This is a genomic window from Aquibacillus albus (assembly GCF_016908325.1).
GTDB lineage: Bacteria > Bacillota > Bacilli > Bacillales > Amphibacillaceae > Aquibacillus_A > Aquibacillus_A albus.
The window spans coordinates 1-57,671 of record NZ_JAFBDR010000014.1; the positions used below are offsets into that span (position 1 = coordinate 1).

At 36.2% G+C, this 57,671-nt stretch carries 54 protein-coding genes (1 of these 54 running past the window's edge); all 54 read left to right on the forward strand.

The window, feature by feature from the left end; translation table 11 throughout:
* Positions 1-293: 293 nt before the first annotated feature.
* The gene (locus JOC48_RS12460; protein ID WP_204500174.1) at positions 294-596 is read left to right on the forward strand and encodes a hypothetical protein; all 303 of its coding nucleotides are present in this window, start codon (positions 294-296) and stop codon (positions 594-596) included.
* A 75-nt stretch (positions 597-671) separates the two neighbouring features.
* Positions 672-1,109 carry a DUF6115 domain-containing protein gene (locus tag JOC48_RS12465; protein ID WP_204500175.1) on the forward strand — a complete coding sequence of 146 codons (438 nt, stop codon included), beginning with the start codon at positions 672-674 and terminating at the stop codon, positions 1,107-1,109.
* A gap of 157 nt (positions 1,110-1,266) precedes the next feature.
* Complete coding sequence (rpsB, locus tag JOC48_RS12470; protein ID WP_204500177.1) at positions 1,267-2,019, forward strand: 30S ribosomal protein S2; 753 nt, start codon at positions 1,267-1,269, stop codon at positions 2,017-2,019.
* A gap of 245 nt (positions 2,020-2,264) precedes the next feature.
* Entirely contained in the window at positions 2,265-3,149 is an 885-nt protein-coding gene (tsf, locus tag JOC48_RS12475) for a translation elongation factor Ts (RefSeq protein WP_204500178.1), read from the forward strand.
* Positions 3,150-3,369: 220 nt separating this feature from the next.
* Positions 3,370-4,092 carry a UMP kinase gene (pyrH, locus tag JOC48_RS12480; RefSeq protein ID WP_204500180.1) on the forward strand — a complete coding sequence of 241 codons (723 nt, stop codon included), beginning with the start codon at positions 3,370-3,372 and terminating at the stop codon, positions 4,090-4,092.
* Between the two features lie 2 nt (positions 4,093-4,094).
* Positions 4,095-4,652, forward strand: coding sequence for a ribosome recycling factor (frr, locus tag JOC48_RS12485; RefSeq protein ID WP_204500181.1), 558 nt, complete (start codon positions 4,095-4,097; stop codon positions 4,650-4,652).
* A gap of 125 nt (positions 4,653-4,777) precedes the next feature.
* Complete coding sequence (locus JOC48_RS12490) at positions 4,778-5,551, forward strand: isoprenyl transferase (RefSeq protein WP_204500182.1); 774 nt, start codon at positions 4,778-4,780, stop codon at positions 5,549-5,551.
* A 16-nt stretch (positions 5,552-5,567) separates the two neighbouring features.
* Complete coding sequence (locus tag JOC48_RS12495; RefSeq protein ID WP_204500183.1) at positions 5,568-6,359, forward strand: phosphatidate cytidylyltransferase; 792 nt, start codon at positions 5,568-5,570, stop codon at positions 6,357-6,359.
* 29 nt (positions 6,360-6,388) lie between these two features.
* Positions 6,389-7,534 (forward strand): 1-deoxy-D-xylulose-5-phosphate reductoisomerase, encoded by a 1,146-nt coding sequence (locus JOC48_RS12500; protein ID WP_204500185.1) that lies wholly within the window; start codon positions 6,389-6,391, stop codon positions 7,532-7,534.
* A 16-nt stretch (positions 7,535-7,550) separates the two neighbouring features.
* Positions 7,551-8,810: an RIP metalloprotease RseP gene (rseP, locus tag JOC48_RS12505; protein ID WP_204500186.1), complete on the forward strand. Its 1,260-nt coding sequence runs from the start codon at positions 7,551-7,553 to the stop codon at positions 8,808-8,810.
* A 51-nt stretch (positions 8,811-8,861) separates the two neighbouring features.
* Positions 8,862-10,562: a proline--tRNA ligase gene (locus tag JOC48_RS12510; RefSeq protein WP_204500187.1), complete on the forward strand. Its 1,701-nt coding sequence runs from the start codon at positions 8,862-8,864 to the stop codon at positions 10,560-10,562.
* A 162-nt stretch (positions 10,563-10,724) separates the two neighbouring features.
* Positions 10,725-15,017 carry a PolC-type DNA polymerase III gene (locus JOC48_RS12515; RefSeq protein WP_204500188.1) on the forward strand — a complete coding sequence of 1,431 codons (4,293 nt, stop codon included), beginning with the start codon at positions 10,725-10,727 and terminating at the stop codon, positions 15,015-15,017.
* 355 nt (positions 15,018-15,372) lie between these two features.
* Positions 15,373-15,846 carry a ribosome maturation factor RimP gene (rimP, locus tag JOC48_RS12520; RefSeq protein ID WP_204500190.1) on the forward strand — a complete coding sequence of 158 codons (474 nt, stop codon included), beginning with the start codon at positions 15,373-15,375 and terminating at the stop codon, positions 15,844-15,846.
* A 13-nt stretch (positions 15,847-15,859) separates the two neighbouring features.
* Complete coding sequence (gene nusA / locus JOC48_RS12525; protein WP_204500191.1) at positions 15,860-16,963, forward strand: transcription termination factor NusA; 1,104 nt, start codon at positions 15,860-15,862, stop codon at positions 16,961-16,963.
* A 14-nt stretch (positions 16,964-16,977) separates the two neighbouring features.
* Positions 16,978-17,259 carry an RNase P modulator RnpM gene (rnpM, locus tag JOC48_RS12530; RefSeq protein ID WP_204500192.1) on the forward strand — a complete coding sequence of 94 codons (282 nt, stop codon included), beginning with the start codon at positions 16,978-16,980 and terminating at the stop codon, positions 17,257-17,259.
* Positions 17,252-17,566: a YlxQ family RNA-binding protein gene (locus tag JOC48_RS12535; protein WP_204500193.1), complete on the forward strand. Its 315-nt coding sequence runs from the start codon at positions 17,252-17,254 to the stop codon at positions 17,564-17,566. Before rnpM ends, JOC48_RS12535 begins: the two co-directional genes overlap by 8 nt.
* Positions 17,567-17,570: 4 nt before the next feature.
* Positions 17,571-19,679 (forward strand): translation initiation factor IF-2, encoded by a 2,109-nt coding sequence (gene infB / locus JOC48_RS12540; RefSeq protein ID WP_204500195.1) that lies wholly within the window; start codon positions 17,571-17,573, stop codon positions 19,677-19,679.
* Entirely contained in the window at positions 19,676-19,954 is a 279-nt protein-coding gene (locus JOC48_RS12545; RefSeq protein WP_204500196.1) for a DUF503 domain-containing protein, read from the forward strand. Before infB ends, JOC48_RS12545 begins: the two co-directional genes overlap by 4 nt.
* 58 nt (positions 19,955-20,012) lie before the next feature.
* Positions 20,013-20,363: a 30S ribosome-binding factor RbfA gene (rbfA, locus tag JOC48_RS12550; protein WP_204500340.1), complete on the forward strand. Its 351-nt coding sequence runs from the start codon at positions 20,013-20,015 to the stop codon at positions 20,361-20,363.
* A gap of 122 nt (positions 20,364-20,485) precedes the next feature.
* Entirely contained in the window at positions 20,486-21,400 is a 915-nt protein-coding gene (gene truB, locus JOC48_RS12555) for a tRNA pseudouridine(55) synthase TruB (RefSeq protein WP_204500197.1), read from the forward strand.
* A 7-nt stretch (positions 21,401-21,407) separates the two neighbouring features.
* The gene (locus JOC48_RS12560) at positions 21,408-22,355 is read left to right on the forward strand and encodes a bifunctional riboflavin kinase/FAD synthetase (RefSeq protein ID WP_204500198.1); all 948 of its coding nucleotides are present in this window, start codon (positions 21,408-21,410) and stop codon (positions 22,353-22,355) included.
* Between the two features lie 40 nt (positions 22,356-22,395).
* Positions 22,396-22,647, forward strand: a complete 252-nt coding sequence (locus JOC48_RS12565; protein ID WP_204500199.1) for a hypothetical protein — start codon at positions 22,396-22,398, stop codon at positions 22,645-22,647.
* On the forward strand, positions 22,625-22,894 hold the full coding sequence (gene rpsO, locus JOC48_RS12570) for a 30S ribosomal protein S15 (RefSeq protein WP_204500200.1): 270 nt from the start codon (positions 22,625-22,627) through the stop codon (positions 22,892-22,894). Before JOC48_RS12565 ends, rpsO begins: the two co-directional genes overlap by 23 nt.
* A 245-nt stretch (positions 22,895-23,139) precedes the next feature.
* Positions 23,140-25,251, forward strand: a complete 2,112-nt coding sequence (pnp, locus tag JOC48_RS12575) for a polyribonucleotide nucleotidyltransferase (RefSeq protein WP_204500201.1) — start codon at positions 23,140-23,142, stop codon at positions 25,249-25,251.
* Between the two features lie 117 nt (positions 25,252-25,368).
* Positions 25,369-26,328 (forward strand): polysaccharide deacetylase family protein, encoded by a 960-nt coding sequence (locus JOC48_RS12580; RefSeq protein WP_239584353.1) that lies wholly within the window; start codon positions 25,369-25,371, stop codon positions 26,326-26,328.
* A 33-nt stretch (positions 26,329-26,361) separates the two neighbouring features.
* Positions 26,362-27,579, forward strand: coding sequence for a M16 family metallopeptidase (locus JOC48_RS12585; RefSeq protein WP_204500202.1), 1,218 nt, complete (start codon positions 26,362-26,364; stop codon positions 27,577-27,579).
* Positions 27,580-27,672: 93 nt separating this feature from the next.
* Positions 27,673-27,903, forward strand: a complete 231-nt coding sequence (locus JOC48_RS12590; RefSeq protein WP_204500203.1) for a YlmC/YmxH family sporulation protein — start codon at positions 27,673-27,675, stop codon at positions 27,901-27,903.
* Positions 27,904-28,118: 215 nt separating this feature from the next.
* The gene (dpaA, locus tag JOC48_RS12595) at positions 28,119-29,012 is read left to right on the forward strand and encodes a dipicolinic acid synthetase subunit A (protein WP_204500205.1); all 894 of its coding nucleotides are present in this window, start codon (positions 28,119-28,121) and stop codon (positions 29,010-29,012) included.
* A gap of 4 nt (positions 29,013-29,016) precedes the next feature.
* Entirely contained in the window at positions 29,017-29,604 is a 588-nt protein-coding gene (locus JOC48_RS12600; protein ID WP_204500207.1) for a dipicolinate synthase subunit B, read from the forward strand.
* A gap of 104 nt (positions 29,605-29,708) precedes the next feature.
* Positions 29,709-30,755 carry an aspartate-semialdehyde dehydrogenase gene (locus tag JOC48_RS12605; protein ID WP_204500210.1) on the forward strand — a complete coding sequence of 349 codons (1,047 nt, stop codon included), beginning with the start codon at positions 29,709-29,711 and terminating at the stop codon, positions 30,753-30,755.
* 15 nt (positions 30,756-30,770) lie between these two features.
* Complete coding sequence (gene dapG / locus JOC48_RS12610; protein ID WP_204500211.1) at positions 30,771-31,991, forward strand: aspartate kinase; 1,221 nt, start codon at positions 30,771-30,773, stop codon at positions 31,989-31,991.
* A 240-nt stretch (positions 31,992-32,231) separates the two neighbouring features.
* The gene (gene dapA, locus JOC48_RS12615) at positions 32,232-33,098 is read left to right on the forward strand and encodes a 4-hydroxy-tetrahydrodipicolinate synthase (protein WP_204500345.1); all 867 of its coding nucleotides are present in this window, start codon (positions 32,232-32,234) and stop codon (positions 33,096-33,098) included.
* Between the two features lie 144 nt (positions 33,099-33,242).
* Complete coding sequence (locus JOC48_RS12620) at positions 33,243-33,971, forward strand: ClpP family protease (RefSeq protein ID WP_204500212.1); 729 nt, start codon at positions 33,243-33,245, stop codon at positions 33,969-33,971.
* Positions 33,968-34,177: a YlzJ-like family protein gene (locus JOC48_RS12625; protein ID WP_204500215.1), complete on the forward strand. Its 210-nt coding sequence runs from the start codon at positions 33,968-33,970 to the stop codon at positions 34,175-34,177. Before JOC48_RS12620 ends, JOC48_RS12625 begins: the two co-directional genes overlap by 4 nt.
* 163 nt (positions 34,178-34,340) lie before the next feature.
* Positions 34,341-36,650 carry a DNA translocase FtsK gene (locus JOC48_RS12630; RefSeq protein WP_204500347.1) on the forward strand — a complete coding sequence of 770 codons (2,310 nt, stop codon included), beginning with the start codon at positions 34,341-34,343 and terminating at the stop codon, positions 36,648-36,650.
* Positions 36,651-37,097: 447 nt separating this feature from the next.
* Positions 37,098-37,823, forward strand: a complete 726-nt coding sequence (locus JOC48_RS12635; protein WP_204500217.1) for a GntR family transcriptional regulator — start codon at positions 37,098-37,100, stop codon at positions 37,821-37,823.
* Between the two features lie 109 nt (positions 37,824-37,932).
* Positions 37,933-39,075: a BMP family lipoprotein gene (locus tag JOC48_RS12640; protein WP_239584356.1), complete on the forward strand. Its 1,143-nt coding sequence runs from the start codon at positions 37,933-37,935 to the stop codon at positions 39,073-39,075.
* A gap of 231 nt (positions 39,076-39,306) precedes the next feature.
* The gene (locus tag JOC48_RS12645; protein ID WP_204500349.1) at positions 39,307-40,815 is read left to right on the forward strand and encodes an ABC transporter ATP-binding protein; all 1,509 of its coding nucleotides are present in this window, start codon (positions 39,307-39,309) and stop codon (positions 40,813-40,815) included.
* Positions 40,815-41,861 carry an ABC transporter permease gene (locus tag JOC48_RS12650; protein WP_204500219.1) on the forward strand — a complete coding sequence of 349 codons (1,047 nt, stop codon included), beginning with the start codon at positions 40,815-40,817 and terminating at the stop codon, positions 41,859-41,861. Before JOC48_RS12645 ends, JOC48_RS12650 begins: the two co-directional genes overlap by 1 nt.
* Position 41,862: 1 nt before the next feature.
* A complete protein-coding gene (locus tag JOC48_RS12655) occupies positions 41,863-42,822 on the forward strand; it encodes an ABC transporter permease (protein ID WP_204500220.1) in 960 nt (319 codons plus the stop codon).
* 181 nt (positions 42,823-43,003) lie between these two features.
* Positions 43,004-44,290 carry an EF-P 5-aminopentanol modification-associated protein YfmF gene (gene yfmF / locus JOC48_RS12660; RefSeq protein ID WP_204500221.1) on the forward strand — a complete coding sequence of 429 codons (1,287 nt, stop codon included), beginning with the start codon at positions 43,004-43,006 and terminating at the stop codon, positions 44,288-44,290.
* On the forward strand, positions 44,283-45,572 hold the full coding sequence (gene yfmH, locus JOC48_RS12665) for an EF-P 5-aminopentanol modification-associated protein YfmH (RefSeq protein WP_204500222.1): 1,290 nt from the start codon (positions 44,283-44,285) through the stop codon (positions 45,570-45,572). Before yfmF ends, yfmH begins: the two co-directional genes overlap by 8 nt.
* 5 nt (positions 45,573-45,577) lie before the next feature.
* Complete coding sequence (gene ymfI / locus JOC48_RS12670; protein ID WP_204500223.1) at positions 45,578-46,294, forward strand: elongation factor P 5-aminopentanone reductase; 717 nt, start codon at positions 45,578-45,580, stop codon at positions 46,292-46,294.
* A gap of 91 nt (positions 46,295-46,385) precedes the next feature.
* The gene (locus JOC48_RS12675) at positions 46,386-46,646 is read left to right on the forward strand and encodes a DUF3243 domain-containing protein (RefSeq protein ID WP_204500225.1); all 261 of its coding nucleotides are present in this window, start codon (positions 46,386-46,388) and stop codon (positions 46,644-46,646) included.
* A gap of 175 nt (positions 46,647-46,821) precedes the next feature.
* On the forward strand, positions 46,822-47,613 hold the full coding sequence (locus JOC48_RS12680; protein WP_204500227.1) for a DUF3388 domain-containing protein: 792 nt from the start codon (positions 46,822-46,824) through the stop codon (positions 47,611-47,613).
* Between the two features lie 18 nt (positions 47,614-47,631).
* The gene (locus tag JOC48_RS12685) at positions 47,632-48,525 is read left to right on the forward strand and encodes a helix-turn-helix domain-containing protein (RefSeq protein ID WP_204500229.1); all 894 of its coding nucleotides are present in this window, start codon (positions 47,632-47,634) and stop codon (positions 48,523-48,525) included.
* Between the two features lie 137 nt (positions 48,526-48,662).
* The gene (gene pgsA, locus JOC48_RS12690) at positions 48,663-49,241 is read left to right on the forward strand and encodes a CDP-diacylglycerol--glycerol-3-phosphate 3-phosphatidyltransferase (RefSeq protein WP_204500231.1); all 579 of its coding nucleotides are present in this window, start codon (positions 48,663-48,665) and stop codon (positions 49,239-49,241) included.
* Positions 49,241-50,494: a competence/damage-inducible protein A gene (locus tag JOC48_RS12695; protein ID WP_204500233.1), complete on the forward strand. Its 1,254-nt coding sequence runs from the start codon at positions 49,241-49,243 to the stop codon at positions 50,492-50,494. Before pgsA ends, JOC48_RS12695 begins: the two co-directional genes overlap by 1 nt.
* A 192-nt stretch (positions 50,495-50,686) precedes the next feature.
* A complete protein-coding gene (gene recA / locus JOC48_RS12700; RefSeq protein ID WP_204500235.1) occupies positions 50,687-51,724 on the forward strand; it encodes a recombinase RecA in 1,038 nt (345 codons plus the stop codon).
* Positions 51,725-52,026: 302 nt separating this feature from the next.
* Entirely contained in the window at positions 52,027-53,589 is a 1,563-nt protein-coding gene (gene rny, locus JOC48_RS12705) for a ribonuclease Y (protein ID WP_204500236.1), read from the forward strand.
* A 128-nt stretch (positions 53,590-53,717) separates the two neighbouring features.
* Positions 53,718-54,515, forward strand: coding sequence for a TIGR00282 family metallophosphoesterase (locus tag JOC48_RS12710; RefSeq protein WP_204500238.1), 798 nt, complete (start codon positions 53,718-53,720; stop codon positions 54,513-54,515).
* A gap of 105 nt (positions 54,516-54,620) precedes the next feature.
* A complete protein-coding gene (spoVS, locus tag JOC48_RS12715) occupies positions 54,621-54,881 on the forward strand; it encodes a stage V sporulation protein SpoVS (protein ID WP_044157499.1) in 261 nt (86 codons plus the stop codon).
* 217 nt (positions 54,882-55,098) lie between these two features.
* Positions 55,099-56,025, forward strand: coding sequence for a dipeptidase (locus JOC48_RS12720; RefSeq protein WP_204500240.1), 927 nt, complete (start codon positions 55,099-55,101; stop codon positions 56,023-56,025).
* A 144-nt stretch (positions 56,026-56,169) separates the two neighbouring features.
* Positions 56,170-57,671: the 5' portion of a tRNA (N6-isopentenyl adenosine(37)-C2)-methylthiotransferase MiaB gene (gene miaB / locus JOC48_RS12725; RefSeq protein ID WP_204500243.1), read on the forward strand. Its footprint extends 76 nt past the window's final position; only the first 1,502 of its 1,578 coding nucleotides appear in the window; the start codon lies at positions 56,170-56,172; its stop codon lies off the right edge, out of view.

Sequence of the window (57,671 nt, forward strand, 5' to 3'; positions counted from 1 at the left end):
GTAGACTCCTGCGGGAACAGCACGTGTCCGAAGACCCCGCAAGAAGCGTTCTTTGCTTCTGAGGAGGCTGAGGCCGTGCCCGCGGAAAGCGAAGTGTTCTGCCGAAGCGGTTATTGCACCCGATTCAAAAAAAGTGTATTAAAGCAATTCCATGCAAAGGTTATGTCGCATTATAGGTCAACTGAGTAATACGAAAAGTGCCTTACTTAGATACAACGAACAACCTTTTTCCATCCAGAGATTAACAATCAGAATCTCTATACCTTTTAAAACTATAAAAGGATGCGATTAGGATGAGTTGGAAATCGATCGAAATGCAAGTAGCAATACCACGTACTCAAGAAGCAGGAAAAATTCAAGATCAGCTTCAACAAAGAGGACAGCTTGTACAAGATGCGCTAACAAGTAGTCAACTAGCAACAGAAGAACAAAAAAGAAAGAAAGTAAATGAATATGATCAAAAAGATAATGTTCAAAACAAGCAAAAGCAAAAAGAAAAAGTCGATCCAAATACAATTCGGAAAAGTAACCAGGCACTAACACACCTGGACCCAAATCACCCATACCTTGGTAAGAAAATAGATTTAAATGGTTAGGGGGAAGTTATGATAATTTTCTTACTTTTTTTTAGTTTTTTGTTACACGTAATTACATTTATCATCCTTAAAACAATGAATGATAAACTCAAGCTATTAGGAGATATGGAAGAAAAGTACACGGAAAATAAAAAAGAGCTAGAGGATTTATTGGCTGTATACTTACTTGAAATAAAAGATGAAAATGATAGGTTAGTTTCATCTTTGCGTCATAATAAACCTTTAACAAATAGTCAATCAGAAAAGGTTGAAACAGAAGCAAGTACAAAATCAGAACGTTCTACCATTCCTATTGCATATAATAATAAATCAGTCCAGCCCAGTGCTGAAAACAGTACGACATACACGCCTCCTCTGTCAAATCAAGAACAAGACACTTTAGAGCAATCCATTTCTGCGAAAGTATATGCTTTATATGATCAAGGTGAAACGATAGAATCCATTGCTAGAAAACTTGATTGCGGTAAAACAGAAGTGGAGCTAATGTTAAAATTTAATCGTAAAAACTCATAATTTTGCTTGATTGCTCGAATCGCATATGGTATATTTACTTTTGGTGTTAATACACACGTTTGTGGATATTGTAAGTGGTGCTTACTTTTAAATGGTGAGTCCTTACAAGAAGATGAAACAAACGGAGGATAAAAAACCAATTAGGAGGAAACATATTATGGCAGTTATTTCAATGAAACAGCTACTTGAAGCTGGTGTTCATTTTGGACACCAAACACGCCGTTGGAACCCAAAGATGAAGAAATATATCTTTACTGAGCGTAACGGCATTTACATTATTGACCTTCAAAAAACAGTAAAGAAGGTTGATGAAGCATATAACTTCGTTAAGGATATTGCTGCAGACGGTGGTACTGTTCTTTTTGTTGGAACAAAGAAACAAGCACAGGATTCTGTGAAAGAAGAAGCAATTCGTTCAGGAATGTACTTTGTAAATCAACGTTGGTTAGGTGGTACACTTACTAACTTTGAAACGATTCGTAAACGTATTAATCGTTTGAAGGATATTGAGCGTATGGAAGAAGATGGTACTTTTGAAGTACTTCCGAAAAAGGAAGTAGTAGATCTTCTTAAAGAAAAAGAACGTTTGGTTAAATTCCTTGGTGGTATTAAAGAAATGGACAAATTACCAGATGCTTTGTTCATCATTGATCCACGTAAAGAACGTATTGCGGTAGCTGAAGCTCATAAGTTGAATATACCGATTGTTGGAATCGTTGATACAAACTGCGATCCAGACGAAATCGATTATGTTATTCCAGCGAATGATGATGCAATTCGTGCTGTGAAACTTCTTACTTCAAAAATGGCAGATGCTATTTTAGAAGTGAAACAAGGAGAAGTAACGGAAGAAGCTGCACCAGAAGCTACTGAAGAAGCAGTAGTTGAAGCAGAAACTACACAAGAGTAACAAAAAGGTTTGAAGGTGATAAGAGGGGAACCTTTTATCACCTTTTTTAACACGTAAGAAAAGTATAAAATAAATGATGGCTATGTCTGTTGATACTTGGCAATAGCTAAGCTATTTAAAGGGTAGCAAATAGGGCTAATACATTGGCAAATAATTACTTAATCGGCTTACACCTTCTTACTTAACTTGGCCCTTTTTGTCGAAAACCTAAAGAAAATAAAGATTTAACATAAGGAGGAAAAATAATGGCAATTACTGCACAATTAGTAAAAGAGCTTCGCGAAAAGACTGGAGCAGGAATGATGGATTGTAAAAAAGCACTTCAAGAGACTGATGGGGATATTGAAAAGGCGGTTGATTATCTTCGTGAAAAAGGTATCTCTAAAGCTGCCAAAAAAGCTGATCGTATTGCAGCAGAAGGTTCTACTCATATTGAAGTAGATGGTAATTCTGCAGTTCTACTTGAAGTCAACTGTGAAACTGACTTTGTAACAAAGAATGATCAGTTTAAAAACCTGCTTACAGAGCTAGGAAACCACCTAGTAAAACAAAAACCAGACTCTGTAGAAACTGCTCTAAAACAAAAGCTTCATGGAGAAGGTCAAGAAGTAGAAGAATATATCAATTCAAGTATTGCTAAAATTGGTGAGAAAATTTCACTTCGTCGTTTTACCATCTTTGAAAAAACAGATAATGATGCATTTGGCGCTTATATTCATATGGGTGGAAACATTGGTGTACTAACTCTGCTAGAAGGCTCTACAGATCAGGAAACTGCTAAAGATATTTCTATGCATATTGCTGCAGTAAATCCTAAATATGTGTCACGTGATCAAGTATCCGCAGAAGAAGTGGATAAAGAGCGTGAAGTGTTAAAAACACAAGCACTGAATGAAGGTAAACCAGAAAAAATCGTCGAAAAAATGGTTGAAGGACGACTAGGAAAATACTTTGAGGAAGTATGCTTACTTGAACAAAGTTTTGTAAAAGACCCAGATCAGAAAGTTAAAAAACTAGTTGAAAGTAAAGGTGCTTCAGTTAAAGGATTTGTACGTTATCAAGTTGGAGAAGGTATTGAAAAACGTGAAGACAACTTTGCTGAAGAGGTTATGAACCAAGTTAAAAAGTAAGGATAAAAAAACAGATGATTCAACATGAACATCACCGTAGTCAATGAAATAATCAGGTAATTCTTGCCTTCTATAAATCATTCACTTCTGGTTTTATGTTTTATGTTGACAGTGTTATATAAGGGGACACAAGGTGTTCCCTTTTGTATAACTTGGTAGCCAGGCTTTTTGGCGTCCAGTCAAGATTTTTAAAAAAGAATACATATAGATGGAGGTTATTATGACAACTGCTAGCTACCGTCGAATTGTGTTAAAATTAAGTGGTGAAGCGTTAAGCGGAGAACAAGGATTTGGTATTGAGCCAAATGTTATTCAATCTATTGCATCTCAAGTAAAAGAGATTGCGGAATTAGGTGTAGAGGTTGCTATTGTTGTTGGCGGTGGTAATATTTGGCGTGGTAAAGTAGGAAGTGAAATGGGGATGGATCGTGCTAATGCCGACTATATGGGAATGTTAGCAACGATTATGAATGCTTTAGCGTTTCAGGACAGCTTGGAGAATTTTGGAATTCCAACAAGAGTTCAAACTTCAATAGAAATGAGACAAGTAGCTGAGCCTTATATAAGAAGAAAGGCAATTCGTCATTTGGAGAAAAAACGCGTTGTCATTTTTGCTGCGGGTACAGGTAATCCTTATTTTTCTACTGACACAACAGCCGCTCTTAGGGCTGCTGAAATAGAAGCAGATGTTATTCTGATGGCGAAGAACAATGTTGATGGTGTCTACACCGCTGATCCTAAATTTAATAAAGATGCAAAAAAATATGATGAATTATCCTATATGGAAGTATTAAATGAAGGGTTAGGCGTTATGGATTCTACCGCATCTTCTTTATGCATGGATAATAATATACCATTACTAGTTTTCTCTGTGACGCAAGAGGGTAATATTAAACGAGCAGTACTTGGTGAAAAAATAGGAACAGTGATAAGGAGGAAATAATAATGTCACAAGAAGTGATTAAAGAAACAAAGTCTAAAATGTCTCAAGCCGTTCAAGCATTTTCAAAACAATTAGCAACAGTGAGAGCTGGTAGAGCAAATCCTTCCTTGTTAGACAGCGTACATGTAGATTATTACGGTGCTGCCACACCACTAAATCAATTGGCTACTATTTCTGTACCAGAAGCGCGCCTTTTAGTAATAACTCCTTTTGATAAATCATCGACTTCTGATATAGAAAAAGCTATTTTAAAAGCAGATTTAGGGTTATCACCGTCCAGCGATGGTAATGTTATTCGAATAAACATTCCACCTTTAACAGAAGACAGAAGAAAGGATTTAGTTAAAGTAGTTGGAAAATATTCGGAAGAAGCTAAAGTACAAATAAGAAACATTAGAAGAGACTCCAATGACAAACTGAAAAAAGCAGAAAAGAATGGAGATCTTACGGAAGATGAACTACGTGGTTTTCAAGATGATGTTCAACAAGAAACAGATACATTTATCGGAAAGATAGATGATTTAGCAAAAGAAAAAGAAAAAGAAATTATGGAAGTTTAAGTGATTAACATGTAAAATATGTATATAATCTAGACCCTCTTTACAAAGGGGGTTTTTGCACGTATAAGGACGTATTTAGTTGTCAAAGGTGTAAATATGCTAGGCCGTGATGGAGGATTGTTTTTATGTCAATGATTAAACTTCCCTTTTTCAAAAAAAAGTCAAGGAATCGTCAACAGAAACAAAATCAAGTAGATCAGGACAATTTACCTGAGCATATAGCGATCATTATGGATGGGAATGGACGTTGGGCAAAAAAAAGAGGATTGCCAAGAATAGCTGGACATAAGGAAGGTATGGATAATGTAAAAAATATTGTCAAAGCCGCGAATAAGTATAAAGTAAAAGTATTAACGCTTTACGCATTCTCTACTGAGAATTGGAAACGGCCGAAGAATGAAGTCGATTATTTGATGCGTTTACCAATGGAATTTCTAAATACATACTTACCGGACTTGATTAAAGAAAATGTGCAAATACAAACAATAGGTGATTTTGATGCACTACCCGGTCATACGAAAGCAGCAGTCCAAAATGCGAAGGATCGAACAAAGTCAAACGATGGCTTAATTTTAAATATTGCTTTAAACTATGGCAGTAGATATGAAATTATTGAAGCAATTAAGAAATTAGTTCGAAATGCAGAAGAAGATAATCTACATGTATCAGAAATTGATGAAAATTTATTTTCCAACTATTTATATACAAGTGATTTGACTGATCCGGATTTATTGATAAGAACGAGTGGAGAAATACGCCTGAGTAATTTCTTATTATGGCAGGCTGCTTATACCGAGTTTTGGTTTACAGAGGTACTATGGCCAGATTTTGATGAAAAATTATTTGAAAAAGCCCTAATCGATTATCAAAAAAGAAAGCGTCGATATGGTGGAATATAAGGGTGTTGATTAATTAATGAAAATAAGAATTATAACAGCTGTTATTGCAATACTAATGTTTTTCCCTTTTGTGTTTTATGGGAATTGGCCATTTCAATTAATCATGTATATCATTGCTTCTATCGGTGTGTTAGAGCTTTTGAAAATGAGGACAAAGACGATTTATCCCGTTCCAACTGCTTTTACACTTTTATTACTATGGACACTACTATTCCCAGGTCATGAAATTGTACTTGTTGAATATTTCTATTTTACGAAATCAGATATAACGTTATTTTTTGTATTATTGATGTTAGCTTATACGGTTCTCGTTAAAAATAAATTCACGTTTGATGATGCAGGATTTTTAATCCTTTCGGCCATTTACGTTGGATTAGGTTTTTATTATTTTGTAGAAACGCGAGAAGCTGGGTTAGAGTATATTTTTTATGTTATTTTAGTAATCCTTGCGACAGATACAGGTGCGTATTTTTTTGGACGAGCAATGGGGAAGCGTAAGCTATGGCCGGAAATAAGTCCAAATAAAACTATTGAAGGTGCTATTGGTGGTATCTTATTAGCTTGTATTGTTGCTGTCATTTTTCAAATAATATGGCCGGTTCACTCCTCAATCGTAATCGTTTTATTCGTAACGGTATTAGCCTCTGCTTTTGGTCAAATAGGGGATTTAGTAGAGTCCGCATTTAAAAGGCATTACAATGTGAAGGATTCTGGTCATATACTCCCAGGGCATGGTGGTATATTAGATCGTTTTGATAGTTGGCTTTTTGTTTTTCCATTATTGCATTTTATTCATTTTATTTCATAAGATGAGAATAGAATATAGGAGCGTGACGAATGAAGAAGATAACACTTCTAGGGGCGACTGGTTCTATTGGTATCCAAACGTTAGATGTAATTAGAAACCACCCAGATAAATTTAAACTATATGCGATTGCATTTGGACAAAACGTTGAACATGCATTATCTATCATAAATGAGTTCAACCCGAAAAGGATTGTTGTTAAAAATGCTGCAACAAAACAAAAGTTGGAAAGCCTTATTAATCAACATCATATATATATTGGCAATGAAGGTATGATAGATATTAGTGTTGATCCAGAAACTGATATATTAGTTAATGCTGTGATGGGAAGTGTTGGACTTGAAGCAACTCTTCAAGCCATCCGTGCAAAAAAGCAAATTGCTATTGCAAACAAAGAAACATTGGTGACTGCTGGACACTTGATTATGAGTGAAGCGAAAAAGCATAAAGTTGATTTATTACCAGTTGATAGTGAACATTCAGCTATTTTTCAGTGCTTAAATGGAGAAAGAAGAGCAGATGTTAGTCAAATTATTTTAACTGCATCTGGAGGAAGCTTTCGTGATAAGACTAGAGCTGAGTTAGCTGATGTAACAATTACTGATGCATTGAATCATCCTAATTGGAGTATGGGTGCGAAAATTACAGTTGATTCAGCAACAATGATGAATAAAGGATTAGAGGTTATTGAAGCACATTGGTTATTTGATGTCCCATATAACCAGATTGACGTTGTTCTACATAAAGAGAGTGTTATTCATTCCATGGTTGAATTTTCAGATCGAAGTGTGATGGCGCAACTCGGCACACCTGACATGAGAGTGCCAATCCAATATGCCTTAACCTATCCTATGAGACTTGATTTGCCACAAACAAAAAAGTTAAACTTAATAGAAATAGGAAAGTTACATTTTAGTAAAATGGACTTCGAACGGTTTCCATGTCTGCGTTTGGCATTTGAAGCCGGTAGAGTGGGGGGAACGATGACAACGGTACTAAATGCAGCGAATGAAATTGCCGTTGACTTATTTTTACAAGGGAAGATATCCTTTTTGGAAATTGAAACATTGATTGAACGGGCGTTAGATCAGCACAAGGTCTTGAACAATCCTGAATTGAAAACAATAATAGAGGTTGATAAACAAACTAGAAAGCTGGTCGAGTCTTATATAGACTAGAAGGAGAGTGCTATTTTTGAACACCATCATTGCATTTATTTTTATGTTTGGGCTTCTCGTATTTGTGCATGAGCTAGGTCATTTTATCTTTGCTAAGAGAGCTGGTATGCTCGTCCGTGAATTTGCTATTGGTTTTGGCCCAAAAGTGTTTTCATACAGGAAAAGTGAAACGTTATATACGATTCGGTTACTTCCACTTGGCGGTTATGTACGGGTAGCTGGTGAGGATCCAGAAATCATAGATCTGAAAGCTGGACAACATATCGGACTTGAATTTAATAACGAAGGAAAAGTAGCAAAAATAATTGTTAATAATAAATCAAAACATCCCAACGCACATGTTATTGAGGTTGAACGTGTTGATTTAGACCACCAATTATTAATAGAAGGTTATGAAATTGACGAGAGTGAAAAATTACAATTTCAAGTGGACCGTAAAGCAGCGTTTGTGATGGATGAAATGGAAACACAAATTGCTCCTTTTGATAGACAATTTTCATCTAAAACAATACCTCAGCGTGCAATGCAGTTATTTGCAGGTCCTATGATGAATTTTATCTTAACGATTATTATTTTTGCATTATTAGGCTTCATGCAAGGAGTACCGGCGGATAATGCCTTAATTGGTGATGTTCAAGAAAACAGTCCTGCTGAAGAAGCTGGTTTTGTAGCAGGCGATGAGATCGTACAAATCGAAGGAAATCCGATTTCCACCTGGGAAGAGTTCCAGCAAATTGTTCAAAGAAATCCCGAACAAGAATTGGAAATGACTGTACAACGAAATGATGAACAGGTACAAGTAAACGTTATTCCTAGAAGGATTGAAACTCAGGACATTGTAATCGGACAAATTGGTGTTCAAATTGCATTGGAACAGTCTGTTTGGAAGGCAATTCCTTATAGTATTGAAGAAACATATAATTGGGCGCAGTTGATCGTTGTCAACCTTGGTAAACTGGTAACAGGACAGTTTTCGATTGATATGCTGTCTGGTCCAGTTGGTATTTATGATGCTACTGATCGAGTTGTTCAAACTGGGTTTATGAATTTCTTATCTTGGACAGCTATATTAAGTGTAAATTTAGGTATTATTAACCTATTACCATTACCGGCCTTAGATGGGGGACGCCTGTTGTTTGTAGGACTTGAGGCTTTACGAGGAAAGCCAATTGATCCACAAAAGGAAGGTATTGTCCATTTTATCGGGTTTGCTTTGTTAATGTTATTAATGCTTGTTGTTACTTGGAATGACATTCAACGTTTATTGTTTCAATAGGGTTGATCATTTTATAAAAGAGAAGGAAAAACAATTAGAGGTGAATATAGGATGAAACAAAGTGAAACATTGATCCCAACGCTGAAAGAAATACCTGCTGATGCAGATATAAAAAGTCATCAACTACTATTGAGAGCAGGTTTCATCCGTCAGACGGCTTCTGGCATCTATAGTTTTCTACCATTAGGAAAAAGAGTATTAAGAAAAGTTGAAGAAATTGTTAGAGAAGAGATGGATGCAGCTGGAGCAAGTGAAATGTTTATGCCTGCTATGCAACCAGCTGAATTGTGGCATGAAACCGGAAGATGGAATACATTTGGTCCAGAGCTAATGCGACTAAATGATAGACATGACCGTGAGTTTGCACTTGGAGCCACGCATGAAGAAGTTATTACCAGTTTGATTAGGGATGAAGTAAAAAGCTATAAAAAGCTACCATTAATGTTGTATCAAATTCAAACAAAATTTAGAGATGAAAAACGCCCTCGTTTTGGTTTATTAAGAGGAAGAGAATTCGTGATGAAGGATGCTTATACTTTTCATGATTCTTATGAGAGTTTGGATGAGGCTTATCAGAAGATGTTTCAAGCCTATTCTAATATTTTTACTCGATGTGGCTTAAACTTTCGAGCAGTTATTGCTGATTCGGGAGCTATGGGTGGTAAGGATACGCATGAGTTTATGGTATTGTCTGAGGTTGGTGAAGATACGATTGCTTATTCAGATTCTTCTACTTATGCAGCCAATATTGAAATGGCTCCAGTTATCACTACTTATGAAAAAATGGACGAGCCTATAAAAGAACTGGAAAAGGTTGAAACTCCTAACAAGAAATCAATGCAGGAAGTAGCAGATTTTTTAAATCATCCTTTATCCAATGGGCTTAAATCACTCATGTTTAAGGTTGATGAAAAATTAGTTCTTGTTGTTACTCGTGGAGACCATGAAGTAAATGATATCAAATTGAAAAACCACTTCAATGCAACGAGTGTTGAATTGGCTACAGAGGAAGAAACAAGAAACGTATTAGGAGCAGGATTTGGTTCTTTAGGTCCAGTTGGAATAAATGGGAAAGTTGAAGTCGTTGCTGACAATGCTGTTAAGTATGTTATGAATGTTTCTTGTGGTGCTAATGAAGATGGCTACCATTACATCAATGCAAATCCAGAACGTGATTTTGATGTTGATACGTTTATAGACTTGCGTTTTATTTTAGAAGGAGATCCATCTCCAGATGGTAAAGGGAAAATCAAATTTGCTAAAGGAATAGAGGTTGGCCATGTATTTAAACTAGGTCAATTTTATGCAGAAAAGCTTGGGGCTACCTACTTAGATGATCACGGTAAATCGAAAACAATGATAATGGGCTGCTATGGTATTGGTGTGTCTAGAACTCTTGCCGCAATCGTAGAACAATTTCATGATGAAAAAGGCATGACTTGGCCTAATGAAGTTGCACCATTTCATGTTCATTTATTAACGATTAACGCTAAAAAGGAAGAGCAACAGGAACTGGCAGATCGTTTATATCAATTATTTAGAGAAGTTGGAATTGAAGTTCTATACGATGATAGAACAGAACGAGCTGGTGTTAAATTTGCGGATAGTGATTTGATTGGTATTCCATTTAGAGTAACTGTTGGCAAAAAAGCCAGCGAAGGCATTGTTGAATTTAAGACACGTAGTAACGGAGAGCAAATTGAAATACATGAATCTGATTTGGTTGATAAATTAAATCGTTTGATTAAGTGATAACCATACAAAAATAGAATATGTTTGATAAAACCCTTGTCGAATTGTTTAATGACAAGGGTTTTATTTAGTAGTAAAATAGTATGGAAAATGATTATCAGAGTAGGATTAACTCATTAAGTTTATACATAATGGGTTACTGGATAGGGGAGGAACATAAAGATGGACATATCCAGCAACGATAAAATATATCTATTATTACAACAAATGGAGATGCCACAAGAGATGATAGAAGAGCATTTTAAAGAAAGTTCGTTGGCAAAGCTTGAGGTTTCACCAAAGAGTAAAAAATGGCATTTTCATATTAACCTATCTACCATTTTACCACCTTCCGTTTATCAAATCTTCACCTTAAAATTGCAGGAAACTTTTTCTCATATAGCAACGATTGATTGGACTTTTTATACGACTAATAAGCAATTGTCTGAACAACAATTTGCCGATTATTGGCATCATTTTGTTCGTTCAATTGAGGATTTGTCTCCAGCATATAAAGATTTGGTCTATGAACAAAAGCCTAGGGTTAACGGTAATAAGGTTATGTTAACTGCACGGAATGAAGCAGAAGCAAATGCGTTACGGAAAAGACTAGAGCCAGCCTTTAAAGATCATTGTTATCGGATCGGTGCGGCTACCTATACATTGTATGTTGATGCCAAGACAGAGATGGAAGATATTGTTAAGTTTAGAGAACAAAAAGCAATGGAGGACCAGCAATTAGTCCAAAAAGCTGTAAAGGAAAAAGAAGAAAGGGCAAAGCAGAATGAGGAATCCGTTCCAGAAGGACCAGTATCTATTGGCTATTCGATTTCCGAAGATGCTGTGCCAATGAATACGATTCAGGAAGAGGAGCGCCGAATCATTCTGCAGGGTTACGTGTTTGATGTCGATGTACGTGAATTGCGTTCAGGTAGACATTTATTGATTATAAAAGTAACCGACTATACGGATTCGTTCCAGTTAAAGATGTTTTCTAAAGGCGACCAGGATGCAGAAAAATTTCAGCAACTTAAAAAAGGGATGTGGATAAAAGCACGGGGAAGCATCCAGACAGATAACTTTTCAAACGAACTAACAATGATGGTGAATGATATCAATGAAGTTAAACCGAATAATAGGAAAGATCATGCACCGGATAATCAAAAAAGAGTAGAACTTCATGCTCATACGACGATGAGTCAAATGGATGCAGTTGTTTCTGCTTCCAGGTTAGTAGAGCAAGCTGCAAAATGGGGCCACAACGCTATTGCAATCACTGATCATGCTGTGGCACAGTCTTATCCAGAAGCATATGCAGCTGGAAGTAAACATGGCATTAAAGTAATCTATGGTCTAGAAGCAAATATAGTTGATGATGGTGTTCCAATCGCTTATAACGAACAAGACTTGCTTTTACAAGACGCAACTTTTGTAGTTTTTGATGTGGAAACAACAGGTTTATCTGCTGTGTATGACACAATCATAGAGCTGGCAGCTTTCAAAGTGAAAAATGGTGAAATTATTGATCGGTTTGAATCATTTGCAAACCCACATCACCCTTTATCTCAAACAACGATTGATTTAACCGGAATTACGGATGATATGGTGGAAAATGCACCAGAAGTGAGCGAGGTACTGAAGGATTTTCATACATGGATGGGAGATGCAGTTTTAGTAGCTCATAATGCCAGCTTTGATATGGGTTTTTTAAATGAAGGATTAAAAAGAATAGATATGGATAAAGCTTCAAATCCAGTCATTGATACACTAGAATTGGCAAGGTATTTATTTCCTGATTTAAAAAATCATCGATTAAATACGTTGTGTAAAGCATTAGACATTGAGCTTACCCAACACCACCGAGCAATATATGACGCTGAAGCAACGGGATATTTGTTGTGGAAATTGGTGAAATTAGCAGTCGAAAAAGAAATTATCAATCATAAACAGCTAAACGAACATATGGGTGAAGGGAAGGCTTATCAACGGTCAAGGCCGTTTCATTGCACACTACTTGCTACCAATCCAGTTGGTTTGAAGAACATATATAAGCTTGTTTCGATGGCCCATGTTGACTATTTTTATCGAGTACCGAGGATTCCTAGATCAAAATTGCAGAAACATCGTGAAGGTCTACTTGTAGGATCAGGTTGCGATAAAGGTGAAGTGTTTGAAACAATGATGCAAAAATCAAAGGAAGAAGCAGAGAGTGCTGCTGCATTTTATGATTTTATTGAGATACAACCACCTTCCAATTATTATCACCTGATTGAAAAGGAGCTTGTTCAAAACGAAGCTCAAATATATGATATTTTGAAAAACCTTACGGAAATGGCAGATCGATTAGAAAAAAAATGTGTAGCAACAGGAAATACGCATTATCTTGAACCACATGAAAAGGTATACCGAAAAATTTTGATTGCTTCTCAAAATGGTAATCCATTAAGTCGACAAACGCTTCCTGATGTTTATTTTCGTACCACAGATGAAATGTTAGAATGCTTTCAATTTCTTGGTGAGGAAAAGGCAAAAGAAGTAGTCGTCACGAATTCGCAATTTATCGCTGAGCAAATTGAATCGGTCAAGCCAGTCAAAGAAGATCTCTATACACCAAATATTGATGGTGCTGAAGATGAAATTAGAGAGATGAGCTATAATCGGGCAAGGAGTATATACGGAGAAGATTTACCTAACTTAGTTGAGGACCGAATTGAAAAAGAACTAAAAAGTATCATTGGACATGGTTTTGCGGTTATTTATCTGATTTCTCACAAACTGGTGAAGAAGTCTTTAGACGACGGTTATTTAGTAGGTTCTCGTGGTTCTGTAGGCTCTTCATTAATTGCTACTCTGACGGAAATTACAGAAGTAAATCCGCTTCCGCCACACTATGTGTGTACATCTTGTAAGCAACACGAATTTTTTAATGATGGATCTGTTGGGAGTGGCTTTGATTTACCGGATAAAGATTGTCCAACTTGCGGAATTCCACTGAAAAAGGATGGACAAGACATCCCATTTGAAACTTTCCTAGGATTTAAAGGGGATAAGGTGCCTGATATTGACTTGAACTTCTCCGGAGAATATCAGCCGCGTGCGCACAATTATACGAAAGTTCTTTTTGGTGAAGATAACGTTTATCGAGCCGGAACTATTGGTACAGTTGCGGAAAAAACTGCTTATGGCTATGTGAAGGGTTATGCCTCTGATCATCAAATGCAATTAAAAAGTGCTGAAGTAGACCGTCTTGTCCAAGGCTGTACCGGAGTGAAAAGAACAACTGGACAACACCCCGGCGGGATAATCGTTGTTCCAGATGATAAAGAAATTTATGATTTTAGTCCAATTCAATTTCCAGCCGATGATCGAAATTCAGAGTGGAAAACAACCCATTTTGACTTCCATTCGATTCATGATAATTTGCTGAAATTGGATATTCTTGGTCACGATGATCCGACGATGATTAGGATGCTACAGGATTTAAGTGGAATCGATCCAATAACAATTCCGACAGATGATGAAGAAGTGATGAAAATATTTTCAGGGCCTGAAGTTTTAGGTGTCACTCCTGAGCAAATTATGTGTAAAACAGGTACGTTAGGAGTTCCTGAATTTGGAACAAGATTTGTTCGCCAAATGTTAGAGGATACAAAGCCGAAGACATTCGCTGAGCTTGTTATTATCTCTGGTTTATCTCACGGAACGGACGTTTGGTTGGGTAATGCACAAGAATTAATTAATAATGGAATTTGTGGATTACCAGATGTAATTGGGTGCCGTGACGATATCATGGTTTATTTAATGCACAAAGGACTAGATGCTTCTTTAGCCTTTAAAATCATGGAATTTGTCCGTAAAGGGAAAGGTCTACAAGATGATTGGATTGAAGAAATGAGAAAGCACGATGTACCGGATTGGTACATTGACTCTTGTAAGAAAATCAAGTACATGTTTCCAAAGGCTCATGCCGCGGCATATGTTTTAATGGCTATAAGGATTGCTTATTTTAAAGTACATCATCCAATATTTTTCTATACGGCTTATTTCTCGGTACGTGCAAGTGACTTTGAGCTTGATACAATGATAAAAGGATCTAACGCTATTAAAAATAGAGTTGAAGAGATATTAGCAAAAGGAAATGATGCTTCTCCAAAGGAAAAGAGCTTATTAACAGTATTGGAGTTAGCTTTAGAGATGAACGAAAGAGGATATACATTCCAAAAAGTTGATTTATACCGCTCAAGTGCTACTGACTTTATCGTTGATGGAAATTCACTCATTCCACCTTTTAATGCGGTTGATGGCTTAGGAACAAATGCAGCATTAAATATAGTCAATGCTCGTGAAGAAGGTGAATTCCTGTCGAAAGAAGATTTGAGGGAGCGTAGTCGTATTTCAAAAACCGTGTTGGAATATTTAGATAATCACGGTTGTCTAGAAGGAATGGCAGATGCAAATCAATTGTCATTATTCTAGCGTTTAGATTAATTAATTTCAGCAATAGGGGATATTGTTGCATAAATTTGAAACATGTGGTATATTTTTGGTGGTAAGCAATGATACGTGTTAAGAAAAGAGTGGGGAGCCCCCACTCTTTCTTAATTATCAAATTTTTGAATGTAGATTCACAGATCCGTTCCCTTGCCAAGTAACATGATGGCAAGGGTTTTATATTAATAAAGCTGTATATAAGGGTTATCGTTTACCTAGATCTTTAAAGACATCGAAATGAAACTTAAAAAATGGAGAATACTAATTACTATTAGAGGATGAACACGCACTATTATAAACAAATAGTGTCTTATGAGTTTTGGAAAAGGAGGGAATAATAGTGAGTAACAAAGTGACAGAAACGACTGAAGAATTAGTACAACCAATCTTAAGTGAGCTAAATCTTGAGCTTGTTGATATCGAATTCGCAAAAGAAGGTAAAAACTGGTTTTTGCGAGTGTATGTTGATAAACAAGGTGGAGTAGATATAGAGGAGTGCGGAAAAGTATCTGAAAAACTAAGTGAAAAGTTGGATGCTGCTGATCCTGTAACTTTTCCATATTTTTTAGAGGTTTCCTCTCCTGGGGCAGAACGTCCACTTAAAAAGCAATCTGATTTCTTAAACAATGTTGACAAGACAATTCATGTAAAGCTTTATGAGCCGATAGATGGATCCAAAGAATATGAAGGTTTATTGAAATCATTTGAGAATGATATAGTTACCTTGGAAATCAAGATTAAAAATCGGAAAAAGGAAATTGAAATCCCGTTTGACAAAATTGCAAAAGCTCGATTGGCGGTAACTTTTAATTAGAGGGGGAATAAACGTGAGCAGTGAGCTTTTTGATGCCATTCAGTATTTGGAAAAAGAAAAAGGAATAAATAAAGACGTTTTAATGGAAGCCTTGGAAGCTGCACTAATTTCTGCTTACAAAAAGAACTTTAAGTCTGCTACAAATGTAAGAGTTGATTTAAATGAAGAAACGGGTAGTATGCATGTATTTGCGAGAAAAGAAGTAGTAGAGGAAGTTGAAGATAAACAGCAGCAAATATCATTGGAAGAAGCTACTCAAGTTAGTCCTACCTATGAAATAGGGGATGTTATAGAAATTGAAGTCACACCAAAAGATTTTGGTAGAATAGCCGCACAGGCTGCGAAACAAGTCGTTACTCAACGTGTTCGTGAAGCAGAACGTGGAGTAATATTCAGTGAGTACATTGACAGAGAAGAAGATGTTATGACAGGTATTATTCAAAGAAAAGATCCACGTTTTATTTATGTTAATCTTGGAAAAGTTGAAGCTCGGTTACCAGAAAGCGAACAAATGCCAACCGATGAATATCATATTCATGATCGATTAAAGGTCTTTATTACAAAAGTTGAAAATACAAATAAAGGTCCACAAATTTTCATTTCTAGGTCGCATCCGGGGCTATTAAAACGATTGTTTGAAATGGAAGTACCAGAAATATATGATGGAACTGTAGAAATAAAGTCAGTTGCTAGAGAAGCAGGAGACCGCTCAAAGATATCGGTTTACGCAGATAATCCAGAGGTAGACCCTGTAGGTTCTTGTGTTGGCCAGCGAGGACAGCGTGTTCAGACAATTGTAAATGAATTAAAGGGCGAAAAAATTGACATTGTAGAGTGGTCTGAGGATCCTGTTGTTTATGTATCAAACGCTTTAAGTCCTTCAAAAGTACTTAGAGTAATTGTAGATGAAGAAGATAAAGCAACGACAGTCATTGTACCAGATTATCAATTATCTTTAGCAATTGGAAAAAGAGGACAAAATGCTCGATTGGCGGCTAAATTAACAGGATGGAAGATTGATATTAAAAGTGAATCAGAGGCAAGAGAAGAAGGGCTTCTGGATGATCTTGATGAGGAAGAATCCTATTCTGAGATCGATGTAGATCTATTTGAATAAGGAGGTAGGTTTGTATGGCAAAGACGAACAAAAAAATTCCTCTCAGAAAGTGCGTCATTACACAAGAGATGAAACCAAAAAAAGAATTAATTCGTGTTGTAAGAAATAAAGAAGGGGAAGTTTTTGTTGATATAACTGGGAAAAAAAATGGGCGAGGTGCTTATCTTTCGAAGAGCATGGATGTCGTTGAATCTGCTCAAAAGAGTAAAGCGCTAGAACGCCATTTGAATGCAACGATTGATGATTCGTTATATGAGCAATTAAAAAATGTAGTACAGGGTAAGAAAAGTGAGTAAGGATTATTTAAATTTACTAGGGCTTGCGATACGTGCTAGAAAATGTACGTTGGGAGAGGAATCCATTATTCGAGACATTCAAAAGAAAAATGCAAAATTAGTACTGATAGCAAGTGATACAGGTCCTCATACAAGGAAGAAACTAACGGATAAATGTAAATATTACAATATTCCATACCGGACTGTACATGACCGAGATACGCTTTCAAAAGCAATTGGAAAATCAGGAAGAGTTGCTATTGCTCTATTGGATCAAGGATTCGCCAGTAAAATTACATCGTTACTCGATGAATCTATTCGGGGGTGAACGTATGAGTAAAATGCGTGTATATGAATATGCAAAAGAGATGAATGTATCCAGTAAAGAAGTAATCGATAAGTTAATTCAATTAAACGTTGACGTTTCAAATCATATGTCAACAATTTCTGATGCGACGAGATCAAAGCTTAATCAAGCTTTTTCAAATAAAAATAACTCATCTCAAACTGAAGAAAAAAGAAAAGAAGCTAAAAAGGAAAAACCCAAAAATAATCAAAAGACATCTGGAAATAATAAAACAGCAAATCATTCGAATAAGCCAAAAGGAAAAGGTAACAAAAAGCCAAATAGCCATAAACAAGATAATCGCAACAGTAATCAATCGAAACAAACAAAGTCTGAGGAAGCAATAAACAAGATTACTTATTCAGGGACTCTTACAGTTGGTGAATTAGCCGAAAAGCTTAATAAAGATACAAGTGAGCTCATTAAAAAGCTAATGTTCTTAGGAGTTATGGCAACGAAAAACCAAGATTTAGATGAAGAATCTATTGAGCTAATTTGTGCTGACTACGGTATAGAAGTTGAGCAGGTCGTTGAACTAGATGATACAGACCTTGAAAATTATATTGCAGAAGATAAGGAAGAGGACCTTGTTGAAAGGCCTCCTGTTATAACGATTATGGGGCACGTTGACCATGGTAAAACAACACTGCTCGATTCCATCCGTGACACAAAAGTAACGGAGGGTGAGGCAGGTGGAATTACCCAGCATATCGGTGCCTATCAAATTGAAAATAATGGAAAGAAGCTTACTTTTTTAGATACACCAGGTCATGCTGCTTTCACTAGCATGAGATCTCGCGGGGCACAGGTAACGGATATTGCAGTACTTGTTGTTGCTGCGGATGATGGTGTGATGCCACAAACTGTAGAAGCGTTAAACCATGCAAAGGCTGCTGAGGTTCCGATTATTGTAGCTGTAAATAAAATGGATAAAGAAGGGGCAAATCCGGACCGTGTGATGCAGGAGTTAACGGAGCATGGAATAGTTGCTGAAGATTGGGGTGGAGATACGATATTTGTTCAATTGTCGGCAATTAAACGTGAAGGAATTGACGATTTAATTGAAATGATTCAGCTTGTATCAGAAGTGGAGGAGTTAAAGGCAAACCCAAATCGTAATGCTAGCGGAACAGTTATCGAAGCAGAGTTAGATAAAGGTCGCGGCTCTGTTGCAACATTATTGGTTCAGAATGGAACGCTAAATGTTGGGGATCCGATTGTCGTTGGGAATACGCATGGCCGTGTTCGTGCGATGGTTAATGATATAGGAAGGCGAGTTAAGACTGCAGGACCTTCTACTCCAGTTGAAATTACCGGTCTAAATGATGTTCCATCGGCCGGAGATCCATTTACTGTATTTGATGACGAGAAGAAGGCTCGACAAGTTGGTGCAGCACGTCAACAAAAGCAACTAGAGGAAAAACGAGGAGATAAGGCAAAAGTTAGCTTAGATGATTTGTTTGATCAGATTAAGCAAGGTGAAATTAAGGATATTAATATTATTATAAAGGCAGATGTCCAAGGGTCTGCTGAAGCCTTAGCATCTTCACTAGAGAAAATCGAAGTAGAAGGTGTTAAAGTCCGCATTATTCACACGGGTGTTGGAGCAATTACAGAGTCCGATATTATTTTAGCTTCAGCATCAAATGCGATTGTTATTGGGTTTAATGTTCGTCCAGATGCAAATGCTAAAAAGGCTGCTGAAACGGAGAATGTTGACATCCGATTACACCGAATCATATATAAAGTAATGGAAGAAATTGAGTCAGCAATGAAAGGAATGCTTGATCCTGAGTACGAAGAGAAAGTAATCGGTCAAGCAGAAGTACGTGAGATATTTAAAGTTTCAAGAATTGGTACAATTGCTGGTAGTTATGTGACGGAAGGCAAAATTACTCGTGATGCCGGTGTACGTGTTATTAGAGATGGTGTCGTTATTTACGAAGGAGAAATTGATACGTTGAAACGTTATAAAGATGATGTCAAAGAGGTTGCTCAGAACTATGAATGTGGGATTACCGTTCAAAACTTTAATGACATTAAAGAAGGCGACGTCTTTGAAGCGTATGTAATGGAAGAGATTAAGCGAGTATGATTTTTTATGCGGAAGTAGAATGTTTTATTTATGAATCACAATCTTTAAAGCAGAAACGTTCCGTTATAAAAAGAATAATAACTAGGATACAAAATGATTATAATATTTCTATAAGCGAAATGGGCTATCAGGATTTATGGCAACGTACATTGTTTGGGCTGGTAACTATTTCAAGTGATAAAGTTCAGTCGGAAAGGATTATACATCAAGCGTTAGGCTTGATTGACTCTTTTCCGGACATTGAACGAACAAAGACTACAGTTGAGTGGTTATAGTGATAGCTTATTACATGCTATTGCTTCCTTTCACTCAAGTCTAGAAGAGGTGGTCGTAATGAGTGATTTACGTGCAAATCGTGTTGGAGAACAAATGAAAAAAGAACTTGGTGATATTTTAGGCAGGAAAATAAAAGATCCTCGTGTTGGGTTTGTTACAGTTACTGATGTTGATGTGACAGGTGATCTCCAACAAGCAAAGGTATTTATCTCTGTATTGGGAGATGATAAGCAAAAGCAAGACACACTTGTAGGGCTTGCAAAAGCTAAAGGATTTATCCGCTCAGAAATTGGCAAAAGAATTCGACTTAGAAAAACACCAGAGCTATTTTTTGAATTTGATGAGGCAATAGAAAAAGGAAATAGAATTGAGCATATTCTTCGTGAATTAAATAATTCGAATGATTAACCCACTTGTTAACATATGCGTATCTTTATTTTTCTGAGATAAAACCCTTGTCCGATATCACAAAAACAAGGGTTTTATCTATGTTCATACATAAATTTTTGAATTTTATGGAGGTATGATCAATGGAAGGAATTGTTCCTCTATGGAAGCCCAAAGGAATGACATCTCATGACTGTGTAGTAAAAATAAGAAAATTATTTCAAACAAAAAAAGTAGGTCATACAGGTACACTTGATCCGGAAGTAGAAGGTGTTCTTCCTATTTGTGTAGGACAAGCAACTAAAATTGTACCGTTTCTTACTGATACAAAAAAAACGTATGTAGCAGAGATGACACTTGGGTATTCAACCGAAACGGAAGATAGCCACGGACAAATTGTTGAAAAAAAAGAAGTTTCGCAACCGCTTGAGGAAATGGAGATAATATCGGTTTTACAACAGTTTCAAGGGAAAATCACCCAAGTTCCTCCAATGTATTCAGCAGTAAAAGTAAATGGTAAAAAACTATATGAATATGCTCGGGAAGGGAAAATAATCGACCGACCAGAACGAATGGTATATATTGATAATATTACACTCCTGTCAATTAATTCGGATCAAACAGAAGCACCACGTATATCCTTTAAAGTAACTTGTTCAAAAGGGACATATATACGGACATTATGCGTGGACATCGGTAGAGCTTTAGGATTCCCAGCACATATGTCACAGTTAATCAGGACAAAGACAGGTAGTTTTGAGCAAAAGGATTGTTTTACCTTTGAACAGATTGACAATGCAATAAATAATGGATTAGCCGATCGTGTTTTGGCTCCTCTTAAAAAAGGAGTCGCACATCTGGATACGTATTATATAGATACTTTGGATAAATATAAAGTATCCAATGGTCAAAAACTGCCTCTCCCTGATAATTTACCTAAGACAAATCCATTTCTGGTTCAATATAAAGAGGAGCTAATGGCCATTTATCAAATCCATCCTGCAAATAAAAATGAAATAAAACCTGTTCGGGTATTTGCTAGAAATGAAGGTAGGTGAGAAAGGTATGGAAACGATCAATTTAGCTTATCCACATCAATTTGAAAAGAATTCCCTCCCAGAGACAGTAGCTGCAATTGGTGTCTTTGATGGAATTCATAGAGGGCATCAACAGGTGATTCAAACAGCAATTGATAAAGCAAAACGTCAAGATAGACAAAGTGCGGTTATCACCTTTTATCCACATCCTTCTGTTGTGTTAAAGCAAGAAAAAGAAAAGGTTAGTTATTTAACACCACTAAGAGAGAAAACGGAGATACTAAAATCAATGGGGGTTGACAAGCTTTATATCATTACTTTTAACAAAGAGTTATCAAAGCTCCAACCACAAATGTTTATTGATCATTTTCTTATTGGATTAAATATAAAACACCTTGTAGCCGGATTTGATTTTACCTATGGACATATGGGGAAAGGTACCATGGAAACAATCAATCAATATACAAGGGGAGAATTCAATCATACTACAGTAAACAAGTTAGAAGAAAACGACCAAAAGATTAGCTCTACGCTAATACGTGAAAAATTGGTAGACGGTGAAGTAGAAGTAGCTAATCATTTGTTAGGTAGACCACACACTATTCGTGGGATTGTAATAGAAGGAGACAAAAGGGGAAGGACAATTGGCTTTCCTACTGCAAATATTAAGCTTTCAGATGATTTTTTTCTTCCAAGAACTGGAGTATATGCAGTAACGATTAAGCATAATCGTCAATTGTTTAAAGGTATGGCAAATGTCGGATACAAACCAACCTTTGAAAGTAAATCTGATAGACCTTCTATTGAAGTGAATATTTTTGATTATAATCAAGACATTTATGGGGAAGAATTGGTAATAGAATGGCGAAGTTATATTCGTGAGGAAAAAAAGTTTAATGGAATTGAGCAGCTAGTTGCTCAAATAAAACAAGATGAAAAAACAATTCGTACTTTTTTCCACGTTAACAGAGTATAAAAATTTTAGCAGAAAAGAAATTATACATTTTTAGGAATGAATGATAAGAAAAAATTCGACACTCGTTATAGGACGAGAAGAATGTCGAGTTTTTCTAAAGTCAATCATCGTTGAAGTAATCATAGAAGTAATTCATTTTATTCTTGATTTACACTTGCAATTTTCGATAAAAAGATGTACTCTAAAATACGGAAACCATCCACTTGGCAATGCGAATCTCCGCCGATTGCTAGGGGAATGGGGATTAATATTTTTAGGAGGTGAAAAGGATGGCAATTACACAAGAGCGTAAAAATGAAATCATCAATGATTTCAAGACACATGATAACGATACAGGATCTCCAGAGGTTCAAATCGCTGTCCTAACAGAAGAAATTACAAACTTGAATGAGCATTTGCGTGTTCATAAAAAGGATCACCACTCACGTCGTGGTCTATTAAAAATGGTAGGTAAACGTCGTAATCTATTAAATTACCTACGTAACAAAGACGTAACGCGTTATCGCGAGTTAATCCAAAAGCTTGGTTTACGTCGATAAGCCATTTAAAAGCGGGAGTATTCCCGCTTTTTCTGTATGTAAAAATTATGTTTACATAATTGAGAGTCAGAAACAAATAATTTGGTCGTTTTAAAGATATTTAGCATAATGAATTTTATTTTTGAACAACCTCTACTACAAAGGCACTTTTTTTACACTTATTCGTGTTTTCGTCATACATTTGACGTCTGCACCTTGAATAAACTTATTTTTATTTATGTTCGAAGAGAGGAGTACTAACAAATATGGCAGATCAAAAGAAAATATTCTCCACAGAAATATCTGGACAACCATTTTCAGTTGAAATTGGAGAATTGGCAAAACAGGCAAATGGCGCTTGTATGATTCAATACGGCGATACCTCTGTTTTGGCAACAGCAACTGCATCGAGAGAACCAAAGGATCTTCCTTTTTTCCCTTTAACAGTTAATTATGAAGAGCGACTTTATGCAGTTGGTAAAATTCCTGGAGGTTTTATTAAGCGAGAAGGCCGTCCAAGTGAAAAAGCTGTACTTACTTCTCGTTTAATTGATCGTCCGATTCGTCCGATGTTTCCAGATGGATTTCGTAATGAAGTACAAGCAATTAGTACTGTCATGAGTGTAGATCAAAATAATCCATCTGAAATTGCAGCTATGATTGGATCTTCAATTGCACTTGGTGTATCGGACATACCATTTGGAGGACCAATTGCTGGTGTTATTGTAGGTAGAGTAGATGGCGAGTTCATAATTAACCCTACTGTAGAGCAAGAGGAAAAAAGTGATATCCACTTAACCGTGGCAGGAACAAAAGATGCTATTAATATGGTTGAAGCTGGTGCCTATGAAGTGCCGGAAGATATTATGTTAGAAGCAATTATGTTCGGTCACCAAGAAATTGTCCGATTAGTCGAGTTTCAAGAAGAAATTATCGCAGAAGTCGGTAAAGAAAAAATGGAAGTAACTTTGTTTGAATTGGATGCTGATTTAACTGCAGAGGTTGAGTCTAAAGCAAAGTCAAGTTTAGTTGAAGCAATACAGGTACAAGAAAAACATGCTAGAGAAGAAGCAATTGAAGCAGTTAAACAGAATACTGTTCAAGCATATGAAGAACAAGAGGTAGGCGAAGAAACTATCGGACAAGTAAAAGGAATTCTAGACAAGCTTGTTAAGGAGGAAGTTCGTCGTCTCATTACACAAGAAAAAATCCGACCAGATGGACGGAGACCAGACGAAATTCGTCCGTTATCATCAAGGATTGGTGTTTTGCCACGAACGCATGGGTCAGGATTATTTACACGTGGACAAACGCAGGCATTAAGTATTTGTACATTAGGGGCTTTAGGTGACGTTCAAATATTAGATGGTCTCGATTTAGAGGAATCAAAACGGTTCATGCATCATTATAATTTCCCATCCTTTAGTGTTGGTGAGACAGGGCCTATCAGAGGACCGGGTCGACGTGAAATTGGACACGGTGCATTGGGTGAACGTGCACTAGAGGTTGTTGTTCCTTCTGAAAAAGAATTTCCATATACCATTCGACTTGTATCAGAAGTATTAGAATCAAATGGTTCTACTTCGCAAGCTAGTATCTGTGCTAGTACCCTTGCAATGATGGATGCGGGTGTTCCAATTAAAGCACCAGTTGCGGGTATTGCAATGGGGCTGGTGAAGTCTGGCGATTATTATACTATTTTAAGCGATATTCAAGGCATGGAGGATTTCCTTGGTGATATGGACTTTAAGGTTGCTGGAACTGAAAAGGGAGTAACTGCCTTACAAATGGATATCAAAATTGAAGGACTTTCTAAAGAAATACTAGAAGAAGCATTAACACAAGCGAAAAAAGGTCGCATGTTTATTTTGGAGCACATGCTTCAAACAATTGGGCAGCCAAAGGGCGAACTGTCTCAATATGCTCCTAAGATTTTAACGATGAAAATAAATCCAGATAAAATACGTGATGTTATTGGTCCAAGCGGCAAACAGATCAATAAAATCATTGAAGAAACAGGAGTCAAAATTGACATTGAACAGGATGGTAACGTCTTTATCTCTTCCACAGATGCTGAAATGAACAAAAAGGCTAAAAGTATTATCGAAGACATTGTTCGTGAAGTACAAGTTGGAGAAATGTACTTGGGAACTGTCAAGCGGATTGAAAAATTCGGGGCCTTTGTAGAAATCTATAAAGGAAAAGAGGGACTGGTCCATATTTCTGAATTAGCTGAGGGACGGGTCGGAAAAGTAGAAGATGTCGTTTCCGTTGGTGAACAAATTATGGTCAAAGTGAAAGAAATTGATAATCAGGGTAGAGTTAACTTATCTAGAAAAGCAGTTCTTCTTGAAGAAAAGGAAAAATCAAATAAATAATTTATAAGTAAGAAGCTGGCATGCCAGTTTCTTTTGTTTTTTATGGAATTAATTATTATTGTGAAAAGGTTCTACCTTGTCCACTCCTTTCATACTTTATGAAGAGGGGGGATTGCATTGAACCGCTACGTTCTACAAATCACTATCTTTATTATTTTAATCGGTATTTCTTATCAGCACTATTTACCAGCAGATCTAATGAATCCGAATGCTTTGACCCAACAAGCGCCAATTGATATACAACCTGTTCAGACCAAAAGATCTGAGCTTATTCAAGAAATCAAAGAAAAAGGTAAGGCATTAGAAGAATCTCCGCAAAATGCAAAGATTGACAAAGTGTGGAAAAAAATGCCGGGACGTAATGGACTAAAGCTAAATGTGGATCAATCGTATGAAAACATGAAGGAACAAGGTACGTATGATGAATCCTTACTCGTGTTTGATCAAGTAGAACCAGATGTGAAACTAAAAGACTTACCACCTTCTCCAATCTATCGAGGTCATCCGGAAAAGGATATGGTTTCTTTTCTAATTAATGTGGCTTGGGGGGAGGATAACATTCCAAGCATACTTAATACGCTTAAAAAACATAATGTAAGAGCAACTTTTTTCATAGAAGGCAAATGGGCTAGTAATAATATGGATCTGGTTAAAATGATTAAAGAAGAAGGACACCTCATCGGAAATCACGCTTATAATCATCCTGATATGAACCGTTTATCTGATGAAGAGAACAGACTACAGATTAAAAAAACAAATGACATCATAAGAGCGATTACTAGTGAAACCCCTAAATGGTTTGCGCCACCTAGTGGAAGCTTCAATGAAAGAGTAGTATCGATAGCATCTGAATTAGAAATGCAGACTATTTTGTGGTCAGTTGATACGATTGACTGGAAAAAGCCAACAACTTCTGTTATGGTAAATCGTGTTATGTCCAATATTCATTCAGGGGCAATGATATTGATGCATCCAACCGATGTCATAAAAAATGGTTTAGAGGAATTAATTTTGAATATTAAACAAAAAGAGTATAAAATCGGTGCGATAGATCGATTACTAAGTGAGAAAAGATAATGATAATATGTGAACGGATTAGGAGGGCTGGATTTGTTACATAGACACGTATGTCCAAATGGTCTTCGTATTGTTTTAGAAGACATGCCAGCAGTTAGGTCTGTTACGATTGGTATATGGATACGAACAGGATCTAGAAATGAACAGAAAGAAATAAACGGCATTTCACATTTTTTAGAACATATGTTTTTTAAAGGTACTAACAAACGTTCTGCAAGAGATATTGCTGAAGATTTTGATGCAATCGGTGGACAAGTGAATGCATTTACGTCAAAAGAATACACTTGTATCTATGCAAAAATACTGGATACCCATAAAGAATATGCTTTAGAAGTGTTAGCAGATATGTTTTTTCATTCAACTTTTGATGAAGAGGAAATGGCAAAAGAGAAAAAGGTAGTTTATGAAGAAATCAAAATGTCTGAAGACACTCCGGACGATATTGTCCATGATTTGTTATCTCAGGCTTCTTATGGACATCATCCGCTTGGATTGCCAATATTAGGCACTGAGAACACACTTGCATCATTTAAGTCTGAAGATTTAAGAGAGTATATGGCAAAAACGTATACACCAGACAATATTGTCATATCAGTCGCCGGAAATGTGGACGATTCGTTTATGAAAACAATTGAGTCCCATTTTGGTGACTTTAAGGAAGGTCATCAATCTCGGGAATATGTGAAACCTGATTTCAAAGCAGAGCATGTAGAACGAAAAAAAGATACAGAACAAGCCCATCTTTGTATTGGTTATGATGGATTTTCTCTTGAAGATAAAAATATATATAGCTTAATCGTTATGAATAATGTATTTGGTGGCAGTATGAGCTCCCGCCTTTTTCAAGAAGTTCGTGAAGAGAGAGGATTAGCTTATTCTGTGTTTTCTTATCACAGTTCTTTTTTAGATAATGGTTTACTGACTATTTATGCTGGGACTGGTCGTCAACATCTTTCAGAACTTCGAGAAACGATCGCAGAAACTGTGGAAGATTTATTGCGTAATGGGTTAACTACAAAAGAGTTGCACAATAGTAAGGAGCAGCTAAAAGGTAGTTTAATGTTAAGCCTTGAAAGTACGAATAGTCGTATGAGTAGAAATGGTCGTAATGAATTATTGTTAAATAAACATCGTTCCTTGGATGAATTGGTTGAAGAAATTGACGCTGTTTCACTTGAATCAACAAGTCAAGTAATAAAAAGGATCTTTGACAATTCGTATTCAAGTGCATTAGTTTGTCCCAACGTATAATGGAAGCCTATGAGATATACTCATAGGCTTTTTCCCTTTTGCATAGCATGATAGTAGGTATTATGTTTATTCAAGCTGGAGGTGGAAACGTCATTGAGATACAGAGATTTAAGCAGTAAAGAGATAGTAGATGTAAGAAGTGGTTCTCGTCTCGGAGTTTTAGGGCAGACTGATTTAGAAATTAATGAAAAAACTGGTCAAATTGAATCCTTTATTGTACCAAATTATAGCTGGTTTGGAATGAAAAAAGAAGGGACCAGTATTCGTATTGATTGGAAACAGATTAAAAAAATTGGAGATGATATGATTATTATCGACTCCTGATTGTTTAAAAGCTATATGATTATAAAGTATGTCCTGTTAGTGTTACTATCACTTTATCAGTTAGCATAACAGCTAATCTTGATTGAAGGTAATGCTTCGGGCATACTTTTTTTTTGCATTTTCTTTTATACATTTTTTTAGGCGATTCAATCACTAACATCAGAAAATTTCATATGATAACAAGGAATAGTTATTACGCCAGGGTAGGTGAAACTATGGATACAACAAAAAATATCGCTGTAATTGGTGGCGATGCCAGGTATCTAGAAATGATTAAACGTCTTTCAACAAATGAAAACTTAAATATCACTCTAGTCGGATTTGACCAATTAAAAGAAGGATTTACTGGAGCAAAGCAAGTGGAATTGGAAGATCTTGATCCAGCTAATTTACATGCAGTTATACTTCCGATCCCAGGAACAGATAATCAAGGGTATATTGAAACTGTCTTTTCTGATAAAAAAATTCAAATAACAGTAGATTGGCTAAAGAAATTGCCTAATCATTGCTTGGTATTTAGTGGAATTGCAACAGATTATTTAAAAAATAGTGTAAAAGATGCCGGTTTGAAATTGATACCACTGATGAATCGGAATGATGTAGCCATTTATAATTCCATTCCGACAGTAGAAGGAACAATCATGATAGCCATTCAAAATACTGATTTTACCATCCATTCATCGAATGTTATTGTTCTTGGCCTCGGGCGTGTTGGTATGAGTGTTGCTAGTAAATTTTCCGCATTAGGTGCAAAGGTTTTTGTTGGTTCAAGAAGTAATGAAGATTTAGCTAGAGCAACAGAAATGGGGCTTACCCCAATTCACATCGATGAGCTCGATGCATACACTTCGAATTGTGACATGTTAATTAATACAGTTCCAGCGCTAGTAGTGACAGATAAAGAAATACAACCAATGAAATCTCATGCTTTGATCATTGATTTAGCCTCGAAGCCTGGTGGAACAGATTTTGATTATGCAAAGAAGAGAGGAATAAAAGCACTTCATTCACTAGGCCTACCGGGAATTGTTGCTCCTAAAACCGCCGGGGAAATTCTCGGAACTGTAATTTTGCAAATTTTAGCTGAAGAGAATTCAGGGGAGGAGTAATTGTATGTCTTTAAAAGGTAAAAAGATAGGTTTTGGAATAACAGGTTCTCATTGTACGTATGAGGAAGTATTTCCACAAATAGAAAAACTAGTAGAATTGGGAGCGGAAGTTGTTCCTGTTGCTTCTTATACGGTGCAGACTACTGATACAAAGTTTGGTAAAGCAAAAGACCATATGGAAAAAATAAAGAAATTAACAGGTAGAGACCCTATTACGACAATTGTTGATGCAGAACCACTTGGTCCACAGGAACCATTAGATTGTATGGTTTTAGCCCCTTTAACTGGTAACTCTATGAGTAGATTGGCTAACGCAATTTCGGATTCGCCGGTTTTAATGGCAACGAAAGCGACGATGAGAAATGGAAATCCTATCGTCTTAGCTATTTCTACAAATGATGCTTTGGGATTAAACGGTGTAAACTTAATGCGGTTAATGTCTACAAAGCTAATGTATTTCGTTCCTTACGGGCAAGACGATCCAATTAAAAAACCAAATTCATTAGTAGCAGATATGACACTAATCCCTAAAACAATAGAGCATGCGTTAGAGTTTAAACAGCTACAGCCAGTTATAATTGAAAGAAAATAACTGGATTATTTTCCTATTGGTACCTTACTAGTATGAGATATGTTAGAATATATAATATTAAAAAAGTATTAGAACAGTAAAAGAAATAGGAAGGGGTAAAATTAATGTTAAATGAACAAGGATATCACATTGCAGTAGTAGGTGCTACAGGTGCTGTAGGAAAGAAGATGCTAGAAACTTTAGAAAAAAAGAATTTTCCAATTAAAAGTTTAAAATTATTATCCTCCAGCCGTTCTGCTGGAAATAAAATAGAATTTAAAGGCGAGTCTTTTATTGTAGAAGAGGCTAAACCAGAGAGCTTTGAAGGAGTACAAATTGCTTTGTTCTCCGCTGGAGGGTCTGTATCCAAAAAATTAGCACATGAGGCTGTGGCTCGTGGTGCTGTTGTAGTTGATAATACTAGTGCTTTTCGTATGGATAAAGATGTTCCGTTAGTTGTTCCGGAGGTAAATGAAGCGGATATTGCAAATCATAACGGAATTATTGCTAATCCGAATTGCTCTACGATTCAAATGGTTGCTGCATTAAAACCGATTCAAGATAAATACGGAATTTCGCGAGTGATCGTATCAACGTATCAGTCAGTTTCTGGTGCTGGTGATGCAGCAACCGATGAATTGAAACAACAAACACAAGCGTTTTTAAATGGAGATGAGTTAAAACCTGAGCTTCTACCTGTTGCAGGAGAAGAAAAGCATTACCCAATTGCATTTAACGCATTGCCTCAAATTGATGTATTTCAAGAGAATGGCTTTACGTTTGAAGAAATGAAAATGATCAATGAAACAAAAAAAATTATGCACGCTCCTGAGCTTTCTGTTGCGGCAACTTGTGTTCGTTTACCTTTCTTTAATGCGCATGCAGAAAGTGTCTATGTAGAAATTGATGACGAAAATGTGCAGGTTTCCGATTTACAGAATGCGATAGCAAATGCTCAAGGTGTTATTTTAGAAGATGACCCAACAAATCAAGTTTATCCAACTCCATTAAGTGCTACAGATAAAAGCGAAGTATTTGTTGGAAGAGTAAGAAGAGATTTAGATAATTCTAAAGGATTCCATTTGTGGGTCGTTTCCGACAACTTGTTAAAAGGAGCGGCGTGGAATTCTGTTCAAATTGCAGAATCTCTTGTTAAAAATAATTGGCTCTAATTTCGAGGTGTCTATATGAAGGTTTTGGTTCAAAAATTTGGCGGGACCTCTGTAAGGGATAAAGAATCTAGACAAAGTGCAATTCGGCATATAAGGGAGGCGATTAATGAAGGGTATAAAGTCGCAGTAGTTGTTTCAGCAATGGGAAGACATCCTGACCCATACGCTACTGATTCTTTACTTTCATTAGTCGATTTTCCAAACGCAAGTATAAGTAAAAGGGAACAGGATTTGCTCCTTTCTTGTGGAGAAACGATTTCTTCCGTTGTATTTTCTAATGAACTAAAGAAAAATCAAATTTCTTCTATTGCATTAACAGGAGCACAAGCGGGATTTTTGACTAATAGTGAGTTCACGGAAGCCAAAATAAAAGCAATGAATGTAGGTCGAGTGCTTGAAGAATTTAAAGAACATGATGTGGTAGTTGTTGCCGGTTTTCAGGGTAAGACGGAGGATGAAGAAATAACTACTATTGGTAGGGGTGGCAGTGACACATCTGCTGCTGCTTTAGGTGCTGCTTTGGACGCATCATATATTGATATATTTACGGATGTAGAAGGTATTATGACGGCTGATCCAAGAGTTGTCCATTCAGCACGCACATTGGAAATAGTTACGTACTCGGAAATATGTAATCTTGCGTACCAGGGTGCAAAGGTTATACACCCAAGAGCAGTTGAAATTGCTATGCAAGCAAAAGTACCGATGCGAGTTAGATCGACAAAATCAAATGATAAAGGAACCTTAGTGACATCCTCAAGGGAACAAACAAAGGGTAAGGATATTCCTGACCGCCTAGTTACTGGTATCGCGCACATGTCAGGTATTTCACAAATCAGAGTAACTACCAGTCATGAGCCATATCAGTTACATTCAAAAGTGTTTAAAGCAATGGCTGAAGCCGGTATTTCGGTAGATTTTATTAATATTTCACCTACAGGAGTAGTATATACCATACCAGAAACTTATACAGAGAAGGCAACCACTTTACTCCAAAAACTCGGTTACCAACCTGAAATCACAAAGAAATGTGCCAAGGTCTCTTTAGTAGGTGCAGGTATGACAGGTGTTCCCGGTGTGACGGCCAAGATTGTACAGACATTAATCGATGCAGGGATTCAAATATTACAGTCTGCTGACAGTCACACAACCATTTGGGTGCTTATCCATGACAAAGATCTTGATATAGCTGTAAATGAGCTTCACAATACTTTCGGTTTAAATCGTATTGATTAGTTAAGAGGTGTGTAAAGATAGTTTCTCTTCTCTTACACACCTTTTATTGTACTTTCATAATCTAAGTTGTAGAAAGTATAAGTAAATGATTACGTTACATGGCAGGCTAGGTTTCACCACGCCGTATTTGGCACGGCCTGCATGACCCACATCTTTGTGGGCCTCCATTAGGACTTGGCGGCAAGTCAAGTTTTCTAACGCTTGTGCTTGTTCACAAGTGGATGAAAGGAGAATGGATGCATCATGAATTTCGGGAAAATTCTTACCGCGATGGTAACTCCATTTGATGAACATGGAAATATTGATTTTGATAAGACAACGGAATTAATTGAATATTTATTAAATAATGGTACAGATGGGTTAGTTGTTGCAGGTACTACAGGGGAATCTCCAACATTAACTGTCCAAGAAAAGATAAAACTGTTTAAACACGTAGTAAAAGTTGTCAATAAACGAGTTCCAGTAATCGCTGGTACGGGCAACAATAACACACAAGCCTCGATTGATTTAACGAAAAAAGCAGAAGGTATAGGAGTAGATGCCGTGTTGTTAGTTACTCCTTATTACAATAAACCTAATCAAGCAGGGCTATATGAGCATTTTTCGAAAATTGCCGAACAAACAAACCTTCCCATTATGCTTTACAATATTCCTGGTCGGACAGTTGTTTCACTTTCTGCAGATACTGTAATAAAGCTTGCTTCTATTCCAAACATTGTTTCGATAAAAGAGTCAAGTGGAGATCTTGATGCTGTTTCACAAATAATTGAAAAAACAGAGGACAATTTTTCCGTATATAGTGGAGATGATAGCTTAACTTTGCCAATTATGGCGATTGGTGGTCATGGTATTGTTTCAGTGTCATCTCATGTTATTGGAAACGAAATGCAAGACATGTTGGATAGTTTTCAAAAGGGTGATGTTATAAAGGCTGCAACCATTCATCGGCAGTTAGTACCAAAGATGAAGGGATTATTTATTGCGCCATCTCCAACACCTGTTAAAGCAGCATTACGTCTAAAAGGTTTAGATGTAGGTAATGTAAGATTGCCACTTGTTGCTCTGTCTTCATCAGAAGAACAACAGATAAAATTTTTATTTGGTTAAGCAAATAAGGTATAAGGGATGTTCCAACAAATAGTCTTTGTTGGAACATCCCTTTTTACGGTAAAACGTACACTTTTCATTTTCACTGTATGTATAAGATTTTGAATGCTCATACTAGTAGTAGTGAAGAAAGGAGTGTATAGAATGACAGACAAAGATAAGCAAAATCCAGACCAACAAAATCCAGACCAACAGAACCAGTCTTCTCTTGTTCAAAAAATTCAGCAACTTGGACAATCGTCTGTTCCAACCGCACCTGATTCTAATATTCATATTTTGTCTATTATTGGACAAGTGGAGGGGCATGTTCAATTACCACCACAAAATAAAACAACGAAATATGAACATTTAATCCCACAAATAGTAGCTGTGGAGCAAAATCCTAAAATAGAAGGTTTGATCGTCTTACTAAATACAGTGGGAGGCGATGTGGAAGCAGGGTTGGCTCTATCGGAAATGATTGCGTCGATTTCTAAACCTACTGTTTCTATCGTTCTTGGCGGAGGCCATTCTATTGGTGTGCCGATTGCTGTTTCTACAAACCATTCATTTATAGCGCCAACTGCAACGATGACAATCCATCCAATTCGATTGACAGGACTAGTCATCGGTGTTCCACAGACTTTTGAATATCTAGACAAAATGCAAGAAAGAGTGATTCAGTTTGTTACAAAGCACTCGAATATAAAGGAAGAAAAATTTAAAGAGTTAATGTTCGAAAAAGGTAATTTAACAAGGGACATTGGAACAAATGTAGTGGGAACAGACGCAGTTAAGTATGGCCTAATAGATGCAATAGGTGGAGTGAAAGAAGCGATGGAAAAGCTAAACGAGTTAATTGGTCAAAATCAAGATGGGAAGATGATCCAATGATTCTTTACACCCCACTTAGTGAAACGGATATCTTTCCAACAGAACTTAAAGATTATCAAAAACGTCAGACGGTTCAAGTCGACGGCCGTATTGTTGAATTAGAACAAATCGAAGAGGGATCTTATCGAGTTGTTCAATTACTTTCAACGAACCCTCAAGATTACTTGAATCAATCATTACATCCAGGAGAGATAATCTCTATTTAATATCGTAAAAGGTATTATCCAAATAGATGTACTCTATGCTATAATAGAATAAGCGTAGTGGTTATGTTTTCCACTTAATCCAAGAGATAAACCCTTGTCATCATTTGACAAGGGTTTATCTAATCGAAGTAGCAGCATTGGATTATTCACAGAGGTGATAAGTGTGGCAAAAAGAAGAAAAAGTAAAAAGAAGCAAAATACGTTAAAAACCCAGGTGAAATACGAATTAATTGGAATATTATTTATCTTTCTTGCTATTTTCGGAAGTGGAGCAAGTGCAATTAGTGAGGGAGCCATTCCAGCTGGATTGGAAAACGCTTTTCGGTTTCTTTTTGGTATCTGGTATTTCATCGCGTCAGTATTTCTGTTAGGAATTGGCTTATTTCTAATGATAAAACGGCAAATTCCATTTCTGTTTAATAAACGCTTAATAGGGATTTATATCATTTTTTTAGGTGTTTTACTGTTAACTCACATTCAAACATTTGAAAATATATTACTTCATTCCATACAACCTTCGATAATTAAGACAACATGGAATCATTTTTTTGCATTTTTAAATGGTGACTTACCTCCTACTAATCTTGGGGGTGGAACAGTTGGTGCGCTTCTATTTGCTTTCTGTTATTATTTATTTTCTTCTGTTGGAGCAAAAATAGTTTCTGTTTTTTCTATCATTATTGGAATACTTTTTATCACCGAATTTTCCATTGGTGATTTCATAGAAAAAACTAGTGCTACATTGAAAGCTTCTATGAAGAATCAAGCTGATTTATGGAAACAGAAGAAGGAAGAACGGAAGCAAAGAAAACAGGAATTAGCTCCAGAACCTGAATTGAGTACATCCGAATGGGAACCAACGACACACGAAGTAAATATGGAAGAACCTGTGATCCAAGAGTTTACAGATATCGCATACTCTAGTGAGAACACGGAGGAAATAACAGAAAAAAGCGATGCAGTGCCGAAGAAAAAGGAAAAGAAGGAATCAAATGAAATAGAGGAAGAAGATATTACTGAAACCTTACCGATGGTAGAACTAGAGAATGAAGATTATAACCTACCACCGTTAAGCTTACTAATAGAGCCTACCCATAATGCACAACATCAGGAGCGTGGACAAATCCAAGCAACAGTTCGAAAGTTAGAGCGAACGTTTCATAGCTTTGGAGTAAAAGCAAAAGTAACAAAAGTTCATGTTGGACCAGCTGTTACGAAGTATGAGGTTTATCCAGATGTAGGTGTGAAAGTTAGTAAAATAGTAAATCTTCATGACGACCTAGCTTTAGCTTTGGCAGCTAAGGATATAAGAATAGAAGCACCAATTCCAGGGAAGTCTGCTGTGGGAATAGAGGTACCGAACCAAGAAATCGCAACAGTGTCGTTAAGAGAGGTACTCGAGACTAAACAGGGGCAACAAGGGTCTAAGTTAGGCTTTGTTTTAGGAAGGGATATTTCTGGCGATGCGGTGATGGCAGAGCTAAATAGAATGCCGCATTTATTGGTAGCTGGAGCGACAGGCAGCGGAAAAAGTGTATGTATCAATGGGATAATCACAAGTATACTTATGCGTGCAAAACCACATGAAGTAAAAATGATGATGATTGATCCGAAAAAAGTAGAGTTAAATGTGTATAATGGGATACCTCACTTATTAGCACCTGTAGTGACTGATCCGAAAAAAGCATCAAGAGCTTTGAAAAAAGTAGTTTCTGAGATGGAACGAAGATATGATTTGTTTTCTGATACTGGAACTAGAAACATAGAAGGATACAACGAATATATAAAAAAATACAATGCTGCTGAGGGAGATAACCAGCCACTTCTTCCATACATTGTCGTATTAGTTGATGAATTAGCTGACTTAATGATGGTCGCCTCAAATGACGTTGAGGACGCCATTACACGTTTAGCTCAAATGGCTAGAGCTGCTGGGATTCACCTTATCATTGCTACTCAAAGGCCATCAGTTGATGTTATCACAGGTGTTATCAAAGCTAATATTCCTTCTCGGATTGCATTTAGTGTTTCATCTGCTACGGATTCACGTACTATTTTAGATACTGGTGGGGCAGAAAAACTATTAGGACGAGGAGATATGCTATTTATTCCAGTAGGAGCGTCGAAACCAACAAGGATACAAGGAGCATTTCTATCAGATGAAGAAGTTGAGCGTATTGTTGATTTTTGTATTGAACAACAAAAAGCGCAGTATCAAGATGAAATGATTCCAGATGAAGAAACCGACACGCCTAATGATGTGGATGACGATTTGTTTGATGATGCAGTGCAATTAATTGTAGAAATGCAAAGTGCGAGTGTATCAATGTTACAAAGAAGATTTAGAATTGGTTATACAAGAGCAGCTAGACTGATTGATGCAATGGAAGCAAGAGGGATTGTTGGTCCATATGAAGGTTCTAAGCCCCGCACGGTATTGGTTTCCGACTACACAGAGGAAAAATCATCTTGATTATAAAAGCTCTTTTCGTATTATTTATTGATTTTTTATTACACAGTTTACACATAAGACCTATAATGCAACATAACTGCTATGTTGATTTCCGCTACGGGCAGTGTATTTCCGTAGCGATAATCGAAGCTCTCACTCTGTCGCATTTATCTTATTTTGCGTATTAAGCTTTTGGCAATTAGGATTAATGTAAAAAGCTATAATCATTTAGAAAATAGCCATTATAAAAAGAAGCAACCCTTGTCTTAAGAAAATAGAAGATGAGGGTATCTTTTTGTTGTGTATGGGAGATAATCTTACAAAAACCGACATTTTCTGAGTTATTCTATTAAAAATGTCCTTTTTTCTATTTATTTCTAGAAATAAAAGTGTTATATTTATTCCTGACATTCTTGCCAATTTAAGTTAAATAAATCTATCATGTTGCATATTTTCTGGGGGTTTAACATGACAATACAGTCAGATAACAATCAGTTATTAGTACAAGCTATAGAGCAAATGAAAGCTAGTATCGACAACGGTATTTTTAAAGAAAAAGAGTTATTACCTTCTGAGTTTGAGTTGGCAAAAAAACTTGGAATTTCACGAACAGTCTTAAAAGAAGTGTTACATATATTGGAAGAAGAAAATATCATTTCTATCAAACATGGTTTTGGAACAATCGTAAATGCCAAACCATTATTTTCTACGGGGATTGAACAGCTAGGTAGTGTCACAGACATGATTCGACAATCAGGAAAAATTCCTGGCACCCAATACATTTCAACAGAGTTAATTCAACCAACAGAAAACGATATAAAGCGATTTAAACCAAAGACTATGGACATCATTGCTCAGATAAAAAGAGTAAGAACTGCGGATGGGCAACCAGTTGTGTACTGCATTGATAAGGTAGACAAACAGTTGCTTCCTTTGGAACAAGTTCATACACAAGATTCTTTATTCAGTTTGCTCGAATCCTATAGTAATAAATATATATCCTACGCAATAGCTAATATAGAGCCGATTGGCTATCATGATCAAATATCAGCTACTTTAAACTGTGATCCTGACCAGGCTTTATTATTATTAAAGCAAATGCATTATACACAGGATGATGAGCCTGTCCTATATTCAGCAAATTATTTTCGAGCAGATATGTTTAGTTTTTCAGTCTTGCGAAAACGAGTCTAAAGAACATAAAGTATGATTGATTTTCAAATTTAGGAGGTGATTACTACATCATTTTAATAGAGATTGGGAAAGTATAAACTAATAAAGAATTTATATGGGGGTAATTATTTTGAAGAAAAATCATTTTTTACTTTTGATTGGATTGTTGTTTTCCATTGCGTTTGTATTGGGAGCATGTGGCGCTGCTGAGGAAGAGGATAATGCTAACAATGTAGATGAAACAGAAAATGGCAATGCTGAAGAAGGTGCAGATGAAGGAACTGATGAAGCAACGGAGACGGCTGACTTTAGTGTAGCAATGGTTACAGATGTTGGTGGTGTAGACGATAAGTCATTTAACCAATCTGCTTGGGAAGGAATACAGGCATTTGGGGAAGAAAATGGTCTCTCTAAGGGCGAAGGTTTTGATTATGCACAATCTGATGCTGATGCAGATTATATGCCAAATTTAAATCGTTTAATACAGCAAGATTACAACCTTATTTTTGGTATTGGTTATAAATTGGCCGATGCGTTAGGTCAAGTCGCTGGACAAAATCCAGACACGAATTTTGCTATTATTGACTCCGTAGTCGAAGGAGATAATGTTGCAAGTGTTACGTTTAAAGAACAACAAGGATCTTTCTTAGTTGGTGTGGCAGCAGCACTAAAAAGCGAGTCTGGACAAGTTGGTTTTGTAGGTGGAGAAGAAAGTGAATTAATTAAACGCTTTGAAATAGGATATCGTGCTGGGGTTGCAGCTGTAGATCCAGATATCGAAGTAGATGTTCAGTATGCAGATTCATTTGCTGCAATTGATAAAGGGAAAGCAATCGCTTCTGACATGTATAATGGTGGAATTGATGTTATTTACCATGCGTCTGGTGCAACAGGAAACGGTGTTTTTGCTCAAGCTAAAGATATTAAAAACAGTGATCCAGATGCAAATGTTTGGGTGATTGGTGTTGACCGTGACCAATATGAGGAAGGACAAATTGGTGATACAAATGTAACGTTAACTTCTATGCTTAAGCGTGTCGATGTTGCTGTTCAAACAGTATCTCAACAAGCACTTGAAGGTGAATTTCCTGGCGGTGAATTATTAGCACTAGGTATTGAGGACGATGCTGTTGGTGTCGCGAAGACAAACGAAGAGGCATATACAGATGAAATTGATTCAACTGTAGAGGAATGGAAGCAAAAAATTCTAGATGGAGAAGTTGAGGTTCCATCGACTGAAGAAGATCTAGCTTCTTATCTTGATTCTCTTTAATTAAAATGAAAAGGCTAGATAAGCTCTAGCCTTTTTCTTCCATACATAATAGAGGATTGTCAAATGAAGAGTCTGTTCCGCCCTTTTCATTTGGCGATTTTCTTGTCAATACATTTTACAAATAATACTAGGGATTCTTCTAAGCTTTTGGAGGAATACCTTTATCTTTCTAATCGAAATACTCAGTTTTCCGATTAAGGAGTGTAGACTTTGGATAATTATGTAATAGAAATGCTAGGAATTCGAAAAGAATTTCCAGGAATAGTGGCAAATGACAATATAACCTTACAAGTAAAACAAGGTGAAATACATGCTTTGCTCGGTGAGAATGGTGCAGGTAAATCAACATTAATGAATGTTCTATTTGGATTATATCAGCCGGAAAAAGGAGAGATTCGTGTAAAGGGTGAAAAAGTTAATATAACTGACCCTAATAAAGCTAATGATTTAGGAATTGGTATGGTTCACCAACACTTTATGTTAGTTGATACATTCACTGTCACTCAAAATATAATATTAGGAAGTGAACCAAAACAACTAGGGATTGTTGATCTTAAGAAAGCTGAAAAAGAAGTGGTCGACCTATCCGAACGTTATGGTTTAAAAGTTGATCCACAAGCGAAAATTAAAGATATATCTGTTGGAATGCAGCAAAGAGTTGAGATTTTAAAAACATTATACCGTGGAGCAGAAGTGCTAATTCTTGATGAACCTACTGCCGTATTAACACCACAAGAGATAAAAGAATTAATTGGAATAATGAAGACCCTAATAAAAGAAGGAATCTCTATTATTCTTATTACCCATAAGCTAAAAGAGATTATGGAGGTTTGTGACCGTTGTACAGTTATTCGCAAAGGTGTTGGTATTGGTACGGTAAATGTTGAAGAAACAAATACGAATGAATTAGCTTCATTAATGGTAGGTAGAGAAATAAGCTTTAAAACGGAAAAGTCAGCCTCAAATCCTAAACAGACAGTATTAAGAGTAGATAATTTACGCGTAAAAGACTCTCGGAATGTTGAAATGGTAAAAGGATTAGATTTAGAAGTGAAAGCCGGAGAAATAATAGGAATTGCAGGTGTTGATGGTAATGGACAATCTGAATTAATTGAGGCAATCACTGGTTTAAGGAAAGCTGATGCTGGTTCGGTGTTTTTAAATGAAAAGAATATTACTAATTTACCACCTCGAAAAGTAACGGAATCTGGTGTCTCTCATATTCCACAGGATCGACATAAGTTTGGTCTTGTATTGGATTTTCCAATTGGTGAAAATATGGTGCTCCAAACCTATTACCAAAAACCATATGCAAATAGTGGGGTTTTATCCTATTCAAAAATATATCGTTATGCAAAATCGTTAATTGAACAATATGATGTTCGGACTCCGAGTGCCTATACAAAAGCACGGGCTCTTTCAGGAGGAAACCAACAAAAAGCAATTATTGCAAGAGAGGTAGATCGCTCACCCGATTTATTAATTGCAGCTCAGCCAACTAGAGGCTTAGATGTAGGAGCAATAGAGTTTATTCACAAAAAATTAATTGAAGAACGAGATAGTGGTAAAGCAATCTTACTTGTATCTTTTGAACTAGATGAAATATTAAATGTCAGTGATAAAATTGCAGTTATGTTTGATGGAAAGATTGTGGCTATTGTTCGACCGCAAGAAACTAATGAACAAGAATTAGGATTGTTAATGGCAGGTAGCAGGAAAGAGAAAGTTGGTGAGTCCTGATGTTTTCAAGTCGTATGTTTAATATTTTAGTTCCGGTTATTTCCGTCATATTAGGATTAATTGCTGGTGCGTTGATTATGCTTATATTTGGATATAACCCAATCTTAGGTTATCAAGCACTTTGGGATGGTGCATTTGGAAATGTATACTTTTTTGGTGAAACAGTTCGTCAAGTAACACCATACATCTTTACAGGTCTTGCTGTTGCTTTTGCTTTTCGAAGCGGGTTGTTTAATATTGGTGCTGAGGGTCAAGTTATTATTGGGTGGTTAGCGTCTGTTTGGATAGGTACTTCACTCCATGCTCCGATGATTATTCATCTACCAATAACCATTATTGGAGCTGCCTTGGCTGGCGCTTTATGGGGATTTCTTCCAGGTTTATTAAAAGCAAGGTTAGGAGTTCATGAAGTTATTGTTACGATTATGATGAATTATATTGCTTTACATGTTTCAAATGCAATGATAAGGAATGTGTTGACTGATGGTAGCGATTCTACAGAAAAAGTGGCGGAATCAGCTTTACTTTCTTCAGACTGGTTAATGGAAATAACGGGATATTCTAGATTGCACTATGGTATTTTAATTGCATTTCTTGCAGCATTCATCATGTGGTTTTTGTTAGAAAAAACAACAATTGGATATGAGCTTAGATCCGTTGGGTTTAATCGACACGCATCAGAATATGCTGGAATGAGTGTAGGAAAAAATATTATTTTAGCAATGGTTATATCTGGAGCATTTGCAGGTCTTGCAGGTGCAATGGAAGGCTTAGGTACATTTGGATATATGCCAACTAACTCATCCTTCACGAATTTGGGTTTTGACGGAATCGCAGTCGCATTACTTGGAGGTAATACCGCAATAGGGTCTGTGATTGCTGCCTTCTTATTTGGTGTATTAAAAATAGGATCCTTAAATATGCCGACAACTGCTGGAGTACCTGGGGAGCTAGTTGAAATTGTTATTGCTCTAATTATCTTTTTTGTGGCATCAAGCTATATTATTAGATGGGTAATTTTACGATTCAAGAAGGAGGGAAAATAAAATGGCATTTATTGAAGCTTTACAATCAATTATTCCAATTGCATTGTTTTTTTCCGCTCCTTTAATTTTTACTGCTCTTGGCGGTGTTTTTAGTGAACGTTCAGGAGTAGTAAATATAGGGTTAGAAGGTTTAATGGTAATGGGAGCATTTGTTGGAGTTGTCTTCAACCTCACATTTGCTAATGTTTTTGGGACTTTTACACCTTGGCTATCTATGATTGTTGCTTGTATTGTATCCGCATTGTTTTCGTTAGTACATGCTGTTGCATCAGTAACCTTTCGTGCCGACCAAGTCGTAAGTGGAGTAGCCATAAACTTTTTAGCGCTTGGTTTAGGTGTATTTTTAACAAAACAGTGGTATGGCAAAGGACAAACAGATATGGTTAGCCAACCATTTTATTCAAAATCGATCCCTTTTCTTTCGGACATCCCTTTTTTGGGGCCAATATTTTTTAAAGGAATATACTATACTTCCTATTTGGCAATTGTATTAGCATTTGTTGCATGGTTTATCTTATATCATACGTCTTTTGGATTAAGGCTACGATCTGTAGGTGAACATCCAATGGCTGCTGATACGAATGGAATAAACGTGTATCTAATGCGTTATGTTGCGGTCATGATCTCCGGAGCTTTGGGTGGATTGGGCGGTTCTGTATTTGCATTAACGATTTCCTTTAATTTCTCTCAATCAACCATTGTAGGTCAAGGGTTTATGTCATTAGCTGCAGTAATTTTTGGAAAATGGCATCCATTAGGGGCAATGGGGGCAGCATTATTCTTTGGATTTGCACAAAGTCTTAGTGTAATAAGCTCTGGCATTCCATTGTTAGCTGACGTACCGAAAGTGTATTTGACAATTGCTCCCTATGTACTAACAATTCTTGCCTTAGCAGGCTTTATTGGTAGAGCAGAAGCACCAAAATCAATTGGGAAACCATATATCAAGGGTACACGTTAATTGTTATTAAAATATTTGGATAAATTCGACAAAACCTGGTAATTGTTACCGGGTTTTTTTTTCGGTATACTGTCATAAGGAGAAAGTAATCTAAATAGGGATGTAATCATATCTTCTTTAGGGATAGAGATACTTATTTATTGAAAAGCTATACATAATATGAAGTAGGGAGGCTTATGTAATGAACTCAATTCGTGAAAGAAAAATCACCGATAATGGATATAACTTGCACGTTATTCAAAGTAAGAAGTATAAAACAATCAATATAGTACTAAAGTTTAAGGCGCCTTTAGAAAGGGAGTCTATAACGCAAAGAGCATTACTACCATATATATTACAGCAAGGAACGAATCAACATCCTACTGCTCGAGCACTTCGAACTGCACTTGATGACTTGTATGGTGCAGTATTGAGTATTGATAGCTCGAAAAAGGGTGAAAATCATGTTTTAACTGTTCGGATGGAAGTTGCAAATCAGTCTTACTTAAGTTCTAGCCAAAACATTTTTAACGAAGCGCTACAATTACTTAATCAAATCATTTTTCATCCCAAAACAAATGGGGAACAGTTTGATCAGAAAATAGTTGCCCGTGAAAAACAAACGTTGAAGCAAAAGATCAACTCTATTATTGATGATAAAATGAGTTATGCGAACATGAGGTTAATTGATGAAATGTGTAAAGATGAACCGTATCGCCTTCATGTTCATGGTTACTTAGAAGATCTTGACCCAATAAATGAAAGAAGTTTGTACGAGTATTACCAAGACATGCTGGTACATGATCAACTAGATATTTATGTTTTAGGTGACCTAGAAGAACAAAGTATTGAAAAGGAAATAGCGAATTATTTTGCAAGAGAGTACAAATCAAATAATAGGGAACAGGCAGTTCAAAAAAAACAAATAAAAAAATTAAACGAAGTAACAGAAGAGCAGAACATCCAACAAGGAAAACTGCATTTAGGATTTCGAACGAATATAAATTTTAATGATCCAGATTATTTTGCTCTTCAAGTATTCAATGGTATCTTTGGTGGTTTTCCAAGCTCTAAGCTGTTTATGAATGTACGAGAAAAGCATAGTTTGGCTTATTATGCTGCATCCAGATATGAGAGTCATAAAGGGTTATTGTTTGTATTTAGTGGGATAGATCCAAATAACTTCTCAAAGGCAAAAGATATTATTCTAGAACAAATGGATGAAATGAAAAAAGGTGAATTTACAGATGACCAAGTAGAAGAAACAAAGAATATGGTTATTAACCAATTGCTAGAAACGATGGATAATTCCCAAGGATTAATTGAAGTACTATATCACCAAGTATTAGCCGAAAACAATATAACACCGGATGAAGTAATCGATGGAATCAAACGTGTACAAAAAGATGATCTTCTTAGGGTAGGAAATAAGCTGGAGTTAGATACCATTTATTTCCTTACGAGTAAGGGAGGTAGTAACAATGAATAAAAAGTATTATGAGCAATTAAAAGAGACAATTTATGCTGATACACTTAATAATGGACTTAAAGTATTTCTACTTCCAAAGAGGGAAATGGCAAAGACATTTGGTATCTTTTCCACCGATTATGGCTCCATTGATCAAAGTTTCGTTCCAATAGATAAAGATGAATTAATTACAGTACCAGATGGGATAGCTCATTTTCTGGAACATAAATTATTTGAAAAAGAAGACCGAGATGTTTTTCAAGACTTTACAAAGCGAGGGGCGTCTGCGAATGCTTTTACCTCATTTACAAAAACAGCCTATTTATTTTCTTCTACAAATCAAATTGAAGAAAATGTTAAAACCTTATTGGATTTTGTCCAAGACCCCTATTTTTCGGAACATTCTGTTGAAAAGGAAAAGGGTATTATAGGACAAGAAATTCGTATGTATGACGATCAGCCTGATTGGAGAGCGTTTTTTGGAACCATTCAAAGTTTATATCATAACCACCCTGTTCAAAAGGATATTGCTGGAACAGTTGAATCCATTGAAGAAATAACAAAAGATGATTTATATACTTGTTACAATACATTTTATCATCCAGCCAATATGACATTATTTGTAGCGGGAAACTTTGAACCAGAATCAATGATGAAGTTAATTATAGAGAACCAGAACAATAAAGATTTCTCAGCTCTTTCTGAAATTAAACGGTCATTTCCGGAAGAACCATTACACGTTGCTAAGAAGAAGCACGTAATTGAGATGCCTGTTTCTGTATCTAAGTGCATGATAGGAATAAAAGAAGATATGACCTTTGAGAATATGGATGATTTCTTGAGAAAAGATTTGCTTACCGATATGCTATTGGATCAGTTCTTCTCAAAAAGTGGGGAATTTTACCAAGAGCTTTATGAAAAAGATTTAATTGACAACAGCTTTGGTTTTGAGAGTAATTTAGAAAAAGGCTTTGGATTTTCCATCATTGGTGGAAATACTGCAAAACCTGATGAATTGGCGGAAACAATCAAGAGTATGCTCGGAAAGCTTAAAGACTTATCATTAAATAAAGAAGATTTTGAACGAGTCAAACGAAAAAAAATAGGTCAATTTCTACGTTCCATGAACTCTTTAGAGTTTATTTCCAACCAATTTACTCATTATAATTTGTTAGGAATTGATTTATTTGAAGTACTGCCATTTATTGAGTCGCTTACTGTAGATCAAGCAAATGAATTTTTACAGTCATGGATTGATGAGGAACGTATAGCTGTTTGTCAAATCATTCCTTCCCAAGGGTGAATCGTATGAAACGAAATTGTCTGGTTATTGGGGCAAGTGGTGATATCGGTGTTGCTATAGCAAAAAGGTTAGCATCAGATGGTTATCAGTTGTTGTTACATTATCATGAAAATAAAAAAGTCCTTCATCAATTGATGAAACAACTCCCAGATGACGCAGTCCTTGGCATGTTAAAAGGAAACCTGAGTACAAGTAAAGGGATTCATGACTTTTTGCAAATGATTAGTTTTCCAATTAATAATGTTGTTTTTGCAAGTGGTACCACTACTTTTGGACTGTTACAAGATGTTTCTGAGAATGAAATGGATGTGATGTTCCATTTACATGTAAAAACACCTTGGATGATTTCTAAGCATCTATTACCTGATATGATAAGACAAAAATATGGAAATATAATAGTCATTTCTTCCATTTGGGGAGAAAAGGGTGCTAGTTGTGAAGTTATTTATTCCTCCGTTAAGGGTGCTCAAAATAGCTTTGTGAAATCGTTAGCGAAAGAGCTTGCACATAGTGGGGTTTCTGTTAATGGTGTTAGTCCTGGCTTCATTGAGACAAAAATGAATGAAAATTTTACCACAGAAGAAAAAGCAGATATTTTTAGCGAAATACCAATGAAGAGAGCAGGAGAAGCTACCGATGTTGCTCATGTTGTTTCTTTCCTATTAGATGAACGAACTTCTTATGTTCAAGGAGAGATTATTCAGGTAACTGGTGGCTGGTAATACAACTTAATTTTGTATCCCTTCTTCATGTATAAACTTCTCAATATTTCAAATGCTATCAATGTAAGCTGAATGAAGGAGGAATATAATTATGTCTGTTCTTGATAATTTTGAATCATGGAAAGATTTCCTTGGCGATCGTCTTCACCAAGCACAAGGCCAAGGGATGAATCAACAAGCAATTTCTGATGTAGCTTATGATATTGGTAGTTATCTTGCTAACCAAGTCGATGCTAAAAACGACCAAGAAGCAGTGTTAAGAGACATGTGGAATGCTGCTAGCCAAGACGAACAACATGCACTCGCAAATATAATGGTAAAGCTAGTTCAAAATGAAGGAACAGGAAGATAATCACTAGAAATACAAAAGCCCTTGTGAAGCAAGGGCTTTTGTTACGGAAAAAAATTTGTCATTTTTCGATAAATTTCACATGATGGATATAAATGCCTTTTCTAATGGGGAAAAATCATTTATGATAATAGTAATGAGGGAGAAATTTTAACCCTGTATTTGAAGGAGTTTCGTTATGGAAAAAACAGAGTGGTACCTTGAATATGAGATACAATATAATCGACCAGGGCTACTAGGGGACATTTCGTCACTCTTGGGTATGCTCTCCATTAACATTATTACGATTAATGGAGTGGAGAATTCAAGGCGGGGAATGCTACTGTTAACAAGGAAAGATGAACAAATTCAACGATTAAAATCTATTTTGGATACCATGGATACGATAAATGTTACAAAAATTCGAAAACCTAAATTAAGAGATCGTTTAGCAGTTAGACATGGCAGATATATACATAGTGATATAGATGATAAGAAGACATTTCGATTTGTTCGAAGTGAATTAGGTCTATTGGTTGACTTTATGGCTGAATTATATAAAAAAGATGGACACAAACTTATAGGTATCAGGGGAATGCCACGTGTAGGCAAGACGGAATCAATTGTTGCAGCAAGCGTTTGTGCTAATAAGCGTTGGTTATTTGTTTCGAGCACACTGTTAAAACAAACCATCCGGAGTCAGCTAATTAAAGATGAGTATAATGATGACAATTTATACATTATAGATGGAATCGTATCAACGAAAAGAGCTAGTGAAAAACATTGGGAACTAATAAGAGAACTAATGCGCTTACCAACTACCAAAGTCGTTGAGCACCCCGATATTTTTGTTCAACAAACGGAATACAAGCTAGATGATTTTGATTATATTATTGAGCTTCGTACGGAAGAAGATGAAGAAATTCGTTATGATCCAATCGATAAGTTAGAATTTAATCAATCAGATGGTTTTTCTATGTTTGATTTTTAAAGATGGATGGTGTTATATATGGAAATAGGAGCAAGGCTTAAGGAAGCAAGAGAACAAAAAAGTCTTACCTTGGAGGATATACAAAAAATAACAAAGATTCAAACACGTTATCTTCAGGCAATTGAAAAAGGTAATTTTGAAGTAATGCCCGGAAATTTTTATGTTCGAGCTTTTGTGAAAGAATATGCTACCGCAGTTGATCTAGATCCAGATCAACTGATGGAAGAGCATAAAGCTGAATTACCTGCTTCAACAGATGAAAGTACTATTGAATATTCTCGTGTTCAACGCAGTAGGAAAAATACTTCCGCAACAAAAAGTCCTGCTATCTTTTCCTTCTTACCAACAATTATTGTCGTATTGTTAATTGTCGGTATTGTTTTTTCAATTTGGTATTTTTATCAACAGTCACAGGAAAACAATCCTGATCAACAAATTCAGACAGAAGATAATGGTGGAGACCAAGTGAGACTTCCTGACGATGAACAAAACCAAAACCAACAGCAAGAGGAAGAAAATGAAGAAACAGAGCAACCTGCGGATAGTGAGGTTGAAGAAGAAGAAAATGAACCTCTACAGCCAACACTAAATATGGTTGAAACAGGTAATGCTGAGACAATTTATGACCTAGAAAATCCGGGTGATCAATTAACGTTAACATTAAGCTCTGATAGTGAGAATTGGTTGGAGGTAGAAAATGGTAAAGGAAAAAGCTTTTATAATGAAATGTTTTATGCAGACCAATCTCCTTGGGAGCAAGATATGACCGGAGAAGAACAAATTTATCTTCGCTTCGGAAATCCGACCCATTTATCGATTACAGTTAATGGAATTACGTTGGAACTGCCTGACAACATTAATCCAAGTCAAGTACAAAGGGTTTGGATTAATGTAAAAAATAATACACAATAAGTGAAGAAAATAATCAGACAACCCTTTTCATCGAGCACCAGGTGGGAAGGGTTGAACTTACGTGTGTTAAAATAAACCTATATTGTTGAATCTGCGTTGATTTAATACTAATTGATTGTTAACTTTGGAGGTAAGTAATGAATATACCAAATCGAATTACCATATCTCGTATTTTTCTCATTCCGATTTTTATTATTTTATTATCCATCCCATTTAATTGGGGAAGTTGGTCGATAGGAGAAACAGCGTTGCCAGTTTCTCATTTTGTTGGAGCACTTTTATTTATTATTGCCTCTACCACTGACTGGATTGATGGCTACTATGCCAGAAAATATAACCTTGTCACTAATTTAGGTAAATTTTTAGATCCTTTAGCTGACAAATTACTTGTTTCTGCTGCACTTATATTATTGGTTGAACTAGGTTTAGCACCTGCTTGGGTTGTTATACTCATTATTAGTCGTGAGTTCGCTGTTACAGGCTTACGTTTAGTTGCAGCAGGTGAGGGTATCGTTTTGGCTGCAGGGCAAATGGGCAAGTTAAAAACAGTACTTCAAATTATCTCTATTTCTGCATTGTTATTACATAATTTTCCGTTTTCTTACATTGGTTTTCCATTTGCAACAATTGTACTTTACTTAGCATTAATTATTACGGTTGTATCGGGATATGATTATTTCAAAAAAAATTGGCATGTAATGAGGGATTCTAAATAATGAAGGAATATAAAGCAGAGATTATCGCAGTAGGAACAGAGTTGTTATTAGGTCAAATTGCAAACACGAATGCACAGTGGATTTCTGACACCTTGGCAAGACATGGAGTTAATGTTTTCTTTCATGGAGTCGTTGGCGACAATTTGGAGCGAGTTAAATCTACATTTGAGTTAGCAAATGACCGCTCGGATCTTGTGATTATTACTGGTGGACTTGGACCTACAGATGATGATTTAACAAGAGAAGCGTTTCAAGCTATGACTAATGAAAAGCTGGTAGAACATCCAGAATCTATGAATAAAATCTTAAATTATTTTAAAAAAACGAATAGGAAAATGACTCCGAATAATAAAAAACAAGCACTTGTATTTGAAGGGGCACAAGTAATATACAATAATGTTGGTATGGCTCCTGGAATGATTTCGGAATATAATGATACGATTTGGATATTCATGCCTGGTGTTCCGAGAGAAATGAAGTCAATTATGACGGATGGTGCTTTGCCATATTTAAAAGATAGACTGAATTTATCAACAGTTATTCAATCACGAATGCTTCGTTTTATTGGAATCGGTGAATCTCAGTTAGAACATGATTTAAAGAAGATTATCGATCATCAAAGTAATCCTACTATTGCTCCATTGGCTACAGATGGCGAAGTCGCACTTCGTATTACAGCGAAAGGTAAGTCGATTGAGGAAGCAAATAACTTGATTGATTTAACAGAGAAAAAAGTTTTGAATATAGTTGGTGATTACTTTTATGGATATGACGAAGAGACTATCCAAAGCAAAATATTATCGCTTTTAAAAGAAAAGGAAACGACTATTGCTACAGCTGAAAGTTTAACTGGCGGAAGTTTTTCTGACTCGATTGTCTCCATTCCTGGTGCTTCAGAAGTGTTTAACGGAGGAATTGTTTGTTATTCCACAGATGTAAAGAAGCAGATACTACAGGTTTCATCTGAAACAATTGATAAATATGGGACGATTAGTGAACCTTGTGCAGAAGAAATGGCAAAAAATATCCAAACAAAGCTACATGCAAATGTAGGAATAAGTTTTACAGGTGTCGCAGGACCCGATAAATCTGAAGGAAAAGATGTTGGAACAGTGTTTATTAGTATATATCATGCTTCAGGAAAGTCTCTTACTGAATCTTTTCAGTTTTTTGGAGACCGAGAGTCGATAAGGATAAGAACTGTTAAGAAAGGCTTGGAATTACTATTTCGATTTATCAAGAATAAAATTTAAAAGCTTAAATTTTTATTTTGGGGTTTCATTTGCTATTAAAAATTAATAAAACTTTATGTGCTTTTTGAATTATTGATAAAAAAACTATAAGTAAAACAAGGGAACATTCATTCGGTTTTTGCTTGTTAAATCTATCGAAACAAGGTATGATGGTATTAGAGTCAGTATTTAAAACGTTAAGGGGGAAGTAAATTGAGTGATCGTAAACAAGCCTTAGATATGGCGTTAAAGCAAATAGAAAAGCAATTTGGTAAAGGCTCCATCATGAAGCTGGGAGAGCAGGCAGAGCAAAAAATTGCTACGGTTTCCAGTGGGTCACTGGCTTTGGATGTGGCACTAGGTGTTGGGGGATATCCAAAAGGACGTGTCGTTGAAATCTATGGACCAGAATCTTCTGGTAAAACAACCGTTTCCCTTCATGCTATTGCTGAAGCACAAAAGGCTGGTGGACAGGCTGCCTTTATTGATGCAGAGCACGCCCTTGATCCAGTATATGCTAGAAAACTAGGTGTAAATGTTGATGAGTTATTACTTTCACAGCCAGATACAGGTGAACAAGCTTTAGAAATCGCTGAAGCATTAGTAAGAAGTGGTGCCGTAGACATTGTTGTTATTGATTCTGTAGCTGCCTTAGTACCTAAAGCCGAAATTGAAGGAGAAATGGGCGATTCTCATGTCGGTTTGCAGGCCCGTCTAATGTCCCAAGCGTTGAGAAAATTATCCGGTGCTATTAATAAATCAAGAACAACAGCTATTTTTATCAACCAAATTCGTGAAAAAGTAGGAGTAATGTTCGGAAACCCTGAAACTACGCCTGGGGGACGTGCTCTTAAATTCTATTCTTCGGTAAGGCTAGAAGTTCGTCGTGCGGAGACATTAAAGCAGGGGAACGATATGGTTGGTAATAGAACAAAAATTAAAGTTGTGAAAAATAAGGTTGCTCCTCCGTTTAAGCAAGCAGAGGTTGATATTATGTATGGAGAAGGAATTTCTAGAGAAGGAGAGCTTTTAGATATTGCGTCCGATCTAGATATTGTTCAAAAGAGTGGTGCTTGGTATTCTTATAACGAAGAACGTCTAGGCCAAGGAAGAGAAAATGCTAAACAGTTTTTAAAAGAAAATGTAGACATGTCCGAGGAAATTTATAACTCTGTCAGAAAACATTATAGTATGGATATTCCTGGAGACGCAAATTCCGAAGAAGAGGCACAAGAAGCACTAGATATGTAGATTTTAATCCTTGTTGTTGTAAAACAGCAAGGATTTTTATACTGAAAATGGAGTATGAATTTGGAAGACTAAGACAATTGCTAAGTGCAAGGAGAACACCGGATTTTTAATCGGTTTTTAGGGAAATTTGTAGGAATTTTGACGTTTCCTTGACATTATATACCCTCAAGATTAAAATTAATTATGTATAATTTTATTTTTTATTATACATTCTTTGATTTAAAACAAGATTAATTAAGTGTAAGAATGTACATGCCGACTTAATTTGATTGTACAAGTTTATAGCAAGAGGAGGTGAAATCATGGATGTTGTAACCATAGTCATCTCCATTTTGCTTGGCCTAATCGTCGGTATTGTTGTTGGTTATCTGATTCGTAAATCTATTGCTGAAAAGAAAATTTCTAGTGCAGAAGACTTGGCAAAACAAATTGTCGATGAAGGACATCGTAATGCAGAGGTTGCTAAAAAAGAGGCACTTCTTGAAGCGAAGGATGAAAATCATAAACTTCGTCAACAGCTGGAGCAAGAGCTTCGAGAAAGAAGAGTAGAAGTTCAAAAGCAAGAAAGCCGTCTGATGCAAAAAGAAGAGAATCTGGACCGTAAAGATGAAACGCTGGATAAGCGTGAGCTCATGTTAGAGAAAAAGGAAAGTTCGCTAGCAGAAAAACAACAACAAATTGAAGAAATGGAAAGCAAAGTGGAAGCTATGTTAGGCGAGCAGCAAGCTGAGCTAGAACGCATTTCCGGTTACACGACTGACCAAGCTAAACAGGTTATTCTAGAACGTGTTGAAAAGGAAGTTAGTCATGAGTCAGCGATAATCATAAAAGAAGCTGAGAATCGTGCAAAGGAAGAGGCTGATAAAAAAGCAAAGAGTATCCTTTCTCTTGCTGTACAGCGTTGTGCGGCAGATCACGTTGCAGAGACGACTGTATCTGTTGTCAATCTACCAAATGATGAAATGAAAGGCCGCATCATAGGTCGTGAAGGTCGAAATATTCGAACTTTAGAAACGTTAACTGGCATCGACTTAATTATAGATGATACACCAGAAGCTGTAATATTATCAGGATTTGATCCGATAAGAAGAGAAACAGCTCGGATAGCCTTAGAAAAACTCGTTCAAGATGGACGTATCCACCCTGCACGTATTGAAGAAATGGTTGATAAATCAAGACGTGAGGTTGACGAGTATATTCGTGAAGTTGGAGAACAAACAACGTTTGAGGTAGGCGTACACGGTCTACATCCTGACCTTGTTAAAATACTAGGTCGCTTAAAATATCGGACAAGTTATGGTCAGAATGTGTTGAAGCATTCAATGGAAGTAGCGTATTTGTCAGGATTACTTGCTGCTGAACTCGGTGAAGATCAAACGATAGCAAAAAGAGCTGGTCTACTTCACGATATCGGAAAGGCAATTGATCATGAAGTGGAAGGAAGCCACGTTGAAATTGGTAAAGAATTGGCCACAAAATACAAAGAAAATGCGATTGTAATTAATGCCATTGCTTCTCACCATGGAGATGAAGAGCCAACTTCCGTGATATCTGTTTTAGTTGCAGCGGCTGATGCATTATCGGCTGCTAGACCTGGAGCAAGAAGTGAAACGCTGGAAAACTATATTAAACGACTTGAGAAATTAGAAGAGATTTCAGAGTCTTACGAAGGGGTAGAAAAATCATTTGCTATCCAAGCAGGTCGTGAAATAAGAATTATGGTTAAGCCAGATGAAATTGATGATGTAGAATCGGTCAAAATTGCTAGAGAAATTAGAAAGAAAATTGAAGACGAATTGGATTATCCAGGTCACATTAAAGTAACAGTAATTCGTGAAACAAGAGCAGTTGAATATGCAAAATAAGCGGCCAACATTGGTCGCTTATTTTTTTGGCTCTGAGAAAGGATAGAGTTGACATTTAGGTATTTTGACTTTTAATGCCAACTATGTAAAACTAAACGTAATTTGACAATAGGAAGGTACGTATACAAATGAGGATTTTATTTATAGGAGATGTTGTTGGTTCACCTGGTAGAGAGATGATTCAACAATATTTACCAAAATTAAAGCAGAAATATCAACCCCATGTAACGATAATTAATGGGGAAAATGCAGCATCTGGGAAAGGAATTAATGAGAAAATATACAAGCAATTTTTAGAATGGGGAGCACAAGCTATTACAATGGGCAACCATACGTGGGACAAGAAAGACATATTTGAATTTATTAATGATGCCCGTTATATGGTTCGACCTGCTAATTTTCCAGAAGATACTCCTGGAAAAGGATTGTTGTTTGTTAAATCGAATAAATTAGAAGTAGCTGTCATTAATCTTCAAGGTAGAACTTTTATGCCTCCATTAGATGATCCGTTTCGTAAAGCTGATCTTTTAATAGAGGAAGCAAAAAAACGAACAAATATAGTTTTTGTGGATTTTCATGCTGAAGCAACAAGTGAAAAGCAGGCTATGGCTTGGTATTTAGATGGAAGAGTTAGTGCAGTTGTAGGAACACACACCCATACTCAAACATCAGATGAACGCATATTACCAAATGGAACTGGATATATATCAGATGTAGGCATGACAGGTCCATATGATAGTATATTAGGCGTTGAACGAGATGCAGTTATCAAGAAATTTTTAACCAATCTACCAGTCCGTTTTGAAGTACCTAAAAAAGGAAGAATGCAACTTAATGGGATACTCATAGATATTGATAATAAAAGTGGTCGTGCAGAAAATGTCGAACGAATTTTAATCAATGATGACCACCCTTTCTTCAGCTAATATTTGAATTTTTTGAAAAATTACTCCATAATAAAGGTAATAACTATCATCTCCAAGAATATAGTAAAAGTGGAACAACTTTAGTAAACTAAGGAGGTACTAGGAATGGAAATATTAAAAGTTTCAGCCAAATCAAATCCGAATTCAGTAGCAGGAGCACTTGCAAATGTGCTAAGAGAACGTGGCTCAGCGGAAATACAGGCGATTGGTGCTGGTGCGTTAAACCAGGCCGTCAAAGCAGTAGCCATCGCAAGAGGATTTGTTGCCCCAAGTGGAGTTGATCTAATTTGTATCCCAGCTTTTACAGATATTATGATTGATAATGAGGAACGAACAGCTATTAAATTAATTGTTGAACCTAGGTAATAGAGTATTATCCTGTTTGCCACACGCAAGCAGGTTTTTTTTGCACGTTAGAAAAGCATAATAAAATTTTAGCATAGAAGTTAATCGTCGTATTAAAAATTTTTAGGAACTAAGTATAAGCGCAACTAGGTGATCGCCTGCTCCTAAAGGCTTGGCGCTAACCTAGTTTTCTTTACAGTTTCTATTTAAAAGATTAAGGTACTGGAGGATATACATAATGATTATTGATGCCCACTGTGACGCGCTATTAAAATTATGGGAAAATAACATATCTTTCTATGATAGTGAGGAATTACAAGTAAATTATGTGAAGTGGAAACAAAGTTCCGTTAAGGTACAGTGCTTTGCAATTTTTGTACCTGATGATGTGCCTGAAGAAGCACAATTTCGTGTTGCATTAGAAATGGTCGATCTTTTTTATGAGCAAGTTATTGCTCCATATGATGACATTACATTTATTTCTAGTAGAGAAGATCTTTTATCTTTAAAAGAAAATGAGCGAGGAGCAATTCTTACGCTAGAAGGTTGCCATGCTATTGGGAGGGACTTGAGTAAATTAAAAGCACTTATTCGTTTAGGTGTAAGAGCTGTTGGGTTGACTTGGAACCAATCAAATGCAGTAGCAGATGGAATTGGAGAGAAGCGTGGAGCTGGATTAAGTGAATTCGGTGAACAAGTAGTAAAATGTTTAAATGAGCAAACTATTTGGACGGATGTGTCTCACTTGTCCTATGAAGGATTCTTTGATGTTATGAAATTAGCAGATTATCCAATGGCTTCTCATTCCAATGCTAGTCAAATATGTTCACATAGAAGAAATTTGGATGATAAACAGATTAAGGCTCTAATTGAACGAAAAGGTTGGATTGGTGTAACATTTGTTCCGTACTTTTTATCTGATCAAGAAACAGTTACACAACAGGATGTTATCAAACATATTAACTATTATTTAGATAAAGGTGCCGAGAATTGTTTAGGATTTGGTTCTGATTTTGATGGAACGGATCGATTTGTATTAGGGCTTTATGATTATTTAGAATATGATTCATTTGTACATCAATTAAGGAATTCGGTATCTTCAGATCTATTGAAAAAGATTTGTTACCAAAATTTTGTTGACAAGTTCCCTCGAAAACTAGGTTAACAAAGCTTCCAATAATTGATGCTTTAAGATTAAGAGTATTCTACCATATAATTATAAAGAAACTTTGTTTTTCTAGTATTCCCTTGGTATAATATTTAAATTGGATGGAATTTGATTATGCTTATATAGGAAAGGAGTTCCAATATGAACGAACAACAAAGAAAACAGTCTAATCATATAAAACAGGTGGATCCATCGGACATAAAATCCGCTACGGATTCAAACTTAGAACGACTACAAGGAATGGATTCTGATGAGTTGATAGGGAAATATTTCCAAACAACCTACGAACCACCTAACCTTAAAAAGGCAAAAAAACGTAGAAGAGAAGACGTAGAAATTCATTATGACTTCGGTATCTCGGATGATTTAAAGAATATTGGTAAAGGAAAAAAGTTCCTTATTCGCACCTATGGCTGCCAAATGAATGAGCATGATACAGAAGTAATGGCAGGTATTTTGACAAATATGGGGTATGAGTCAACCGATGATACGAATGAAGCAGATATTATCCTATTGAATACATGTGCTATTCGAGAAAATGCTGAAAATAAAGTGTTTGGTGAAATTGGTCACTTAAAACCATTAAAGCTTGAAAAGCCTGATTTAATTTTAGGTGTATGTGGCTGTATGTCACAAGAAGAAGCGGTTGTTAATCGAATTCTTAAGAAACATCCATTCGTAGACCTTATTTTTGGTACCCATAATATTCACCGTTTACCAAACTTAATTAAAGAAGCAATGTTTGGTAAAGAAATGGTGGTAGAAGTATGGTCAAAAGAAGGAGACATCATTGAAAACTTGCCTAAGGTCCGTAAAGGAAAAATCAAAGGCTGGGTCAACATTATGTATGGCTGTGACAAGTTTTGTACGTACTGTATTGTGCCATATACTCGTGGAAAAGAAAGAAGTCGTCGACCTGAAGATATTATCCAAGAGGTGCGTCATTTAGCAGCTCAAGGGTACAAAGAAATAACACTACTTGGACAAAATGTGAATGCATATGGTAAAGACTTGGATATTGACTATGGTCTGGGAGACTTAATGGATGAGATTAGTAAGATTGACATTCCAAGAGTTCGGTTTACAACATCCCATCCAAGAGACTTTGATGATCGTTTAATTGAAGTATTGGCAAAGGGCGGTAACCTTCTTGATCATATTCACTTACCAGTACAGTCAGGTAGCTCAGACGTACTTCGAGTAATGGCTCGGAGATATACAAGAGAAGATTATCTGAAGCTAGTTAGAAAAATAAGAAAAGCAATGCCAAATGCAACGTTAACAACCGATATTATTGTTGGTTTCCCTAATGAAACCGATGAACAGTTTGAGGAAACGATGACGTTGATGGAGGAAGTTGGATTTGAAAGTGCTTATACCTTTATCTATTCTCCTCGAGAAGGAACACCAGCTGCGAGATGGGAAGATAATGTACCTATGGAAGTGAAAAAAGAACGATTACAGCGCTTAAATGCATTAGTGAATAAGCAATCAGCAGAAGCAATGAAAAAGTATGAAGGTCAAACAGTTAAAGTTCTTGTTGAAGGCGAAAGTAAAAAAGATCCAAATGTACTTTCCGGATATACAGAAAGAAATAAGCTTGTTAACTTTGTTGCCCCGAAGTCTGTCATTGGTGAAATTGT

Coding starts and splice junctions, on each gene's coding strand:
- JOC48_RS12460 (WP_204500174.1), top strand. CDS start 294: ATGAGTTGGAAATCGATCGAAATGCAAGTAGCAATACCACGTACTCAA.
- JOC48_RS12465 (WP_204500175.1), top strand. CDS start 672: ATGAATGATAAACTCAAGCTATTAGGAGATATGGAAGAAAAGTACACG.
- rpsB (WP_204500177.1), top strand. CDS start 1,267: ATGGCAGTTATTTCAATGAAACAGCTACTTGAAGCTGGTGTTCATTTT.
- tsf (WP_204500178.1), top strand. CDS start 2,265: ATGGCAATTACTGCACAATTAGTAAAAGAGCTTCGCGAAAAGACTGGA.
- pyrH (WP_204500180.1), top strand. CDS start 3,370: ATGACAACTGCTAGCTACCGTCGAATTGTGTTAAAATTAAGTGGTGAA.
- frr (WP_204500181.1), top strand. CDS start 4,095: ATGTCACAAGAAGTGATTAAAGAAACAAAGTCTAAAATGTCTCAAGCC.
- JOC48_RS12490 (WP_204500182.1), top strand. CDS start 4,778: ATGTCAATGATTAAACTTCCCTTTTTCAAAAAAAAGTCAAGGAATCGT.
- JOC48_RS12495 (WP_204500183.1), top strand. CDS start 5,568: ATGAAAATAAGAATTATAACAGCTGTTATTGCAATACTAATGTTTTTC.
- JOC48_RS12500 (WP_204500185.1), top strand. CDS start 6,389: ATGAAGAAGATAACACTTCTAGGGGCGACTGGTTCTATTGGTATCCAA.
- JOC48_RS12510 (WP_204500187.1), top strand. CDS start 8,862: ATGAAACAAAGTGAAACATTGATCCCAACGCTGAAAGAAATACCTGCT.
- JOC48_RS12515 (WP_204500188.1), top strand. CDS start 10,725: ATGGACATATCCAGCAACGATAAAATATATCTATTATTACAACAAATG.
- rnpM (WP_204500192.1), top strand. CDS start 16,978: ATGGCAAAGACGAACAAAAAAATTCCTCTCAGAAAGTGCGTCATTACA.
- infB (WP_204500195.1), top strand. CDS start 17,571: ATGAGTAAAATGCGTGTATATGAATATGCAAAAGAGATGAATGTATCC.
- JOC48_RS12545 (WP_204500196.1), top strand. CDS start 19,676: ATGATTTTTTATGCGGAAGTAGAATGTTTTATTTATGAATCACAATCT.
- rbfA (WP_204500340.1), top strand. CDS start 20,013: ATGAGTGATTTACGTGCAAATCGTGTTGGAGAACAAATGAAAAAAGAA.
- truB (WP_204500197.1), top strand. CDS start 20,486: ATGGAAGGAATTGTTCCTCTATGGAAGCCCAAAGGAATGACATCTCAT.
- JOC48_RS12560 (WP_204500198.1), top strand. CDS start 21,408: ATGGAAACGATCAATTTAGCTTATCCACATCAATTTGAAAAGAATTCC.
- JOC48_RS12565 (WP_204500199.1), top strand. CDS start 22,396: ATGATAAGAAAAAATTCGACACTCGTTATAGGACGAGAAGAATGTCGA.
- rpsO (WP_204500200.1), top strand. CDS start 22,625: ATGGCAATTACACAAGAGCGTAAAAATGAAATCATCAATGATTTCAAG.
- pnp (WP_204500201.1), top strand. CDS start 23,140: ATGGCAGATCAAAAGAAAATATTCTCCACAGAAATATCTGGACAACCA.
- dpaA (WP_204500205.1), top strand. CDS start 28,119: ATGGATACAACAAAAAATATCGCTGTAATTGGTGGCGATGCCAGGTAT.
- JOC48_RS12600 (WP_204500207.1), top strand. CDS start 29,017: ATGTCTTTAAAAGGTAAAAAGATAGGTTTTGGAATAACAGGTTCTCAT.
- JOC48_RS12605 (WP_204500210.1), top strand. CDS start 29,709: ATGTTAAATGAACAAGGATATCACATTGCAGTAGTAGGTGCTACAGGT.
- dapG (WP_204500211.1), top strand. CDS start 30,771: ATGAAGGTTTTGGTTCAAAAATTTGGCGGGACCTCTGTAAGGGATAAA.
- JOC48_RS12620 (WP_204500212.1), top strand. CDS start 33,243: ATGACAGACAAAGATAAGCAAAATCCAGACCAACAAAATCCAGACCAA.
- JOC48_RS12625 (WP_204500215.1), top strand. CDS start 33,968: ATGATTCTTTACACCCCACTTAGTGAAACGGATATCTTTCCAACAGAA.
- JOC48_RS12635 (WP_204500217.1), top strand. CDS start 37,098: ATGACAATACAGTCAGATAACAATCAGTTATTAGTACAAGCTATAGAG.
- JOC48_RS12645 (WP_204500349.1), top strand. CDS start 39,307: ATGCTAGGAATTCGAAAAGAATTTCCAGGAATAGTGGCAAATGACAAT.
- JOC48_RS12650 (WP_204500219.1), top strand. CDS start 40,815: ATGTTTTCAAGTCGTATGTTTAATATTTTAGTTCCGGTTATTTCCGTC.
- JOC48_RS12655 (WP_204500220.1), top strand. CDS start 41,863: ATGGCATTTATTGAAGCTTTACAATCAATTATTCCAATTGCATTGTTT.
- yfmF (WP_204500221.1), top strand. CDS start 43,004: ATGAACTCAATTCGTGAAAGAAAAATCACCGATAATGGATATAACTTG.
- yfmH (WP_204500222.1), top strand. CDS start 44,283: ATGAATAAAAAGTATTATGAGCAATTAAAAGAGACAATTTATGCTGAT.
- ymfI (WP_204500223.1), top strand. CDS start 45,578: ATGAAACGAAATTGTCTGGTTATTGGGGCAAGTGGTGATATCGGTGTT.
- JOC48_RS12675 (WP_204500225.1), top strand. CDS start 46,386: ATGTCTGTTCTTGATAATTTTGAATCATGGAAAGATTTCCTTGGCGAT.
- JOC48_RS12680 (WP_204500227.1), top strand. CDS start 46,822: ATGGAAAAAACAGAGTGGTACCTTGAATATGAGATACAATATAATCGA.
- JOC48_RS12685 (WP_204500229.1), top strand. CDS start 47,632: ATGGAAATAGGAGCAAGGCTTAAGGAAGCAAGAGAACAAAAAAGTCTT.
- pgsA (WP_204500231.1), top strand. CDS start 48,663: ATGAATATACCAAATCGAATTACCATATCTCGTATTTTTCTCATTCCG.
- JOC48_RS12695 (WP_204500233.1), top strand. CDS start 49,241: ATGAAGGAATATAAAGCAGAGATTATCGCAGTAGGAACAGAGTTGTTA.
- rny (WP_204500236.1), top strand. CDS start 52,027: ATGGATGTTGTAACCATAGTCATCTCCATTTTGCTTGGCCTAATCGTC.
- JOC48_RS12710 (WP_204500238.1), top strand. CDS start 53,718: ATGAGGATTTTATTTATAGGAGATGTTGTTGGTTCACCTGGTAGAGAG.
- spoVS (WP_044157499.1), top strand. CDS start 54,621: ATGGAAATATTAAAAGTTTCAGCCAAATCAAATCCGAATTCAGTAGCA.
- JOC48_RS12720 (WP_204500240.1), top strand. CDS start 55,099: ATGATTATTGATGCCCACTGTGACGCGCTATTAAAATTATGGGAAAAT.